Origin of the sequence: Rhodococcus sp. Leaf278 (assembly GCF_001426085.1) — a bacterium.
Lineage (GTDB): Bacteria > Actinomycetota > Actinomycetes > Mycobacteriales > Mycobacteriaceae > Rhodococcoides.
The window spans coordinates 1-56,593 of record NZ_LMRR01000005.1 but is presented as its reverse complement, the minus strand read 5'-3'; the positions used below and the strand labels follow the sequence as shown (position 1 = coordinate 56,593).

Sequence of the window (56,593 nt, the reverse complement as noted above, 5' to 3'; positions counted from 1 at the left end):
GTGTTCGCCGGAAACGACTCCATGGCCCTCGGGGTACTTCGTGCGCTCGAAGTTCAGGGCAAACGTGTACCGCAGGACGTCAGCGTCATCGGATTCGATGATGTTCCCGACGCGGAGTTCTTCTCACCTCCGCTGACGACGATCCGCCAGGAATTCAGCGAGGTGGGCGTCCGCAGTGTCGAAATTTTGCTGGACCAGATCGATACCGGGAACCGAAGCACCAGGCGTTCGAGCATCGAGCCGAGCTTGGTGATCAGAGCGAGCAGCGGTGCTGCACGTGCATGAAACTTCGTAGCCTGCTACGAATTTCTATGCACGTGGGCCGCAGGCCCTCTTACATGCGCAGCTGGATTTCCACCAACAGTCGCGCATCGGAATCGGTCAGATCGAGGTCCAGGATCTGCTCGACGCGGCGAATGCGGTAGCGCAGGGTATTCGGGTGGACGTGCAGACGATCGGCCGCGGAGCGAACGTCACCGAAGCACGCCAGGTACGTTTCGAGGCTCTCGCGCATCCGGGAATCGTTGGATGCGTCGTATCGGTCGAGCTCGGCTATACGCGGGTCCCGCAGTTGCTCGTGATTGCCGATCAATTCGAGAATTTCTCCCAGCAGCACCGAGGTTCTCGATTCCTCCAGCGTGGTGACACGAACCTCGCCGGTGGTGCCGTCGAGAACCCGGTCCACCTCGAATCGGGCCACGGCGACAGCTTCGAGGTCGGCGATCGGTGCCGCTACCGCCGCACGCAATGCCAGTGAGGTTCGCCTCTCGATTCGCCCCACTGCGTCGGCAGTCCATCCCGAAATCCCCGTGCCCGACGCCACCCCGGGAAACAGCGCGTAGATTCTCTCGCCGATGGTGGTGACCAATGAATCGCGTCGAAAAGCACTGGCGTGCAATCTGATCGCCGGTGCCAGTGCGCCTATGTCGAATTCTCCACAGGCCGCGAACCCCACGACGGCCGAGGATCCGGTCGCCGGGATCGACAGCGCGGACGCCAGCGACGGGACGTCCACTCCGCCCCCTCGTGCCCCGAGCAGGCGTTGGATCTGCAAGGTCTCGTTGGTCGGGGCATTCGCGATGCGAGTGATCAAACGTGCCGCGACGGCCGAGGCACCCCGGAGCACACCGTCGGCTTCGTCGGCGAGCGGACTGGCACCCTCCTGCACCCAGATCGTTCCGAGAGTGGTCGGACTGCCGGAGATTCGCCGTATCCCCACGGCGAGGCGTCGTCGAATTCCCAGTTGATGATCGGCGGGAACGTCGATGACGTCGTCGGTGCGCCGGAGGCGATCGAACACGCCGCGCTCGTGCAACCGTCGCAGGTAATCGGCCGGGCCTTCACGCCCCAGGATCGACAGCGTTCTCAACTCGTCGGCCGCATCGTCCGATGCCGAATACGCCAACACGTGTGACCGCTCGTCCTCGATACTCACCATCCCCTTCGTCAGCGACGCCACCGTCTGCGCGAGTTCGTACAGATCGGTGTCGGCTCCGAAGGTCCCATCGTCCGGACTGTGCGTGCGCACCTGGTCGAGAACTCCCCGGGTCATCGACAACAGCAACTCCCACCGCGTCTGCCGATGTACGGCAACCAAGGCGATACCGGTCTCGCGCGCACCATGGGTCAGGGCAGTCGAGTCGGCCACCTTGGTCAACACCGCACGCGGCCGGTCTGTTGCGGCACGCAGAGCCAGATCGTCGAACCACCGAACCACGTCCGCCTCGGTGACTCCCACCAGCAGCGTCAGATCGGCGGACGCCCCCGGCGGCAGACGCAGGTCGTCGGCGTCGAGCAGCGCAACGGACTCGACGGTCATGTCGATGCCCGCGGGCGCCACCACTAGTTCCACGACAGCACTGTGCAGGGATGTCAGCAGCGATCGCAGTGAAACGGTGTTGGCCATACGGACAAGTACACCACGGATTCTTTGGCCGACGAGCTGATTGATCGGTCCCCGAATCGGACTTCAATAGCCATCACACAGCGACGAGAAGGAGCAGCTATGGACGCCGTCACATCAGTTCCCACCCCCATCAACGAGCCGGTCAACACCTACGCGCCGGGGAGCGCCGAACGTGTCCGACTGCGGACACGCCTGACCGAGCTCCGGACCTCGCCCGTCGAGATCAAGCAGGTCATCGGCGGGGTTCACCGCGTCGCCGACGGCGCTGTCGAGAATGTGGTGGAGCCGCACCGGCACTCGTCGATCATCGGCAGTTTCGCCAATGCCGGCCATCAGGACGTGCGCGACGCGATCGACGCCGCGACTGTTGCCGCCCCGATGTGGCGGGATCTCCCGTTCGACGAGCGCGCCGCCGTCTTCCTTCGAGCAGCCGATCTACTGTCCGGCCCCTGGCGCGAAAGGATCGCTGCCGCAACGATGCTCGGCCAGTCCAAGTCGGCGTATCAGGCCGAGATCGACGCGCCGTGCGAGCTGATCGACTTCTGGCGGTTCAACGTCGCGTTCGCTCGACAGATTCTCGCCGATCAGCCGGTCTCGGCCCCGGGAGTGTGGAATCGCGTCGAGTACCGCCCACTCGAGGGGTTCGTCTACGCGATCACCCCGTTCAACTTCACCGCCATTGCCGGCAACCTGCCCACCGCGCCTGCACTGATGGGCAACACCGTACTGTGGAAGCCCTCCCCCACCCAGGCCGTCGCCGCGTATCTGACGCTGCAGCTTCTCGAAGCCGCCGGTCTGCCACCGGGTGTGATCAACCTGGTCCTCGGCGACGGACCGATGGTGTCCGAGGTGGCTCTGGCCGATCCACGATTGGCGGGCATCCACTTCACCGGGTCCACCGCAACCTTCCAGACGCTGTGGCGCGAGGTGGGCAACAACATCTCGAACTACCACTCGTACCCCCGGCTGGTCGGCGAGACCGGCGGCAAGGACTTCATCGTCGCGCACAGCTCCGCCGATCCGGATGTGTTGACCACGGCCATGATTCGCGGTGCCTTCGATTTCCAGGGTCAGAAGTGCTCGGCCGCGTCGCGGGCCTTCGTTCCGAAATCGCTGTGGGCTTCGATGGGTGAGACGTTCATCGAGCAGGTGTCGGCGCTGAAGTACGGCGACGTGACCGATCTGTCGAACTACGGCGGAGCCGTCATCGACCGAAAGGCGTTCGACCGCAATGCGGCTGCACTCGATCGAGCCAAATCCGTGCCCAGCCTGACCATTGCCGCTGGCGGAACGTGTGACGATTCCGAGGGTTACTTCGTCTCCCCCACCGTTCTCCTCGGCGACGACCCCACCGACGAGGCGTTCACCACCGAGTACTTCGGCCCCATCCTGGCCGTGCACGTCTACGACGACAGCAAGCCCGGTGCCTACGCCGAGACACTGCGCACCGTGGACACCGGATCGAAGTACGCATTGACCGGTGCCGTCATCGCCACCGACCGCACTGCCGTCGAACAGGCCCATGCGGCACTGCGATTCGCAGCCGGCAACTTCTACGTCAACGACAAGCCGACCGGCGCAGTGGTGGGTCAGCAACCGTTCGGCGGAGCCCGCGCGTCGGGAACCAACGACAAGGCCGGCTCACCGCAGAACCTGCTGCGCTGGACCTCGGCCCGCACCGTGAAGGAAACGTTCGTCCCGCCGACCACCCACGGCTACCCACATCAGGAAGGCGAGGGCACGCGATGACCACCCTGCTGAACAATCCCCTCCGGCCGGCGCTGTTGGCGGCCGCACGATCGCCCAAACTGCAGGCGACCGTGACGCGAATGCGCGCCACTCGCGCTCTCGTCGACCGCTTCGTAGCGGGCGAATCGGAGCCCGCGGCCGTCACCGCTGTCGACGCCCTGCTGGCCTCGGGTCGGTTCGTGTCCGTGGACTATCTCGGCGAGGACACCACCGACCGAGCTCAGGCGAGCGCCACAGTCGCGTCGTATCTGTCTCTGATAGAACGCTTTTCGTCCCGGCGTGGCACCACCAACGCACTGGAGGTCTCGCTCAAACTCTCGGCCCTCGGCCAAGGAATCGATCGAGATCTTGCACTCGAGAACGCGCGGAGGATCTGCGCGGCAGCCGAAGCGGCAGGCGTGTGGGTGACGGTCGATGCCGAAGACCATACGACCACCGATTCGACACTGTCGATCGTGCGTGAGCTCCGCGTGGACTTTCCCGATCTGGGCACGGTGCTGCAGGCGTACCTGAGGAGAACCGAAGCGGACTGCGTGGAGTTGTCGGGACCGAGATCTCGGATCCGACTGTGCAAGGGGGCGTACAACGAACCGTCCTCGGTGGCGTTTCAGGGAACACGGGAGGTGTCCGACTCGTACCTCCGGTGCCTGAAGATCCTGATGGACGGTCGCGGCTACCCGATGGTGGCCTCGCACGATCCGGAGATGATCGAGGCCGCCGAGACATTCGCGTCGGCCGCCGGCAGGTCGTCCGAGGACTTCGAGTTCCAGATGCTCTACGGCATCCGAGATCAGGAACAGCGGCGGCTTGTCGTCGCCAATCGGCACGTTCGCGTGTACGTGCCGTACGGAGAGCAGTGGTACGGCTACTTCATGCGGAGGCTGGCCGAGCGGCCCGCCAACCTGATGTTCTTCGCGCGATCCCTGGTCTCGCGCAGCTGACCCGGTCATCGCTGGCCTGATGGAAAGGCATCGATCTGCCCTGTCGTAACATTTGTCGTCCCTCGGTGAAGCCTTCGCCGCTAGCTCATCCATGCACGTCTCGGGTCGAAGCGTGTGCAAAGGATCGGTGATGACATGGCAGGCAGATCGGGCACCGATCCGATAGCGCCAGGTGAGGTGACAGCCGTTCTGCTGGTCGGGCTGTGCCACCGCCTCGTGGCCGTACTACCGACCGTCGCGGCAGCGAATGCGGTTCTCGTTGACGCGTCGGGCACTACTCGGGCGGTCGCCGGCTCGTCCGCGGCCACGAAGGCATGTCTGTCGCTACCGATGAACGCCGGTCCCTGGCGGGGCTCGGTGAGCGTGCACAGCACAAACGGGATCGGCTTCTCGAACGAGGACGAGGGGTTGATCAGAACGTTGACAGCCGCGGTTCAAGACGTGGTCCGGATGCATCGTGACGCGGCGTACTTCGAGACCGAACTCGACGGGCTGCGCACTGCCATGGCCACCCGCGCATCGATCGAACAGGCCAAAGGCATCGTGATGGCCATCCGCGGCGTGGGTCCCGAAGCGGCCTTCGAAATGCTGTCGGCGCAATCGCAGATGGACAACAATAAACTGGTCGCGGTTGCCCAAGAGATCGTGGCGTCCGTTCACCCGCGCGACGGCCGACAACAACAGCATCGCTAGTCTCGACCTGGCTGGATTAGGTTGCGCCACATCGGGGCATCCCGACGTCATGGCAAACTACAGAGTTATCGACCCGCATGGATCCGTCGTCGACACCAAGGACATCTCCAGTTCCGAGGATGCACACGCCTGGTTCAAGGACAGCCGCGCAGACAACGAGGAGTTGGGCTGGCGACTGGAAGTGGAGCACGACGGCGAGTGGGCGTTCTTCAGCGACTCCGAAGGAACCAAGGACTAGTTCCCTGCGCTCCAGCATGTCGGGGCGACCCTGCGATTCGGCTACGCCGTTACGCAGGGTCGTTCTTCTTTCTGGTCCAGGGCCAGAACGGACAGTGGGCAGCCCCGGTATCGGAGCTGCCCACCTCTTGTCGCGGCGAATATCGCCGGAGTACTTCTAGTTGCTCGAGGGACGAGACGTCGGAACAGTGTTCTCGAGGTCCGCGACCCGGAGCAAACGCGAGACCGCTCGTCCTGCGACGACCGACCATGACGCACCGATCCCGGCCGTGTAACCGCGGACTGCGTCGAAGACTGTGAGACCTGCGATACCGAAGAAATCGACATCGGTCAGGTCGAGGGTGACGTGCCGTTTGCTGGACACGCGACTGCAGACGAAATCGGAGAACATCGGCGCACTGCGCATGTCGATGTCACCGTGGACGGCAACGACGAGTGAACCGTCGGGGCCGTCGTGCGCAGTGAAGATTGCTCCGGTTGCCGCGACGGACACGGATTTCTCCGCGACGGTCACCGGGGTGGTTCGAACTTTGTTGCCTGAAGATTCAACACTCATGGCAGATCCCATCGATCGGTCGAACTGAAGGGGAAACCGATTGACGCAGCGGGAGCAGAATTGTTGCCTGACCCGGACGCCGACTTCGCTGCGTTTCCCCGTGACCGGCTGTTAGCTCAACCTCGACCAACCCTACGGCACTCGCACGCCCAGAGTCCAGCATTGGTTTCAGCGGACCGCCCACCAGCCGTTCGAACGCCGAAACCACGCGCACGCACTACGTACGACCGCTGTCACCCAGGTCGGCGTGGTGTTCGCGCATGGCACCGATGAGTGATTCGAACACTCGATGCGCGGCGGCCAGATCGGCATCGGGAAGGTCCGCCAACGCGGCGCTGGTGCGCATTCCGAGGGGACCGAAGAACCCGCGAGCGACCTCCATGCCGTGCTCGTCGTACCGCAGAATCACTTTGCGCCTGTCGGACGCATCGGATTCACGTCGGATGTGACCCGAGGCGATCATGCGCTCGACGAGGTAAGTCATGGCCGCAGAGGAGAGGCCCAACATCGTGCCGAGTTCGCCTGCAGTGAGGGGTGCCCCCTCGACGTCCGCGACCATCACATGAAGCAGAGCCCGAAAGTCGTTGGGCCGCAAGCTGTGCAGCGCTCCGAATACTTGGCCTATCTGCTCGGAGACCGAAGACAGCGCTCGCAGATCCGCCGATATCGCGGATTCGAGGTGGTTTCGGTCGGTCATGACGGTGGTAACTCCTTCGCTGCGGTCACAGTCAGACTACTGCCCGCAACAGGTTCAGTTGCTTAATATCTAAGTAAATGAGATTGTTTTGAGCGTGGACAGCACACGAGCCGAGAACAATGCCGCCTGGGACCGCATCGCCGCAGCGGTGACGCACCGTCGATCATGGGCGATTGCGCTCGCGATCCTTCTTCTTTCGGCCGCCGTCATGGGGCTGGTCGGAAGCAACGATTCTGCCGGTCAGTCGCCCAATTCACTGCCGACCTCCGCAGAGTCCTACCAGGTGGATCAGCTACTGACCGAGTTTCCGGACTCCGATACCGCCCCCGTGATCTTGGTGCTGAGCCGTACCGACGGTGCAGATCTGACGCCGGCCGACATCGACGCCGCCGCCGCTGCCCAGAACAAGCTGTTGGCCGTCGACCGTTCGGTGCCCGATGAACCGGGACCCCCGCCGATCGTGGCTCCCGACGGCAAAGCCGCCATCGCCCTCGTTCAGGTCGACTCCTCACTGTCGGGCTTCACCCTCAACGAACTGATCACCGACCTGCGAGCTGCCGCGACGAGCGATCTTCCATCGGAATTGCAAGCTCAGGTCACCGGCGGTCCTGCTTTCGGTGCCGACATCGCGAACTCGTTCTCCGGTGCCAACTTCACGCTTCTAGCCGTCACCGCACTCGTGGTCGCCGTTCTCCTGATCGTCACGTACCGGTCACCCATCCTGTGGTTGGTGCCACTGCTGGTCATCGGTTTCGCAGACCGGTTCGCCACCACCGTCGGCACGGCTCTGGCTCAACTCACCGGCCTCTCGTTCGACGGGTCGACGTCGGGAATCACGAGCGTCCTGGTGTTCGGTGCCGGCACCAACTACGCGCTGCTGTTGATCTCCCGCTACCGCGAGGAACTGCGTCGCGAGCCCGACCACCGCCTCGCCCTGCGCCAAGCCGTCCGGCAGGCCGGGCCCGCCATCCTGGCCAGCAACGCAACCGTCGTGCTGGCCCTGCTCACTCTCTTGCTGGCAATACTGCCGAGCACCCGAAGCCTCGGAGCGCTGGCTGCGGCCGGCCTCGTCGTCGCAGCGGTATTCGTGTTGTTCGTGCTGCCGCCGTTGCTGGCCCTGTGCGGCCCGAAGCTGTTCTGGCCGTTCGTCCCCAAGCAATCGGACCGGGACACCACCACCGAAGGCGTGTGGCATTCGATCGCGGCAGGCGTCTCGCGACGTCCGGTGGCAACGGCCTCGGTCACGATCGTCGTGCTGCTGGCGTGCTGCGCAGCGTTGTTCGGCACGCAGATCGGCCTCTCTCAGACCGAGCAGTTCCGGGTCACCGCTGAATCCGTCGAAGGCTTCGACACTCTCTCGCAACACTTTCCGGCCGGCTCGGCCGATCCGACGACCATTCTTGCGCCCACCGCGAGCGTCGACGAGGTCATCGGCATCACCGAGGGCACGGACGGAGTGGTCTCGGTCGATCGTGTCGCCGATTCCGGCACCGGACTGACCCGTCTCTCGGTGGTCACCGATGCGGCGCCCGCATCCGAGGATTCGTTCACCGTGGTCGAAAGCCTGCGCTCGGCACTCGCCGGGGTCGACGACGCTCGAGTGGGTGGCAGTGACGCCAAGGCGCTCGACACCACCGACGCCGCAGCTCGTGATCGTCTCGTGGTGATTCCCGCGATCCTCGCGGTGGTGCTCGCTGTACTTCTGATCCTGCTACGGGCGATCGTCGCGCCGCTGATCCTGGTCGCGACAACCGTATTGAGTGCGGTCGCCGCCATCGGTATCGGCAGCTGGGTGAGCCTGCACATCTTCGGATTCCCCGCGCTCGACGACAACACCCCACTGTTCGCGTTCCTGTTTCTCGTGGCCTTGGGAGTGGACTACACGATCTTCCTGGTCACGCGTACGCGCGAGGAAACGCCGCGGCACGGCACCAGGGCTGCCATCGTGCGGGCGGTGTCGGCCACCGGTGGTGTCATCACCAGCGCCGGAATCGTTCTGGCAGCCGTGTTCTGCGTACTGGGCGTCTTACCGCTCATCACGCTCACCCAACTGGGCATCATCGTCGGTCTCGGCATCCTGCTCGATACCTTCGTGGTGCGTACCGTCGTCATTCCAGCCCTGTTCACCCTCATCGGCCCGAGAATCTGGTGGCCGAACAGAATCGATTCCAGCGAGACCGCAACCACAACCGCAACACAAGGAGTGAATTGATGAAGATCCGTACCGCACTGAGCCGCACCGCAATTGCCGGAGTGTTCGCCGCAGGCGCAGTGCTCGCCGCTGCGCCGGCGCAGGCGCAACCGGTCGGCCCTCTGGGATCGGTCGGCCTCGAACCGCTCGCCCCGATTCCGTCGTTGGACGTGGACCGTTACCTCGGTACCTGGAATCAGGTTGCGGCGGTTCCGCAGCCGTTCAATCTGATCTGCGCACGTGACACCCAGGCCAACTACCAGAAGATCGACGACTCGAACATTCGCGTCGAGAACACGTGCACCACGTGGACCGGCGGCGAGAATCGCATCGTCGGCAACGCTCGGGTGAACGACACGGTCACCAAAGCCCAACTGCACGTGAGCTTCCCGGGAGTTCCCACGCAGGAAAGCCAGGAAGGGCCGACCAACTACATCGTGGCCTACATCGCCGACGACTACTCGTGGGCGTTCGTTGGCAGCCCCACCCGCACGTCCGGATTCGTACTGAAGCGCACGCCCGACGTCACCGTCGAACAGTTCCGCGAGATCCGCGGCGTCGTCGAATCGCTCGGTTACGACTCGAACTTCATCACCACGACGCCCACCCCGGGCGGCGCGACGACGATTCAGCAGCTCTCGACGGTGTAAGTGCGGCGGAGCCGCAACACCCCTCGTGCGCGTTTTGCGTACCAAGAGCTACGCAAAACGCGCACGACCTGCGGCGGTGCCGCACTCAGCTAGCGGACAGGATCGAGATGGCGAAGATCAAGCTGTCTCCCGGTTCGATTCCTGCCTGCGGCTGGCCGCTCGGGTAACCGTCGGCCGACGTCACTGCAACGGCGACGGTCGAGCCGACGGTCTGCCCGGCGATGGCCTTCTGGAAGCCCGCCACGACTCCGTCGAGCGGGAAATCGACCGGTTCGCCGCGCTCGTAGCTGCTGTCGAACGTGGATCCGTCACGTCCGTTGACGCCCAGGTAGCAGACGGATACCTCGGCGTCGTCCGCAACGACAGGACCGTCTCCGACAGTCAGCGTCTTCACCTGCGACTCGGCGACGCTGAACGGAGCCTCCACCGTGACCGACGGTGCCGCAGCGTTGGTGGATCCGACGACCGCAATGCTGCCGGTGTCCCCGGCCAGCGTCCACTCGGGGGTTGCCGCCGAGTCGGGGGCTGCCGTGGGGCAGGTTCCGCTCGACGCAGCGTCGGCCGAGACGGACGCAGAGGATGACGTCGTCGTCGCCGGGGACGTGCTGTCCGTATCCGAACTGCACGCACCCGTCAGAAGAACGAGCGATGCCGAGGCGGCCAGGAACAGGGTGCGGGTCTTCGTCTGATTCACCGCGCCCACGGTACAAGCAGCCTGCCCGCCCTCGTCACACCGCGGCGCGAAGCACCTCGGCGACCGGTGTGGATGCTCGACCGATCAGACCCTGTAGGTCACCGGAGTCGGTGTCGAGCTCGCCCCGAGAGATGCCGGCGTCGGCGCTGGCGAGCATGGTCGCAACCGAATCGGGAAGGCCTGCACCCTCGAGAATTGTGGCGTACTCGGACTCCGCCACATCCTTGTAGACAACTGGCTTCCCGGAAATATCACCGATGACGGCGGCCAGATCGGTGTAGGTCAGCCGCTCGTCGCCGCCGAGCTCGTAGATCTTGCCGCCCTGATCGTCGTGGGTCAGCACGGCGGCAGCTGCTTCTGCATAGTCCGCGCGCGATGCGGCCGCGATCTTGCCGTTCCCCGCCGCGCCGAGCAGAACCCCGCCCTCGATGGTCTGACCGAGCGAACCCAGGTAGTTCTCCCAGTACCAGCCGTTGCGCAGAAACACGGCGGGGATCGACGAGGCCGTCAGCCGCTCCTCGGTGGCCTTGTGCTCGGGTGCCAGGCTGATGCCGGAGGTGTCTGCTGCGAGCAGGCTGGTGTACGCGATCAGGCCCACTCCGGCTGCCTCGGCAGCGTCGATCACGTTGTTGTGCTGCGCGATTCGCTTACCCACTTCCGTTGCCGAGACCAGCAGCAGCTTGTCGACGCCCGCGAATGCAGATGTCAGAGCGGCAGTGTCGCTGTAGTCGGCAACCCGAACCACAACCCCTTGTTCAGCCAATGCCGAGGCCTTGTCCGCGTTGCGTACGACGGCGACGATGTCTGCGGGTGCCACGCCGCGTTCGATGAGTGCGGCGATGACGAGGCCGCCGAGATTGCCCGTTGCTCCGGTGATAGCTGTGGTCATGAGATGCGCTCCCGAGGTTGAAGTATCAAGTTCCATTCTCATGATGCACTTACTTTTCGTGCAGTGCAACCGAGACAGTCATTACTGATGATTCAGCATGCGCTAGCATTGGCATATGCCCGATGCCGCTGACTCCCTCGAAGCGTCCGTCTTCGCGCGGGACTGCGCGTCGCGACAGACTCTGCAAAATGCCACGAGCAGGTGGGGAGTCCTGGCCCTGGCCGCACTCACCGAAGGCGACTATCGCTTCAACGCACTGCGCAGACGTGTCGACGGCGTCAGTGAACGCATGCTCGCGCAGACGCTGCAGACTCTCGAGCGTGACGGTCTTCTGGTCCGCACCGTTCTCGAAACGATCCCGCCGAAGGTCGAATACAGCCTGACCCCACTCGGACGTGAGGTCGGATCTCGATTGACCGACCTCATCGAATTGATCGAGGGATCGATGCCGACGGTTCTCGAGTCGCGCGCCGAGCACGACGCTCGCTGACGTCGCACATCAGGTCCACGCAAGTCACGAGACGTTGGGCACCTGCCACCCCCGGGATGAATCAATGTGGCTTTCTTGCACTCTGACCGACTGAAAGGCGCATTGATCCCAACGGGGGTGGGTGGTGCGTTATCGCGTCGTTATTCTACCGAGACGTTTTCGAGATGTAGACGAACCCACACCGCGCCCCGGCAGGTCGAGACTCGGAGTCAGGGAGTCGGGTCCCCAGCTACACCGGCCCAGCGACCATCACGCTCGGCGCACCGGTGCCGATGCATCGATCTCGGGAGGCATTCACCATGTTCCACACCAAGAGAATTCTCGGCGGAGCGGCAGCATTCGGATTCGCCTGTACCTTCGCGGCACTCGTACCCGGCACAGCATCGGCAGCACCGGTCGCCTGCACCACTGCGCCCGGAGGGGCCGATATCGCCGCACTGGTCGGAGGCTCGCAGTGCGACAGCTCTGCGGACATCGCAAGCGCAGCCGCAGGACTCGGCCTCGAGGGCTGGGGCTCGGCGGAGGCCATGAACAATGCAGCGGCACTGGCGCTCGGACTCAACGGCGGAACCGCCGTCAGCAACGCCAGTTTCGGCGGCGCGCCCGCGGCAATCGCCTTCGGTCCCGGTGCCATTGCGCAGAACACCGCCGCCGGCCTCGGGCTCTCCATCGCAGTGGCCGCTCCGGGCTCGACCATCACGCTCACCCCGGAAGGCGCAGTGTGCAACGGCGCCGGAATCGCGGGCAGTTTCACCACCCTGCAGGGCTGCATCGGCTGACACGTCCCGAGCGACGCACGCGAGTGAGCGTTATGGATGCCACCGAAGGCCGGGTCATCTACAGTTTCAATGACCTACAAGTCTCGGTATGCGAGTCGGCAACGACCCGCTGAACAAGGAGTTCGACGGCAATGATGTCCTACCTGCTCTACGACGTGCTGCTCCCCCAGCTCGGCCACGACGTCGCGTCGTACTGGGCACACCTGTTGGTCGTCGCCCCGATCTGAGTATCAGGGCTCGATACGACAGAGATATCCCCGATCGGCCGTCCAGGCCGATCGGGGATATCTCGTTCGAATGCCGGAATCGAATCAGACAGGTTCGGGCAGCAACCGCGTCAGCACATCCGACAGTGTCACCACGCCGATTGTCCGCGCGGTGTCACCCACCCCCACCGATGCATCCACTACCAGCGCCAGATGGTGCCGGGTCTCACGCATCGATGCGAGCGCCACATACACCGGAGTGGTGGACTCCAGCGTGTAGGCCGGACGCGTGATCTCGGCCAGGTTCTCGGGATTGGTCAACGTATCCCGAACGTGGACAACACCTTTCACAACATCCCCGTCGCTGACAAGGATGCGCAGGTGTCCACTGATCCGCGATGCCTCCCGCACGTCGTCGATCGAGGCCGACGACGACACCGAGGTCGGCGTGCCGCTACCGGCAACCAGGTCACCGACCGTGAGATCCTGCAGTTCCAACGCTCCCGAAATCTGAGCCTGGTAGCTGGCGTCGAGTGCACCGACGTTGACGGAGTGCTCCACCAGTTGACGAAGATCGTCCGCGTTCTGACCGGTGCCCACTGTGTCGGCCGGCTCGACGCCCACCTTGCGCAGGCACCAGTTCGCCATGTTGTTCAACGCCGTCAGCACCGGACGCGTGACGAACATGAACGCGCGCATCGGAATTGCGAGCATCGTGGCCGACTTCTCCGGATGTGCGATGGCCCAGGACTTCGGAGCCATTTCGCCGACGACCAAGTGCAGGAACGTGACGATGATCAGGGCCAAGACGAATCCGAGGACGTCGGCAAACCAGTACGGCAGGCCGATTTGCTCGAACAGCGGTGTGAGCCAGTAGTGCACGGCCGGCTTGGTGGTCGCGCCGAGTGCAAGCGTGCAGACGGTGATGCCGAGCTGCGAACCGGCGAGTAGCACCGTCAGCTCCGAGGAGCTGCGCAGAGCGGCCCGAGCGGATCGCGAGTTCGGTGCAGCATCTTCGAGGCGATGCCGCTTGGCTGCGAGCAGAGCGAACTCGACTGCGACGAAGAACGCACTTGCCGCGATGAGCCCGATGGTGACGGCCAGAAAGACCCAGAGGTTGCTCATCGGTGTGCTCCTGCAATGTCGGACTCGGCCGCATTCTCGTCGAGCTCGGTTGCCCGCTCGTCGATGGTCAGGGTGAGCAGTGACGGCACGTGACTGTCGATCTCCTGCACCTCGATCGTGACGAATCGAATGGGCGTCTCGTCGTCATTGGCCAGATCTGCGTTGTCCGGCGGCAGATCCACTTCGATGCGGGTACCGACGTCGGGCAGCGAACCGTGGTGCGCGATTGCGAATCCGGCGATGGTCTCGTAGTCACCGTCGGGCAGATCCACCCCGATCGCACGCTCGACCTCGTCGACGTGCACCTCGCCCGCCATCGTCCAGCTGCCGTCGTCGGCGCTGACCGGGCTCGGGTCGAGTACACCGTCGTCGTGCTCGTCGGTGATTTCACCGACGAGCTCCTCCGCGAGATCCTCGATGGTGATCACGCCGGTGAGGCCGCCGTATTCGTCTATGACACAGGCCAATTGGTTCCGTGTTGCCCGCAGCTCGCGCATCGCGTCGGGCAGACTCTGCATTTCGGGCAGAATCAGTGCGTCGCGGGTGAGTCCGGAGATCGGCGTCGAGTCGGGCTGCGGGGAAGCAAGCACGTCGTGCAGGTGGACCACGCCGACGATTCCGTCGTCCTCGTCGAGCACTGGATAACGCGAATGCTCCTGGCCCATCAGCGCTTTCACCTCACCGAGCGTGTCGGTGTCGCGCACCGTGGCGGCTCGTGAACGCGGGATCATGGCGTGCTCGACGTTGCGCGTAGGAAAGTCGAGAATGCGATCGAGCAGGGTCGACAGCTCGTCGGGCAGGTCGCCCGTCTCGCGGGAGTCAGAGACGATGTGCTCGAGGTCGCGGGGACTGGCCGAATGTTCCACATCGTGCACGGGCTCGATCTTCAGCGCTTTGAGCAGGAGGTTCGACGACTGATCGAAGATCGTGATCAGCCAGCCGAAGAGCTTGAGATAGATGGTCGTCGACAGCGAGAGCCATCGCGCCACCGGCTCCGGACGAGCGATCGCGAAGTTCTTCGGAAACAGTTCACCGAAGAGCATCTGTACGAACGTTGCGAACGTGATCGCCAGAACGGCACCGAGTCCGACACCGACGGCCGTCGGCACTCCGATACCGCCGAGGATTGCGCCGAACGATTGCCCGATCAGCGGTTCGGCAACGTAGCCGACCAGCAATCCAGTGACCGTGATGCCCAGCTGCGCGCCGGAAAGCATGAACGACGTGCGTTTGGTGACGGTCAACGTGCGAGCTGCAACGGCATCGCCGGCCTCGGCGCGTGCTTTGAGCCGAGACCGGTCGACGGTCATGTACGCGAATTCCTGGGCCACGAAGTAACCGGTCGCGACGGTGATGAGAAAAACGACGAGCAGGCCGAGCAGAAGAGTGAGCAGAACGCTCATTCGCCGGACACCGCCTCGCACGTGGTAGCTGTGGTGCGGGGAGCCGTGTCCGGCCCGGGTTTATCGCTGTCCATGATTCCTCAGGGTCGAATGGTGGGAGATTTGTCCGATCCTACCGGACCGAGAACTGTCAGGGCGCCTTCACGACGAGGACGGGAACCGGGCAGTCCAGCAACACTCGCTGGACGGTGCTGCCCATCAGAAACTTGCCGACGGCCGATCGACGCTTCGAGCCGATGACGACCATGCCAGCACCGACGTCGGCGACAAGATCCACCAGGGCACCCGCCGGGTCACCACCGTCCGGCTCGACCCGTACGGTCGTCGCCTTTCCCGGAAGAGCTCGCTCCACCTCGGCCTGCGCCGCGCTGCGGTCCTCCGCCGACACGGAATCGCGGTCCACCACGGACAATACGATCAGCTCGGCCTGACGCAGCTCGGCCTCCGCGGCACCGCGTCGCAGCGCTTCCTGCCCCTCGGGGGTGTTGCTCATCGCTACTGCCACTGCGCTGCCTACAGACACGGTCGTTCCCCTTGCTCGAATCCATCGAAGATCGCCCTCGACGTTGTGAACTGGACTAATCGGACAAACTGTATCTAACCTGACGCTGTGACACACCACACGAAAGGTCTCTGATGGCGATATCGCCCACATTGCTACGAACGGCCGGAGCCCTGGTGGTGGTGGGAGCGGTGACCGTCGCGGGAATCGATGCCGCCAACAGCGCCAGCGGCTCCGACGCCCGCGCCAAGCTCACGTTGATTGCACCGGCCGCCGCGGGCGGTGGCTGGGACCTCGTCGCCCGTGAATCGCAGCAAGCACTGCGCAGCGACGGCATCGTCAACAATGCCCAAGTCGTCAACGTTCCAGGGGCAGGCGGCACCATCGGGTTGAGCCAACTCGAGAACCTCAGCGGTCAGCCCACCACCGTCATGATCACCGGCACCGTGATGCTGGGCGGCATCGCGATCAACAACTCCGAGACCACCCTCGCCGACACCGTTCCGATCGCCAAACTCGCCGAGGACTTCGAGGTGTTCGTCGTACCGAAAGACTCGCCGCTCCAGAATCTCGAGGACATGATCGAGGCCTGGCGGGCGAACCCCGGCGGCCTGCCGATCGGCGGCGGTTCGCTCGGCGGCATCGACCACATCGTGGCGGGCCAATTGGCGCAGGAAGCCGACATCGATCCGGCCGCAATCAATTACATCGCCTACTCCGGTGGCGGCGAGGTCCTGACGTCGCTGCTGTCGAACACCGTCGGCGTCGCGGTCAGTGGGTTCAACGACTTCCGGGACCAGATCGAGGCCGGCAACGTGCGTGCACTCGCCGTGGCCGCGCCCGAGCCGCTCGAGGGCTTCGACGTGGACACGTTCATCGAACAGGGTTACAACGTCGACCTCGTGAACTGGCGAGGAATCGTTGCGGCACCGGGCATCTCCGACGAGGATCGCCAGACTCTGATCGACATCGTCTCCGAGATGGTCGAGACCGAGCAGTGGGCGACGGCGGTCGAACGCAACCGTTGGAAGGAATCGGTTCTGACCGGAGACGAATTCGGCGAATTCCTCGAGGTCGAGCAGACACGCATCACCGGACTTCTCGAGGAGCTGGGGCTGGTATGACAACAACGACTACCGACACGGACACATCCCGATCGTTCTGGACGGGACGCAGTGGACTGATCGTTCCGGCGCTACTCGTCGCACTGGGAGTATTTCTGGTCTACGGAACTCTCACCATGGAAGTTCCGCCGACCGCCACTTCCCCTGGCCCGCAGGTATTTCCGGCCATCGTGGCCGGCGGATGCTTCGTCGTCGCCATACTGGTCACCATTCAACTGCTGGTCAAACCCGACGAGATCGATCGTGGCGTCGACGACGACGGACAGCCGCACACCGGTTCCGTCAGCAATTGGCGCACGCTGTCCATCACCGTCGGATCGGTGGCTGTGTTCATCGCCCTCCTCGACCCGCTGGGCTGGGTTCTCGCGGGCGCACTGCTGTTCTGGGGTGTGTCGGTCGGATTGGGCGGTCGCCGTTACGTGTTCGACGCGGCAGTCGCACTGCTGGTCTCGAGCACGATTCAGATCGCATTCTCCGCGGGCCTCGGCCTGACCTTGCCCGGCGGCGTCCTCGCCCAGATCTTCTGACGGAGCTGAATTTTCGATGGATTCATTGAGTAATCTTCTCGACGGGTTCGGCACCGCGCTGACACCGATGAACCTGGTGTGGGTGTTCGTCGGCGCGCTGCTCGGCACCGCCGTGGGTGTCCTGCCCGGTCTGGGTTCGGCCATGGCGGTGGCCCTGCTGCTGCCGGTCACCTTCACCCTCGACCCCACTGCCGCGTTGATCATGTTCGCCGGAGTGTATTTCGGCGGCCTGTTCGGCGATTCGATCTCCGGCATCCTGATGAACACACCCGGCAACAGCACGGCCATCGCTGGCACGTTCGAGGGTCACCGGATGGCCAAGAACGGCAGAGCGCCACAGGCTTTGGCAACGTCCGCCATCGGTGCCTTCATCGGCGGCATCGTTGCGACCACCCTGGTGGTGTTCTTCGCCCCGACGCTTGCGTCGTTGGCGACCAACTTCGGCCCGGCCGAATACCTCGCACTGGCAGTCTTCGCCTTCATCGCCACCTCGGCGGTGGTCTCCGACTCGGCACTCAAGGGCCTGACCGCATTGCTCATCGGCCTCACCCTCGCCGTCATCGGAATCGACGGCCCCTCGGGCGCTTCACGTTTCACCTTCGAGGTCCCGGCCCTGTTCGACGGCATCCACATAGTCGTGATCACCGTCGCGATGCTCGCGCTCGGTGAGGTCATCCACATCGCGTCGAAGATCGGCCGGCCCGAGGACCGCACCCTGATCAAGTCGCAGGGCCGCCCCTGGTTGAGCAAGGCCGAATTCCGCGATGCCTTGCCGGCGTGGATGCGCGGCACGGCATTCGGTGTGCCGTTCGGCGTGATCCCCGCGGGCGGTGCCGAAGTGCCGAGTTTCCTGGCGTACGGCACCGAGCGCAGGCTCGATCGCAAGCGTGAGAAGCCCATGTTCGGCAAGGGCGCGATTCGAGGCGTCGCCGGACCGGAAGCCGCCGGTAACTCCACGGCGGGTACGGCAATGGGAGCGCTACTGGCTCTGGGTCTACCCACGTCGGCCACCGCAGCAATCATGTTGGCGGCCTTCCAGCAGTACGGCATGCAGCCCGGACCACTGTTGTTCGAGCGCAGCGGCGACATCGTCTGGGCACTGCTGGCCAGCCTGTTCGTGGCGATGATCGTGTTGCTGATTCTCAACCTGCCGTTCGCACCGTTGTGGGCACAGCTGCTCAAGATCCCGAAGAACTACCTCTACGCCGGAATCTCGGTGTTCGCCGCCCTCGGCGTGTACGCATCGAGTGCGTCGATCGTGGACCTGATCTTCATGCTCGGGCTCGGCATCGTCGGATTCATGATGCGGCGCTACGAGATTCCGCTCGCCCCGGTGCTGATCGCGGTGATCCTCGGCCCACTCGCCGAGGAATCACTTCGACGCGCACTGGCCGTCAGCGAGGGCGACCCGTCGATCCTCGTCAGTAGCGGCATCACCATCGTGCTGTACGCACTGATGATCATCGCCGTGGTGTTCTCGATCGTCAGCAAGATCCGCGCCCGCAAGACCGCGGACTTCTAGCAGCGCCCGAACGGTTCGCCCACAGATTATCCACATGCCCACCTGTGACGGTGGGCATGTGGATATCTGATGGGCAAACGTCCAGCGCGTTCGTCAGTGCTGCAGCGCCGGGTAGTCCGTGTAGCCCTTGGCACCGTCGGTGTAGAAGGTGCTCGGATCGGGCTCGTTCAACGGCAGATCCTCGCGCCAGCGGTAGGCGAGGTCGGGGTTGGCGATTGCCGGACGTCCGACGACGATGGCCTCGCCGATTCCGTCGTCCAGGAGCGAAAGCGCCTCGTCGCGGGTGGTGATCTCACCGAAACCGCTATTGACCAATACGGCACCGCCGAACGCTGCGCGCAGATCCTGCACCAGCTCACCGGCCGGATCCTTGTGCAGCACACTGAGGTACGCCAGACCCAACGGTGCGATTCGGTCTACCAATGCGCGGTAGGTGGCACGCACGTCGTCGGCGTCCGTCTCGAGGGCATCCTGAATGTTGTGCTCAGGTGAGATGCGAATTCCCACCTTGCCTGCTCCCAGAGCGGCAACCACTGCCTCGACCACCTCGGCCACGAAGCGCGCACGGTTCTCGGGCGAGCCGCCGAACTTGTCGTCCCGCTGGTTCGATGCCGGCGAGAGGAATTCGTGCAGCAGGTACCCGTTGGCACCGTGAATCTCGACGCCGTCCATGCCGGCGGCAATCGCATTCTTCGACGCCTGCACGAAGTCGGCGATCACCGAGGGCAGCTCGTCCTCGCGTAGGGCGCGCGGGGTGGGGTACGCCTTCTTGCCCTCGTACGTGTGAGTCTCGCCCTCGATGGCGATGGCGCTGGGTCCGACAACCTCGTGGCCACCCGTGGTCGCCTCATGGGTGACGCGGCCCGCATGCATCACCTGCGCGACGATACGTCCGCCATCGGCGTGCACCGCGTCGGCAACGTTACGCCAACCCTCGATCTGCTCGTCCGTCACCAGACCGGGCTGGCCCGGGAAGCCCTGACCCGCGTGGCTCGGGTAGGTGCCTTCACTGACGATCAGACCCAGGGATGCGCGCTGCTTGTAGTGCTCGACCACCAGCGGACCAGGCACCCCGTCCTTGCCGGAACGCACCCGCGTCAGCGGAGCCATCACCAACCGGTTGTCGAGCTTCAAGTCACCGAGGGCCAACGGGGTAAACAGCTTCATGGATCTCTCTCCTTACGAGTGCGTGCACAATCTTTGCCACTGACCACTCGAACGATCGAGATCCATGAAGCTATTCCGATCCGAGACATTGCTCACGCAATTACAGGATGTACAGCATTTCCTGGTACGTCGGCAGCGGCCAAAGATCGTCGGCCACCATCGCCTCCAGTGTGTCCGACGCAGCACGGACGGCAGCCATGGCGGGTAGCAGGGCGTCCTTGGCGTGCTCGGCCTCGGCCAACGCGTCGCCACCCGGGTCGGCTTCCAGTGCGCTCTTCAATGTCGCCAACGCTGCGCGCAGCTCCGACAGTGGAGCCGAAACCGCCTGCAGCGCCGTCATGTCCACGTCGTCGACGCCTGCACCCTTGAGCGCACTGACATTCTGCGCCAGTTCCGTCTGATAGCGCACCGCCGCGGGCAGGATGGACGTCTGACCCATTTCCAGCGTCAACCGCGCTTCGACGAACACCGTCAGCGCATACTGTTCGAGCCCGATCTCGTAGCGCGAGTGCATCTCTCGGTGGTTGAACACCTTGTACTTCTCGAACAGTTCCATAGCCGACTCGGAGATCAACTCCGGCAACGCATCGAGGGTGGTACGCAGATTCGGCAGTCCCCGTGCTTCGGCCTCGACCTGCCAGTTGTCCGAGTAACCGTCACCGTTGAACACCACCGCACCGTGTTCGGTGATGATCTCCGTCAGCAGGTTCTGCACGGCGGTGTCGAAATCGGTGCCGTCGGCGACAGCGGCCTCGAGGTTGGTCGCCATGTAGTCGAGGGCCTCCGCCATGATCGTGTTGATCGTGACCATCGGGCCGTTGACGGTCTGCATCGAGCCGGGAGCGCGGAACTCGAACCTGTTGCCGGTGAACGCGAACGGGCTGGTCCGGTTGCGGTCGCCGGGATCGGTCGGCAGGACGGGCAGGGTATCGGCACCGATCATCATGGTGCCCTTGCCCTTCGAGGACGTCGCTGCGCCCTTGGCGATCTGATCGAACACGTCGGCCAACTGATCACCGAGGAAGATCGAGATGATCGCGGGCGGAGCCTCGTTGGCCCCGAGACGGTGATCGTTGGTCGCCGACGCCACCGAGGCGCGCAGCAGACCACCGTACTTGTGTACCGCGCGGATGACGGCGGCGCAGAAGACCAGGAACTGCGCGTTGTCGTGTGGGTTGTCGCCGGGTACCAGCAGCGATCCGAGCTCGGAGTTGCCGAGCGAGAAGTTGACGTGCTTGCCCGAGCCGTTGACGCCTTCGAACGGCTTCTCGTGGAACAGACACTCCATACCGTGCTTCTTGGCGATCGTCTTGAACGTCGTCATCAACAGCTGCTGGTGATCGGCTGCGATGTTGCCGCGCTCGAACATCGGCGCGATCTCGAACTGTCCGGGAGCGACTTCGTTGTGCCGAGTCTTGGCCGGGATTCCGAGCTTGAACAGCTCCCGCTCGGTGTCCATCATGAAGCCGAGCACGCGCTCGGGGATGGCTCCGAAGTAGTGGTCGTCGAATTCCTGGCCCTTGGGCGGCTTCGAGCCGAACAGGGTGCGGCCCGCGTTGAGCAGGTCCGGACGGGCCAGGAAGAAGTGCCGGTCGACGAGGAAATACTCCTGCTCAGGACCACAGAACGAGACGATGTTCTCGATGTTCTCGTGTCCGAACAGCTTCAGGATGCGCTCGGCGTGTCCGCCCATCGCCTGCTGCGAACGCAGCAGGGGTGTCTTGTGGTCGAGGGCCTCACCTGTCATCGAGACGAACACCGTCGGGATGCACAGGGTATTGCCGTTCGGGTTCTCGAGGACGTACGCCGGGCTGGTGACGTCCCAGCCGGTGTACCCACGAGCCTCGAACGTGTTGCGCAGACCGCCGTTGGGGAAGCTCGACGCGTCGGGCTCACCCTGGATCAACGTCTTGCCGGCGAATTCGGCGAGGGCACTGCCGTCACCGACGGGATCGAAGAAGCTGTCGTGCTTTTCGGCCGTCAAGCCTGTGAGCGGGTAGAAGACGTGCGCGTAGTGCGTCGCCCCCTTCTCCAAAGCCCAGTCCTTCATCGCCGACGCCACTGCGTCGGCGACCATGGGATCGAGCTTCTTGCCCTTGTCGATCGTCGCCATCACGGACTTGAAGACCGATTTGGGCAGACGCTTCTGCATCACGACCTTGCTGAAGACGTTCTCGCCGAAGATCTCGCCCGGCTTCTCGTCTCCGACGAAGCTGACCGCAGGCGGCACATACGCCTCGACGTCTTTGATCGCCTGCAGGCGTACGGTATTTCCACTCATGGCTACCCCTTGACAAGGTGCTGCTCCGCACCTGGATTGTGCGGAGTCCGACCCGGCGACTGTACGAATGCGACGTGGCGGTCGTGTTTCGTCGTTGTGTCCACTGCAAGGCAAAAACGGCGATCGGAGTTTCTTTCCACGCGGACGGGGGTAACTCCGCAGCCGGAACGAACAACTGAGAGGCGTGCTCCATGACCGACGAGTTGACCGTCCGGCGCGTGATCGACGCTCCCCCAGCCTCCGTGTTCACCGCGCTCGCCAACCCCGAGGTCCAGGCCGCGGTCGACGGCTCGGAAATGCTGTGGGGCGCGATCGACCCGACTCCGCTGAGCGCAGTGGGCGACACCTTCGCGATGGACATGTATCAACCCGAGCTGGGTGAATACGTCATGGAGAACACCGTGTTCGTGTTCGAGCAGGACCGTCGCATCGGTTGGATTCCCAATCGCCGAGGCATGGAACCTCGTGGCACCCGGTGGTCCTGGGAACTCGAAGAGATTGCCGACGACCGGACCGCACTGACTCAGGTGTACGACTGGTCGCGCGTGACCGACCCCGAGTTCCGGAAAATGGCCGGGTTTCCACGGGTGACCGAGGACCAGATCGTCGGCACCATGCGCCGGCTCGCAGAACACCTCGGCGTCCCACTCGAAGACTGACCCCACCGAACGACAGGAAAGAACTCTCATGGTCGACGTCACCCGCACCTTCACCGCCGCTGTTCCCATCGACAAGGCAGCCGCATTTCTTCGCGACTTTTCCAATGCACCGTCGTGGGATCCCGGAACTCAGAGCTGCACCCAGATTTCGGACGGGCCGGTCGCCGTCGGAACGCAGTGGCACAACGTGTCCAAGCTGTTCGGTATCACCACGGAGTTGACCTACACCTTGGTCACCGACGAGCCGAATCACATCGTGCTCGAGGGCCGGAACAAGACGGCCACCAGCGTCGACGACATCACGCTGACAGCGGAAGGCGGCCGATCGACGCGGATCGACTATCACGCACAGGTCGAGTTCAACGGTGCCGCAAAGGTTGCCGGCCCGTTCCTGAAGGCGGGCTTCGAGGCGAAGGTCGCGCCGGACACGGTGGAGAAGATGACCGAGGCACTCGAGCGGCTGAACTGACGGCTTATCTGCGCGCGACGATCGTGAAGTTGTCGGCCGAACTCGTCACCGCATCGACTGCCACGATCGAGCCGTCGTCGGCAAAGATCTTCTCGATCGTGAACCCAGCGTCCGTCACGAGCGAGCGCACATCGGACACCGTGGTGAAGTGCATGAACGGCGCAAAGTCGTGGGCAGCGAGTGGAGCAACGGCCCATGATCCACGATCGTCGACGCGGGATCTGGCCGACAACCAATTTCGGACGCTGCGAACTACACCGGCAGGATCGAGCAGCTTCCGCCCGACGGCCGTCAGAGCTCGATTCGGCGAAAAACTGAATCGTTTTGTCGGCCTACTCAATTGGAACGGGCTTTCCCCGAACGACGGGCCGTTGCGGTTCAGGGTGGAGAACACCAGCACCCCTGGCTTGGCCAGAAGTCGGAAAAATTCTGCGAGTACTCGGCCACGCTCCTCGTGGGTGACGGTGTCGATTCCGTTGTTGCTGAACACGATCAGGCCGAATTCGCCGTCGGCGAAGGACGTCAGACTGCGGGCGTCGGCCACATGCGCCTGCAGGTCCGGAAAATTGCGACGGAATGCATCGATCATGTTGGGCGCGTAGTCGATCGCTACATACTGGTCGCTCACGAGTCGGAGCAGGGCCGTGGTTCGTCCACTGCCGACGCCGACGTCCAGCACCGGAGTTCCGCGAGCAACCGAGGCCGCGGCGACCAACGCTGCCGCTTCCCCTCGATCGAGAAAGCCATCCGTGGGGCCGGCGTATTCCACGTACTCCGCAGCCACCCGGGCACTGTCGAACACATCCCGATTGTGGTCCAAGGACACGCCGATCACCTCCGCATTCTCGACCGCTGACACACGATTGCCACCCCTGGGATCAGACGGTACCGGCGAACCCTGAGGTGCGCCTGAGGTAGCGACAATCGTGGGAATGCCCGTCGAACTCCCGCACCGCGGCCGCCGAGACAGCCCGCCGCCAGTCCCCCCTTTCGGGGGTATTCCCAGGGTGACCCGAGTCACTACCGTTCGTCGCATTCGGTATCGCACATTCGCCCGATACCCGACAAAACGGAGGAACCATGACCGCTGTCTCACCCGACGACCCGGGTGTGTCTGCACCGACACGACCGCCGGTGCAGACCAGGACCAGTGTTCGACGGGTCGCCGTCGCCAGTGGCATCGGCACGACGATCGAGTTCTACGACTTCTTCATCTACGGCACCGCTGCCGCTTTGGTCTTCCCGACCATCTTCTTCCCAGCCCTCGGCAGCACGGCCGGCACCGTGGCTTCGTTCGCGACATTCGCCGTCGCGTTCATCGCCAGGCCCGTCGGCGCAGTCCTGTTCGGGCACTTCGGCGACCGTATCGGCCGAAAGAAGACGTTGATCTCGACGCTGCTGTTGATGGGAGTGTCCACCTTCGCCATCGGTTTGCTGCCCGGTGCCGAGACCATCGGCGTGGCCGCGCCGATCATCCTGGTGCTGCTCAGATTCGGGCAGGGGTTTGCCGTCGGCGGTGAATGGGCCGGCGCGACGCTGCTCACGGCCGAGTACGCACCTCCCGGTAAACGCGGCTTCTATGCAATGTTCCCCCAGCTGGGACCCTCGGCAGCCTTCATCTTCTCGAGCGCCACGTTCCTCGCAACGGGACTGCTGTTGGGCGATACCAACGAAACGTTCTTGAACTACGGTTGGCGAATCCCGTTCCTGCTCAGCGCCGTTCTGGTTCTCATCGGTCTCTACATGCGGTTGGCGATCGAGGAGACCCCGGTCTTTCGGGCCAACAAGCTCGCCGAGGAGAACGCTCAGGCGAGCTCGGCACCGACCAAGCTGCCGATCTTCGACGCGTGGCGTATCCAGAAGCGCGAAATCATCACTGCTGCGGGCGCATTGGCGTCACTGTTTGCCTTCTTCTACATGGGGACCGCGTACCTGACGAGTTACGGCACCAAAACCCTCGGGTTCGACCGCCCGTTCGTGCTCGTCACCGGGATCGGCGCGGCGGTGATATTCGGAGTCGCAATCGCGCTCTCGGCGACCTACTCCGATCGCGTCGGCCGACGTCGAGTGATCATGGCGGCGTGCATCGTCGCGGTGCCGTGGTCGATCGCACTGTTTCCCTTGCTCGACACGGGCTCACCGGAAGCGTTCGTCATCGGTATGTGCGTGACGCTCGCGATCTTCGGCGTTGCGTACGGACCGACCGGCGCTCTCCTCCCGGAGCTGTTCCAGACTCGATTCCGTTATACCGGAGCAGGTTTGGGCTACAACCTCGCCGGTGTTCTCGGCGGCGCGATTCCGCCCATGCTCGCGGCGCCGCTCACGGCCGCGTTCGGCAGCATCTCGATCGGCGTCATGTTGGCTCTACTGTCGGTGTTGAGCCTGGTCTGCACCAAGAGGCTCATCGAGACCAAGGATGTCGACATGGCGTGAACCCGACACAAACAGAAAACCGCGGCCACCCGGAAGTCGGGTGGCCGCGGTTCTTGTCAGCTGGAACTACGACTCAGCTCAGTCGTCGCCACGGGGCGGCGGCTGGACGTCGACGCCACCGGAGTTGTGCTCCGGGCCAGCCGCAGGGTGGCCGGCGGGAACGCGACCGCGAGTCTTGGCGGCCTCGCTGTCGTTGGTGGCACCCTCGGCGAACTTGCGACGCCAACTCTCCTCGGGACGGTAGGGGCCCGGCTTCGGTCGAACCTTGCCGCCCGGGAACGCCAGCCGTGCGATGGTCCGCTGGACCATGCCCCACTGCTGAAAGAACGGTCCCGTGTTGTAAGGCAATTCGTAGCGCTCGCAGATGTCCTTGATCTTCGGCGCGACGTCCGAGTACCGAGTGCTGGGCATATCCGGGTAGAGGTGGTGTTCCACCTGGTAGCTCAGGTTGCCACTCATCAGGTGGAACAGTGGACCACCATCGATGTTCGCGGCTCCGACCAACTGACGGACGTACCATCCGCCGCGAGTCTCGTTCTCGACCTCTTCCTGGCTGAAAGTGTAGGCCTGGTCCGGGAAGTGACCGCAGAAGATGATGGCGTTCGACCAGACGTTGCGAATGATGTTGGCGGTGAAGTTGGCGGCCACCGTCGAGAGGAACGTGCTCTCGACACCACTGAGGCGTGAATCCAGCAACGCCGCGGTCTTACGGTTCTTGCCGAACCGAGCCGACCCACGCAGCTTGGACGCCAGACGAGATCTCTTGCTTTCCGGCAGACGACCGCCCGACGCCAGCTGTGCCAACGCGAACGCACCGGCACTGATCAGGGGCCAACCGATGTAGTCCTTCACGAACTGCTTGCGTGCCTTGACGCCGATGCCCTTGAGGTCCTCGACGAGATCCTTGACCGGCTTCTCTCCACGACGGATAGCCTCGATGTCGAGATCGTGCAGGGCCACGCCCCACTCGAAGAACGCCATCAACAGCACGTTGTAGAACGGCTGCGCGAGGTAGACGGGACTCCACTTCTGACGTGGGTCGATCCGCATGATCTCGTAACCGAGATCCTTGTCCTTGCCGCGAATGTTCGTGTACGTGTGGTGCACGTAGTTGTGGGAGTGCTTCCACGAGTTGGCGGTGGACGCGGTATCCCAGTCCCACACCGACGAGTGGATTTCCGGATCGTTCATCCAGTCCCACTGGCCGTGCATGACGTTGTGGCCGATCTCCATGTTCTCGAGAATCTTGGCAATTCCGAGGCATGCGGTGCCGGCGAGCCAGGCCGGCTTGCTGGTGGAGCCGAGCAACAGCACGCGGCCGGCAACCAGCAACTGACGCTGTGCAGCAATCACCGAGGTGATGTACTTGCGGTCCTTCTCGCCGAGGCTGGAGTACACCTCGTCGTGGATGGCGTCGAATTCCTTGGCGAGTTCGGCGATGGTCTCGTTACTCAGGTGCGCCAGCGGGTTCACCGGCTCATCGGTGTGGGTGACTCGCCTGGTGGTTTCGTCGATAGACATACATTCCCCTGTTCGATGTGAAGATCAGAGCTCGATTTCGATGTCGCCCTCAGCAGTGTTGACACAGATCCGAACCGCTTGCCCCGTAGGTTCGGAGATATCCCCGTTACGTAGGTCACGTAAACGCCCCTTTTTCAGGGTACCTACACAGGTATGACAGATGCCGATGCGACAACCGAACGTCAGGTCCAGTCCGGCTTCCTCGCCTGCTGCGAGAATCGTTGTGCCGCCATCGCATTCGACGTCCTTCTTGCTGTTCAGGAACTTGACGACGCCGCCTTCGCCTGCATCGTCTCCACCGCCGATGACGGGCTGGAAACTTTCGTAATGGAATCGATCCGACTCTCCCTGGTCCTTCCAGTAAGAGCGCAGATCGTCCAGATGTTCGCCCGGACCGGAGCAGAACGACTCTCGCTTACGCCAATCCGGGACCAATTCGTCCAGTTCCGAGGCCTTCATCCGACCTTCGTCACTGGTGATACGTAGCTTCACCGTCAGCCCGTCGTGCTTGGCTTCCAATTCCTCGAGCGTATCCGCGAACATCAACTGTTCACGGTCGTGCACCGAGTGGACCACGACCACGTCACGAACCTGGTCGTGATGATCGAGGGCGCGCAACATGCTGATGATCGGCGTGATGCCGCTGCCGGCGCTGATGAACACCATCTTGTCCGGTACGGGGCTCGGCAGAGTGAATTCACCCTCCACCTCGCTGAGGCGCACGATGTCACCGGTTCTGATGGCACCCACCAGATACGGCGAGACCGTGCCCGACGGCACCAGCTTGGGGCTGACGCTCACCAGACCGTCCACAGGATCGGGATCGGATGTCAGCGAATATGCCCGCCAGTGGTACCGACCGTCGATCAGCACTCCGAGTCGGACGTACTGCCCGGGCGTGTGGCCCTGCCACTCGAAACCAGGACGGATGTACACCGAGACGGCTTCCGAACCTTCGGGAACCACCCGTTCGACCTTCCCCCGAAGTTCGCGAGTTGTCCACAGCGGATTGATCATCGACAAGTAGTCGTCAGGCCGGAGCGGATTGAACAATGATCGGACTGCGCGCAGCATCGTCCGTCTTACAAATGAAACCTGGGGCTTGGCCCCCCGTTCAGCCATACTCAACGGTAACTCCGAGAAGCTCGCCGTGCGTACGAATCGCGCAGACTCGAATCAGACTGCTACACAATGTGAACAGAACGGGGAGTTACCGCCGGTCAGCGGGCCCGCGAGACTCGATCACCGAGAGCGGCGCTCACCTTGCCGTACCAGCCGACCGGTCGCGCCGGCCCCCGGGTGGGAACGTCGGCGAGCAAGGCCTCGGCCGTTTCCTCGGCGTCGATCTTGTTGTCGCCGATGCCGCCCGTGGCACCCCGTTTTGCCCAGCCGACCACGTAGCTACCCGGAACCGGAGTGCCGTCGGCAGCGGTGATCCGGCCGCCGTCGTTGCGAATGGTGCCGGTGATGTCGTCGAACGGAACGCCCGGCGACGGAGTTCCGCGATAACCGATGGCGAGCAGTACCAACTCGGTGGACAGTTCGACGGCGGCGTCACCGACGCCGACCTCGATGGACTCCACCGAGCCGCTGCCGTGCAGGGCAGATGGTGCGCGCCCGAACGCGAAAACGATGCGACGCCCTGGCGCGCGAGAGCCGAGATCGACGCGCTGAGCTCCTGCCAGCGCAGAGGCCGAGGACGAGAGCGGCAGGCGATCGATGGCCTCGACAATTCCGTCCGGTCCGGCCACCACGACGTCGACGTCCGGGCGATCGACCAGTGCCTTGCACTCGGAACGGGTGAAGGCCGCGAACTCGGGGCCGCGACGGGCGAGAACAACGACCTCGGTGACGCGGTGTCGACGCAGTTCGGCCAGAGCGTGCGGGGCGATCTCGGTACCGTCCAGACGATCGGGGTCGGCGGTGAGGATGCGGGCCGCATCCAGCGCGACGTTGCCGTTTCCGATGATGGTCACTCGATCCACGCCGGCGAGAGAGATGGCGTCCGCGGGAACATCGGGATGCCCGGTGTACCAGCCGACCAAGGTGCGCGCGCTGACGGAATTGTCGAGATCTATGCCGGGGATGTCGAGCGCTCGGTCCTTGTCGGCACCGACCGCATAGACGACGGAGTCGAACTTCCGAGCCAACTCCACGTGATCGACGTCCTTACCGACCTCGACGCCGAGCTTCATGGTCACGCGTGGATGGGCGAAGATTCCCCGGAAGTGCTCGCTGATACGTCGGGTGCCGAGGTGATCGGGTGCGACGCCGTAGCGCGCGAGACCGCCGGCCGTCGGCAGTCGGTCGTAGAACGTGATCGTGGTTCCGGGTACGCGCAGCAGGGCTTGCGCCGTGTAGCAGGCGGCCGGCCCGGTCCCGACGATCGCAATGCTGACCGGCGGCAGCTCGTTGACCGTTGCCACCGGAAAACGCGGTTCACCCCACTCCGCAACCGCCGGCTTGTCCCGGTAGTAGTCGGCGTTGATGTCGGCGTAGATCTGCTGGTCCGGTGTCAGGCGGGACACTCGCGTGATCGCGTCCACCGGACACGCGTCGGCGCAGGCCCCGCAGTCGATGCACGATCGCGGATCGATGTAGAGCAGCTCGGTCTTACCGAAATCCGGCTCGTCGGGCGTCGGATGAATGCAGTTGACCGGGCACACCGACAGGCAGGATGCGTCGTTGCAACAGTTCTGCGTGATCGCGAACGGCATGGGTTATCGAATGTCCTTCACGGCCTCGAAAAGAGTGGTCAGAGCATGTGCAGACGACGGTAGATCATCTCGGCCGGCTTGGTGATCAATCCGCAATCGAGAAGGAATGCCATCAGATGCTCGCTCGAGGTGCGCATCATCGTGTGGTGGTGGGCGTTGTTCTTGGCTTCCTTCACCGCGCGGTCGACGTCGAGGCCTGCGGCTGCGTACACCTCTTTGTTGACCATGTTGGACACGATCAGGCGAGCGGCGATAGCGACGACGAGAGCACTGGTCTTGCGTCGAGCCGGGCTCTTCCCCGCGATGTCCTCGCGCATCTGTGCACGGGCAAAGGTCATGTGTCGCGATTCCTCGACGACGTGGATCTTGCTGGTGGTGCGCACGAGCGGCAGCACGTTCTCGCCGCGCATCCAGTCACGCTGCATGACGTCGAGAACCTCTTCGGCGACGAGGATGCCGCCGTAGGCGACCTCGGCGGACGCGAGAGCCTTGAAGCCACGGCCGAGTTCGATGCTCGAACGGCGCGGCAGGTATGCCTTGATGCCCATCTTCTGGCACGCGCGAGCGAACATGATCGAGTGACGGCACTCGTCGGCGATCTCGGTGAGCGCGAACTGGAAGTCCGAGTTCGACGAGTCCTTGCAGTACTGATCGCGAAGAACCATCTGCTGCAGGATCATCTCGAACCAGATGCCGGTGCTCATGATCGAGCAGACCTCGTGACGCGTGAGCGTGATGCGCTGTTCCTCGCTCATCTCGTCCCACAGCTTCGTGCCGTAGAGGGTGCTCCACTCCGGATTGAGGCCGTAGAGGGCGGGATCGAGATCGGCCTCCCAGTCGACCTCCTCGGCCGGGTCGTACGAAAGCTGGGCGGCAGAGTCGAGCAAACGCGCCGAAACATCCTCGGGCTCGAGAACGTCGTTCCTGGAGAGTGTGCTGGTCATCGCCGTCGTTCCTTTCATCGTCGAACAGGAGTGATTAACTGTTACGAAGATTACCAGGTACTTGCCGACACAGATAGTCACTCGTGCCGAATCTCCTCGATTTCTTTTTTTCGGGCACCTAGAGTTCGAGCGACCACAGAACGGAGATTCACCGGTGATCGCAGCTCTACGGTCCGCTCTCGGCCGCACCCCGATGCGGCTGTACGCGGCGGGCATGGTGTCGGCCAACGCCATCGGGGCGGTCATCGTGTTCGTGTTGGCGCGCTTCATCCTGCCGTTGCCGGTCGGATCCGAAGAGATCCTGTCGAATCGGAACTACCTCGCGTTCTTCGTCTATCTGCCGGTCGCGATCGGTATCGGGATCGCCCTCGGGCTGCGCGTCGCGAAACCGCTCGTACTGTGGCTGCACAACGGCGGAACGCCGTCGGACGACACCGCGATCGCCGTCGTGCGACTGCCTCTACGTCAGCTCGGTGTTCACGTTCTGTTGTGGGCCCTCGGCGTCGCCGTGTTCGTCGCGGTCAATGCGTCGGCCGGCGCAGCATTGTCGATCATCGTCGCGATCGCCGTGAGCTTCGGCGGATTGGCGACCTGCTCGTTGGGCTATCTGGTCGCCGAACGAACGCTTCGACCGATCACCGCCGCGGTGATGGACGTCAGCGAGGTCACCGACACGGTTGCTCTCGGCGTGAAGCTACGCGTGGTCCTCATCTGGGTACTGAGCACGGCCATCCCCATCCTGGGTCTCGGTCTCATCGGACTCGGCAGACTGATCGACACCGTCATCCCACCCGACGTCGACCTGTCTCCCGCGATGGTGTCGCTGTCCGCGATCGCCTTGGTCGTCGGATTCGGCGGCATGTTTCTGGTGGGCCGTTCCGTGTCGGACCCGCTACAGCAGGTCAGTAGCGCCATGCAACGGGTGGAGGCCGGGGCGACGGACACCCGCGTCGACGTCTACGACGCGTCCGAGATCGGCCGATTGCAGAACGGGTTCAACAAGATGGTGGTCGGTCTCGACGAGCGCGAGCGACTGCGTTCTCTGTTCGGCAGACACGTGGGCCACGACGTGGCGCAACGGGCACTGGCGAGTGCTCCCCGCCTCGGCGGCGAGAACCGGACGGTCGCGGTGCTGTTCATCGACCTGGTGGGTTCGACGGCCATGGCCGAGCGAGAATCCGCGGAGGCAGTGGTCGACCTTCTCAATCGGTTCTTCGCGGTGGTGGTCGAACACGGCGAACGACACGGCGGCTTCGTCAACAAGTTCGAGGGTGACGCCGCATTGCTGATCTTCGGCGCTCCGGTCGATCACCCCGATCCGGCCACAGCAGCACTCCGCACCGCGCGCACTCTGGCCGTCGCTCTCGCTTCCGGCGGCGGCTTCGAGATCGGCATCGGGGTGACGTACGGCCCGGTCATCGCGGGCAACATCGGGGCCGAATCGCGCTTCGAGTACACCGTCATCGGCGACACCGTGAATCAGGCGGCCCGGCTCACCGATCTCGCCAAGGACGACCCCGACACCGATGTGCTCACGTCCTCGATCGTGCTCGAGCACGCAACCGCGGACGAGAGGAAGCACTGGACAACAGGTGAGTCGGTCACACTGCGCGGACGATCGACACCGACGGTGCTGGCCGCACCCACGCATCGACATGGAGCGCCCACCACACCGTAGAAAATTCGAAGGTTTCCCTTTCGGTGCCGATGGGGCATACCCCCCGAACCAACTCACCCATCGCGCATGCGCGAGACATTGACTGGTACAAGGTCTCTCGCCCCGAAAGGCACTCATGTCCGCAATTCTGTTCGGTTCGATCAGCACGCTCGTCGACACGTCCGAACTGCAACGTCGCTCGTTCAACGAGGCATTCGCAGCTCACGATCTGAACTGGAACTGGTCTCGTGAGGACTACCGTTCCATGCTCGGGTCCAACGGTGGTGCCGACCGCATCAGCGAGTACGCATCCGACACGGGCACCGAGGTCGACGCCGCCGCGGTACACGCCACCAAATCGGAGATCTTCCAACGGCTGATCGGCGAATCCGACGTGAAAACCCGCCCCGGTGTTGCCGATACGATCGACTCCGCGAAGGCGAACGGCATGAAGGTGGGCTTCGTGACCACCACATCCCGCGACAACATCGACGCATTGCTGGCGGCCCTGAGCCCTGAGCTCACCGCCGACTCGTTCGACGTCATCGTCGACGCGTCCTCGGTCGACTCGGGCAAGCCCGATCCCGCGTCCTACGAGTTCGCGCTGAAGACGCTGGGCGAGAACGCATCCGACAGTGTGGCCATCGAGGACAACGCCGGCGGCGTGCAGGCGGCAACGGCAGCGGGCATCACGTGCGTCGCATTCCCGAACGAGAACACTGCAGGCACCGAGTTCGGCTCGGCCACCGATACCGTCGAGGCCCTCGATCCCGAGCGCGTCCGCGCTCTGATCTCAGCCTGACCCTTCATCAACCCAGGAGTAATTGTGAGCAATCTTCAGGCCCAGGTCGTTGCCGGGGACAGGTCTTTTCGTGTCGAGGGATACGAGCGAATCGAGTACGACCTGATCTACGTCGACGGTGTCTTCGCCCTCGAGAACACCGAACTGGCCGACAGTTACCGTCCGTACGGACGCGCGCTGATGGTCGTCGACGAATCGGTTCACGAGATCTACGGCGACCGCATCCACGCGTACTTCGACCATCACGACATCGCGCTGACCGTGGTCCCGGTACAGATCAGAGAAACCGCGAAGTCGCTCGAGACCTTCGAGCGCATCGTCGGTGAATTCGACGCCTACGGCTTGGTCCGTACCGAGCCGGTCCTGGTGGTCGGTGGTGGATTGACCACCGACGTAGCAGGTTTCGCGTGCGCCAGCTACCGACGCAACACCCCGTACATCCGCATTCCCACGACGCTGATCGGCCTGATCGACGCAAGCGTGTCGATCAAGGTTGCCGTGAACTACGGCAAGCACAAGAACCGCCTGGGTGCGTATCACGCATCGCAGAAGGTGCTGCTCGACTTCTCGTTCCTCGGCACACTGCCCGAGGACCAGGTTCGCAACGGTATGGCCGAGCTGATCAAGATCTCCGTCGTCGGCAACCTGGAGATCTTCGAGATGCTGGAGCAGTACGGCCCCGAACTGCTGCGTACTCGCTTCGGCCACCTCGACGGGACGCCCGAATTGCGTTCGGTGGCAGATCGATTGACGTACTCGGCCATCGCGACGATGCTCGAGCTCGAGGCCCCCAATCTCCACGAGATCGACCTCGATCGCGTCATCGCCTTCGGCCACACCTGGAGCCCGACGCTCGAGCTGACGCCGCCCGCTCCGTTCTTCCACGGCCACGCCATCAACATCGACATGGCACTGTCGACGACCGTCGCCGAGCAGAGGGGCCATTTGTCCACTGCCGATCGTGATCGGGTGCTGGGAGTCATGAGCAGCATCGGACTGGCACTCGACAGCCCGTACCTCACCCCTGAATTGCTCTCCGAGGCAACGGCATCGATCCTCAAGACCCGCGACGGTATCCTGCGCGCCGCAGTACCCGACCCGATCGGCACCTGCACGTTCCTCAACGATCTCGACGCGAACGAGCTGGCGGATGTGCTGACACTGCACAAGAAGATCTGCCTCGACTTCCCCCGCGCCGGCGAGGGCCTGGACATGTTCACCGCACCGACACAGTGACGGTAGAACCGCGACCGGTCACCCCGACGACCATTCTGGCGCGCGAGCTCGGCGAGATAGCTGCGCTGCTCGATTCCGACGCCGGGGTGACCGACGCATTGATCACCCGTGTTCATCGGGCCCGCGATCTCGCGGCGGGACTCGACCCGTACCTCGATACCTGCACCACCTCCGAATCTGCGGCATTGGCCACGTTGGCGTCGCGGACCCGCTCGGCGGACTGGAGATCACGTGACGTGGTCTCCGGTTCCGGGCCCCTGGAGATGGAAATGCTCTCCGGCCATGTGGAGGGACGCTTCCTGGCGTTTCTCGTACTCATGACCCGGGCGACGCGGGTGCTCGAGATCGGTATGTTCACCGGGTACTCGGCGCTTGCCATGGCCGAGGCGCTGCCTGCCGGCGGCGAGGTCGTCGCGTGCGAGGTCGACCCGTACGTGGCCGAGTTCGCGCAGTCGTGCTTCGCGGAGTCGACTGCAGGATCAGCCATCACGGTGCAGGTAGGTCCCGCGCTCGACACTCTTCGCAGGCTCGACGGCACCTTCGACCTGGTGTTCATCGACGCCGACAAGACTGGATACCGCGAGTACGTGGAGTATCTGCTCGAGAGCGATCTGCTCTCCGACGGTGCCGTGATCGCCGTCGACAACACCCTGCTTCAAGGGCAGCCCTACGCGGCGCAGCCGAACGAGAACGGCCGGGCCATCGCCGAATTCAACGACTACGTCGCCAACGACCCTCGTGTGCAACAGGTTCTGATCCCACTGCGCGACGGCGTGACGCTGATCCGGCGCACATGATCCGTACCGTCGCAGCACTGATCGGCCTGACGGCCACCCTCCCCGTCGATCTTGCGGTGGTGGGGGTGGCCGCTCTGCGTGGTACCAGGCCCGCCACACATCGAACTCCTGCACCGCGAACCGTTCTGATCAGCGGCGGAAAGATGACCAAGGCCCTGCAACTCGCACGGTCCTTTCATCTTGCCGGGCATCGAGTGATCCTGGTGGAATCCGCGAAGTACCGATGGACCGGACATCGCTTCTCGCGCGCCGTCGACCGCTTCCATTGCATACCCGATCCGGGAGATCCGGGATACGCGCAGGCTCTGCTGGACATCGTTCGTCGCGAGGGGGTCGATGTCTTCGTGCCTGTGGCCAGCCCGGCCGCGAGCATTCACGATGCGGACGCACGTGCGATTCTCGACGCGCACTGCGAGGTGATCCACGGTGACGCCGATACCGTGCGGATGGTGGACGACAAGTCCCGATTCTCCGAGCACGCAGCGTCATTGGGGCTACGGGTTCCCGACTTCAGGCGCATCACCGACCCGACCCAGATCGACGAGTTCGAGTTCGAGCCGGGTCGTGAGTACATCCTCAAGCGAATCTCGTACAACCCGGTCGGCCGAATGGATCTGACGCGGTTGACGGCGCACACGCCGGAGCGTAACTCTTCGTTCGCCCGAAGCCTGCACATCACCGAGGACGATCCGTGGATTCTGCAGGAATTCATCGCCGGACAGGAGTACTGCACGCACGGCACTGTGCGCGAGGGTCGCCTGCAGGTCTACGGCTGCTGCGTCTCGTCGGCGTTCCAGGTCAACTACGAGATGGTGGACAAACCCGAAATCCTGAGCTGGGTGCACACATTCGTCTCTTCGCTCGACACCACCGGGCAGCTGTCGTTCGACTTCATCGAGTCCGCTGCCGACGGCCAGATCTACGCCATCGAATGCAACCCGCGTACCCACTCGGCGATCACCATGTTCTACGACCACCCCGAACTGGCTGCCGCATACCTCGACGACGGTCATCCGATGACCGTGCCGCGTCCGACGGCCCGGCCGACGTACTGGATCTACCACGAACTGTGGCGGTTGATCACCGAGGGCAATCGAGTATCACGGCTGCGCACCATCTTTCGAGGCAAGGACGCCATCCTCACGGGGTGGGATCCGCTGCCCTACCTGCTGGTGCACCACCTGCAGATCCCGTCGCTACTGCTGCGCAATCTCGCCGCGCGCCGCGGCTGGTCTCGTATCGACTTCAACATCGGCAAGCTCGTGGAGAACGGAGGCGACTGATGGCACTGTCGGTGCTGGTGCTCGTAGGATCCTCGGTGGATGAGTTCCACTGCGATCTGTCTCGGGTGTATGCAGGCGGCTTTCTCGAGGCGATCGGTAACGATCCCGCGTACCAGCTGGTGATCGCGTTCGTCTCCCCCGGCGGGATGTGGAGTTTTCCCGACGGTATCGACGCTGCCAGTGTGGCTGCGGCGCAACAGGTACCCCTGGCTCAGGCAGTGGAGGTCATGTCTACGTGGCACTTCGACGTCATGGTGCCGCAGATGTTCTGCTTACCCGGTATGACGACTTACCGCAGCCTGTTCGATCTGATGGATGTGCCATATGTGGGTAACATACCGGCCGTCATGGCCATGACGGCCGACAAGGCACTGGCCCGTGCCGTCGTCGCCGCCGCCGGAGTCGCCGTCCCGGCCGGCACGGTGGTGCACAGTGGCGGGACCGTCGATCTCGAATTGCCTGTCGTCGTCAAGCCCGTCGACTCCGACAATTCGATGGGCGTCACGCTCGTGGAGGACGAAGACTCGTTGATCTCCGCAATCGACGAGGCGCTGGCGTATTCGTCTGCTGCACTGGTCGAATCGTATGTTCCACTCGGGCGCGAGGTTCGGTGCGGCATCATCGCGATGGACGGTGAGCTGGTGTGCCTGCCCCTGGAGGAGTACGCCGTCGACTCCGTGCGGACGAGTGCCGACAAGTTGAATCGAACCGAGGACGGAGATCTGTACCTGGTCGCGAAGCAGCAGACCAAGGCATGGATTGTCGACTCCTCGGATCCGATCACCGAGAAGGTGTGGGCGGCAGCACGATCATGCTATCGGTCGCTGGGGTGCCGGCACTACGGGCTGTTCGACTTTCGCATCGACCCCGACGGGGAACCATGGTTCCTCGAGGCCGGTCTCTACTGCTCGTACTCGCCTTCGAGTGTGCTCGCGGTGATGGCTGCGGCAGCGGACATCCCGATCGACCGCTTGTTCGCGAAGTCGGTCGCGGAACTATCGAACAAGGAGTTGGCGTCATGACGTTGGGAATTGAAATCCGCGGTCTGGACCTCGCCTCGGCCTCGGTGGACGAATTACGCACGCAGCTGGCCGAACACGGTGTGCTGATACTGCGAGAACAGGCCCTGGACGACGAGCGTTTCCTGGCGTTTCTGCGTCGGTTCGGCGAGATGATGTTCACCGAGGGCGAGACTCCGGTCCCGGGATTTCCCGACCTGAACGTCGTGAGCAACGTCGGCCGCACCACGCCGCCGAAGTCGACGTTCCACGTGGATACGACGTACGTGCCGAATCCGCCCGCGTACACGGCATTACGGGCGGTGTCCGTACCGGCGGCCGGCGGCAGCACGCAGTTCAGCGACCAGTACTCGGCGTACGAGACGCTGCCTGCGGCAATGAAAGAGGACCTGGCGGGACGCACGGTGACACATCGGGTGACCGGGGTGGCGTCGGACACCGATTCCTCCGCCGAACATCCCTTGTTCGCAGTCCATCCGCTGTCCGGCCGCACCGCCCTGGCTCTCTCGGCACCCGCCCGATGTGTCGCGATCAGCGGAATGAACTCCGAGCAGACGCGCGAGACCATACGGTACCTTTTCGAGCACTCCACTCGAGCGGAGAACGTACTGCAGCACGCATGGGCTCCCGGTGATCTGGTCATGTGGGACAACCGATGTGTGATGCATCGGGCCGATCACAGCGGCGTAGTGGGAAACAGGGTGATGCACCGCGGAATGATCGCGAATGCGGAGAACGCGTCGGTTATGTGACCGACGACTCAAAGAGTTGCCGCCTCCTCTGAGGTCCGGACAATCGAGTCATGACCTCACCCCTGTCGATCAGCCGCGACACAGCCATCGGTGCCGAAGCTCGTCTGTCCTGGATCCTGTCCGGACTCGCGGGAATGGTGGGCGCAGTGGCGTTCCTGCATTCCGCCGGCTATTTCGTGACGTTCATGACCGGGAACACCGAGCGTGCGGTCGTCGGCCACTTCGGACACCCGGAGGGCAAGGAGGTTGCACCGGGCGCTTCGCCGTGGGCAGCGCTGGCCCTCATGGGGTCGTTTCTTGCGGGTGTGGTGATCTCGTCGATCTGCCGGCGGCGCTACTGGTCGAATCATCCGCACGGAGCAACGGTGCTGACCACCATTGCACTCGCGGCAGCAGGGACGATCGACATTGCGATCTCCGGTTGGTCTTCCGCGAACGTGAACTTCTACCCGATTCTGTTGGTGGCCTTCGCACTCGGCGCTCTCAACACCGCGTTCACGAAGAAGGAAGAGACGTACATTCCCCTCAGCTACGTCACCGGAACGTTGGTCAAACTCGGCCAAGGTATCGAGCGCCATCTGTTCGGTGGTGGAACCCATTACGACTGGCTCAGCTACACAGCGCTTCTCGGTTCGTTCGCACTGGGCGGGGTCGTCGGCGCTTTCATCGGCGTTGTCATCACCGGACCGCAGGTACTGCTTCTCACGGCATTGATCAGCTTCGGTGCGACGATCTTCACGTTCACCCACACCGAGCGTAATTCACTGCTGGGCTGACGCCCCTGCTCCGCTAATCCGCGACGATCGGTGAGGTTGCCACGACTGTGCGCAGCATCTGCTCCACCAACGACCGGGGCAGGCGTGATCCGATCAGTACCTGCCGCTGAATCAGGCCCTCGATCATGACGACCAGCGTCTCGGCTTCCGCCTGCGGATCCTCGGAGTCGAGCGAGGCGACGATCCATTGTGTGTAGGTCACGAATGCGCCGCGCTGAGTGTCGAAGAGTTCTCTGACCTCGTGATCATGCTGAGCCTCACCGAGCATGATGCTCCGGGCGATGACCCGTTTGGCTGCGTCGCCCGTCGTCATCGCTTGGATGAAGTCCACGATTCGGCTCACCACGACGTCGACCGTGAGGGGTTTGGCGTCGACCAGACTTCCGAACGTCGCCCCGGCAATCTCGAAGTCGCGGGCGAACAGTTGCCCCAACGCCAGGTGCAGCAGGCGACTTCGAGTGGGCGCGTGATAGTTGACCGACCCCGGGCCGAGTCCGGCCGCTTCGTCCACGGCCCGATGCGTCAGCCCACGAAAGCCTTTGGTGGCCAGCACTTCGATCGCGGCTGTCGCGATCTCGTCGCGCCGCCGCACTCTGGATGCGTCGTCCTTGGGCGTGGCAGGACTCATACCGCGCAGTGTACTGGCCAGGTCGTTGACACTCCCGGAGACCACGCCATATCCTCAACGGAAGTTGAGCATGGGGGAACACATGATACGAAAGCCGACACGGCGTCAGGTCGTCCTGGGGGCCGCAGCGGCGGTGACCGCGACCGTCCTCGGGACTGCATCGAGGGCGGCCGCAGCACCGACGGTCGGATCTGCGGACGACTGCGGTGAGCGTTACGCGGGCTATCGAGACGCCGATCGAGATCGGCCGTACGCCCGCTACATGGCAGAGCGAACGAGTCCGGCACCGACTGCGGTGGCCGATGCCTATGCGGCACCCCCGCTCTCACCCGACGCGGTACCCGGATTCGATTCGATCACAACCGATCTCGGCCCCACCGGGTACTCCCGAGTCGAGACCGGGTACGGGCAGCGAGCCGACGGGGTGACGTTCGTGGCGGTACGCACGGTGATGCCTCGGGTGACGGCGGCCATGTGGGACTGGTGGTTCGGATGGCACTCCACCGAAGCGGCCCGCTACAAGCTGTGGCACCCCGATGCCCACCTGTACGCCGCTCTGGCGGAGGATCGGACGGCACTCGACATACCCGACAAGGCCAAATACGTCGGCAACACGACGTTCGTGGACGAGTACGTCGGCCCCAAACTGCAGCAACTGGGCATCGGCTTTCGTGATCCGATTGCGCACGGCTTCGACGTGCCCACGGATCAGACGATCGTCTTCGGCCGAGTGGGAAGCTCCATCGCACCGGTGGATCTGGGGTGGCTGGCCCATCAGGTCAGACCCGTCGACGGCGGTGCCGAGATGCGCAGCCGCTTCCACCTGAACCTGCGCGGGTTGCACGTACCGGACGTGAAGCAGGCCGCGTGCGCTGTCCGCCGGGGAGCGTCGGTAGATCCTACCGACCTCGTGCTCGGGCTCGATCTCGCCCGAGATCTGATGCTGCACTGCGGACAGGAGATGAACCACCTCGCCGGCTTCCTGCCCGAGTTGTACGCCGAGTTCGGGAGCTAGTGCCCCAGAAACACCTTCGCCAGCACGATCAGTGCCGCAACCGCTGCGGTGGCCAGCCCACCGAGAAATGCACGGAAGGTCAACCGGTTGCCGCGAATTCGCTCGGTGACCATCTGGATCGTGGCGATGCGCACCACGATGACACCACCGGCCAACAGTTCCGCCCACTGCGCCGGGAGCACCGACAACCAGCCGAGCGCCAGCATCAGCGCCGGGACGGTTCCGGAACTCAGGATGGGGACGGCATCGCGAAGCTCCTCGAAAGCTTTGAACTTGCGTTGCTCGTCGGTGGCGTCTCCGTGCGCCTCGGGTATCTGACTACCGGCCACGAAATCGGCGAACACGTGCGCCAGAAAGGTCGTCCCGGCCGTGGCCAGAACCAGGACCGCAGCTGTTCCGTGTTCGATCGAGCCGGGCGTCGACGCCGCAACCGCCGCGAGGATGAGGATGTTTCCGTAGACGTAGGCGGACAACCGTGCTGCCGCCCGCGCGGGCGTCAGTGGACCGCCGGCACGGGTGACCAACCGGCGATACAACCGGGTTCTGCGAATACGGGGCTCGGCGTCGGTCATACCCCGAATCGTTGCACGGCTCATGTGATCACTCGACAGGAACGCCCAGCCGTCCGGCCTGGTAGTCCTCGAAGGCCTGCAGCACTTCGGACTTGGTGTTCATGACGAACGGGCCTGCCATGGCAACGGGCTCCCGAATCGGCTTTCCACCGAGAACGAACACCTCGAGCGACTCCCCCACCGCCGACGCGGCCATCTCGATGGTGTCGCCGCGGCCGAACAACGCCGTCTGCCCCATCCGGATCGGGCGCTTCTCCGCACCGACGGTGCCCTCGCCCGCGAGCACATAGACGAGAGCGTTGAAGTCCTTGTTCCAGGGTATGGTCAGCTGCGCCCCGGGAGCTATCGTACTGTGCGAGAGCGCAATCGGAGTGTATGTCGAACCCGGGCCCTGCATACCGGCGATCTCACCGGCGATGACGCGAACGAGCGCACCGCCGTCGGGACTCGACGCCAACGCCACCTTGCTACCGGTGATGTCCTGATAGCGCGGGTGCGCCATCTTGTTCTCCCGCGGCAGATTGACCCACAGTTGTACGCCGTGAAACAGCCCGCCGGAGAGAACCAAATGCTCGGGCGGGGCCTCGATGTGCAGAATTCCCCCACCGGCTGTCATCCATTGCGTGTCGCCACCGCTGATGATGCCGCCGCCACCGTGAGAGTCCTTGTGCTCCATGATCCCGTCGATCATGTAGGTCACGGTTTCGAATCCACGGTGCGGATGCCACGGCGTGCCCTTGGGCTCACCGGGCGCGTAGTTCACCTCGCCCATCTGATCCATGTGGATGAACGGGTCGAGGGCCGACATGTCCAGTCCTGCAAACGCGCGGCGAACCGGAAAGCCCTCGCCTTCGTACCCGGTCGGGGCCGTCGTGACGGACCGGACCGGCCGGGGGACGGCGGTGGCGTCGGGCATGGGGATTCGGGGCAACGCGAGGATGTTGTCGACCGTCACTGCGGGCATGGCTTCCCTTTCGGCTGGGTAGTTGACTCTGCAACTACTAATACAGCTCAACCTACCGGTGCCGGACGCTATTCCCGCCTCAATTCTGCTGGTCGGCCAGCCATTGCCGGACCTCGTCGGTGGGCTGCTCGACGATGTCGTCGAATTCCGAGTGCTTACCCACGAACGCCTCGACCAAGGGACAGATCGGAACGATGCGCTTGGCGTCGGCCCGGGTGGCGTCGAGTGCCTGCTGTACGAGAATCGTTGCCAGACCGCGTCCGCCGTATACCGCGTCGACCTCGGTGTGGAAGAAGATGCGCCGCGCATCCTCGTCGACGAACTCGGTGAAGCCGACCTGCGCGCCCTCGACCGAGACCGTGAAACGGTCTGCTTGCTGGGCGATCTCCACCTCGGCACCGGTTTTGTCGACCGTCATCTCGTGCTCCTCGTTCCTCGGTGGCGCGACTCGCACCTGGTTGTTCACGATCGTGCACGATCGGCGGAAATCTGTCGATCGTGGCCGGTAGTGAACACCTGGGTCCGGCGCGTTCCCGATCGACAGTCGCATACAGGGGTGCCGAGCAACCGATACCGCCTCTGTACGGTGGAGCGAAGGACCTCGACCGATGAATCATCTAGGGGAAGGAACTTCATGGCTCAGCCAGACAGGCTGGAGAAAGACCCGAACAAGGGTTACGTGGCCCTGCTGGGGTGGAGTTTGGCCGCGGTGGAAGCACTGGACAAGTTCGATCGGCGCTACGTCGTCGTTGCCCCGGAGTGGGCCGAGGCGTACTGCACCGAGCACGACATTCCTTACATCCCGTGGAACTTCGAGCGACTCAACGATCGCTCGCTGGAAATCGCCGAAACCCTTCGGGACAAAGGTGTCGATGTCGCGATTCCGTTGTACGAAGAGACGGTGGAGTGGGCCGGCGCCATCAACTCGGTGTTGCTCGGCAACCCACGCCTGTTCGGTCAGGCAATGCTGTTGCGCGACAAGTCCTTGATGAAGCGCCGCGCTCAGCTCGGCGGCATTCGAGTGGGCATCTTCGAAGAAGCCCACGACCGTGAGGACGTCATTCGATTCCTCAAACGTGTCAACCAGACGCTGCTCAAGCTCGACGGCGATCCCAACGACCCGATCCATGTCAAGGCCTTCGACAAGGCCGGTTGCCTCGGCCACCGCGTCATTCGTACCCCTGACGAGGTCGACTCCATTCCCGACGAGGAATTTCCGGCGCTGATGGAATCGCACCTCGACGGCTGGGAGTTCGCTGTCGAAGCATGGATTCACAACGGCAAGATCAAGTTCCTCAACATCTCGGAGTACGTCACCCTCGGATACTCGGTGTTCGTTCCTGCGACGCCCGAGCTGGAGAAGTACCGCGAGCAGATCACGGTGCAGATCGAGAAGCTGATCAAGACCTTCGACATCGAGTTCGGATTCATTCACCCCGAGTACTTCGTCACCAGCGACGGTGAAATGTACTTCGGTGAGGTGGCTTATCGTCCACCGGGTTTCAAGGTGTTCGAGCTCCTCGAACGAGCCTACGGATTCAACGCCTACCAGGGCCTGGCGTTGGCGTTCGACCCGAAGACCACCGAGGAGGAGATCGACGCCTTCTTCCCGAAGGAGGTCGTCGATGCAACCGGTGTCGCCGGATGTTTCGGTGTCTATCCACGACGCCGTGTCGTAAGCCAGCTCCAAATTCCGGAGGAGACGAGCGGGCACGATTACTACGAGACCAACGACCTCTCGGCACCTATCGAGGAAACCGTCACCAAGAGAACGGCATTCGGCACCCACTGGGGCCTGCTGTACTTCTTCGGCGAGGATACCTATGTCATGCGTGACTTGTTGAAACATCAGGAAGAACTGGACTTCTACGTGTGAAGCAACAACTCGGTAACGACCACGAACCCACGACGCAGACTATGGGCGAGCCGGCACGAGCCGATGAGGCACCGGTCGACAAGGCTCTGGCGTCGAGACTGGCCCAACTCGACCACGCCACCGAGGCGTTGGCCGGTGCACCCGAGTTCAGTAAGAACACCAAGGTGCGGCGGGTTCTCGACGCGCTGCATCGAGTTCTGTTGCAGCCCGGCGGGTGTCATGCGATTCGGGAGCGCGCCGCGACGCTGGAAACGGCCGGCTTGTTCGCCGGTACGGATTGGGCTCAGCCCGATATTCTCGTACCGGCGTTCGTGGGCCCGAGCCTGCGCAGTGGCAACGACGACACCTTCGTCCTCGAGGCGACCAGCGAACTCCGGATGGTCGCGATCGTCGCGGGCGAGTACGAGCATGCGGCCGTCTCGGCCGAGGATGCGCGACGATTCCTCTCGCAGGTTCTCGCGGTCAATCTCGACGTTCTGTTCACACCTCCGTCGGAGTCGGAGCGAGTTCGGTTGGGCCGTACCGCCCACCTGATTCGCGATCTTTTCGGGTACGTGGCCGGGCAGATCGGCTACGACAGTGTGCTCGACGAGTTGGTCGAGGAGATCTGGCGAATTCTGCGACAGCGCCCGATCCAGGTGGACACGATCAAGGCGATGGTCACCCGCATCGCAATCTATCGTGACGACCCCACCGTCGACCTCGGCACGTCGGGCCAGGGACTGGATCGGTTGATCACAGCCTTGTTCGGCACCACCGATGCGTGCCGAGAGGATCCGGGCGTCGAGGTGTATCGGTCACGCCTCGAGGCGATGGACGTCGAGGCATTGCAGTTCGAGGCCCGCGGATTCGCGCGAGCGATGCACGACACCGGACTCGTCTCGCCGTACCACGCGACGTTGACGCAGTACCTCGTCGATCACTACTCGTACGTTCTCCCCGAAGCACTCGGTCTGTCCGATACCGGTCGCACGTGTCTGACGCGCTACCCGGAACTGGTTCATCGTCTCATCGAGGAGACGGTGTTCCCCGAAACCGCGCAGTGCCTCTACGGATTGGCGCTGCTGCTCGATCGCGGAATTCTGCATCAGCCGCCGATCGTGCCGTCGTTGTGGCGGCAGATGTCGCTGAAACTCGCACCGGCAGTGCAGGACAAGCTGAACACCACGTTCGGTCCGGTACCGGCACCGCAGTCGCGCTTGCTGGGTGGATTGTTGTCGATGCTCGGGCAACCGCTCGGAGTCGGTCAGGGCGACAACCCGACATGCCAGTCGGCGCGAGCGCTGTCGATGTGGGCGTACAACGATCCCGACTACCTGCTGCAGATGGTGGTGTGGGCGGCGCGTGACGAAGAGATCGTCATGCACTTCGAGGGGCAGTCGATCTCCTCGACCGACAGTGTCAGCGGCGTCGCCACGTCCGATCCGGTGGACCTCGACCCCGTGTCTCTGCTGCTGGTTCCGCATCTCGATCGCATCTACGCCGAGATGGTCAGGCGCTGCGCCGATCGTCCCGGCGATCCGCACCGTTGGGTCAACCCGGAGTTCCACGGGTGGTGGTCGGCGCGCGAGTTCCACATCGACGTCGACGTGGCCACCGGAAATATCATCGACCTGGACGCATTTCTACGGCAGTTCTACGCCGCGTACCACCCGGAGTACAACGGGCATCAGCCGTTGATCCATCCGCAGCCTGCCGGTGTGGCCGTAACCGACAGTGCTGCACGGTATGTGGGCTGGCACGCCATTACAATTCTGCGCGTGACCACCGACCCCGACGGCGTCATGCGGGTCTATTTCTTCAATCCGAACAACGACAGCGGGCAGGACTGGGGCGACGGCGTCGTCGTGGGAACGGCGGGCAACGGCGAACGCGCAGGCGAGGGTTCGCTGCCGTTCGACCAGTTCGCTTCACGCTTGTACATCTTCCACACCGATCCGCTGGAGAACGGGGAGCCGGAGAGAATCCCCGCCGAGGACATCGATCGGATACGCGGCTACATCGAACGAAGTTGGGGCGCAGAACGATCGGTGCCTCAGGCCTGAGCGGGGCCGTGGTGCGTCATCGAGATCCGCAAACGCGCGCGCGCTTGCCAGACGCGCGCGAAACAGGCCGCGAATCCGCGCGCACTCGACGAATGCGCGCGCGTTTGCGCCTCGTGGTCGCTCAGTCCTTCTTGTCGAGCGACTCCGGCTTGTGTACTGCATCCTTGCCGGACTTGTCGCTCTCGACCCGGTACTGAGGTTCGTCCTTCGAGGCCTTCACGGTTCTGCCTGCGGCTTCGGTCTCGGAGGTGATCTTCTCCACCACCGTTCCCTCGGTCTTGGTCCCGTGGGTCTGCCATTCGACCTTGTCACCCTTGTGCAAGTCGTCTTTCGCCATGTCGGTGTGGTCCCTTCGTCGGTGCTTGTCCATCGACGCGTACCCGCGAGAGTCCGGTACCAATCACCTTGTTCCCAGAGCCGGTGCCAGCGTGGTGAACCAGGCCTCGCGAAGCTGATCCTCGAACAGCGGCCACGTGTGTGCGCCCTCCTCACGCATGGAGATCGTGGCCGGCACATCGGCCCTGCGCAACGCGTCGACGAAGATCGACGTGCAGTAGTTCACCATCGCCTCGACCGCCATCCCGCCGAACGGTGGAATCGCACCCTCGGGGATCCGGTCCACCGGTCCGGGAAGTCCGCGGGACGAGCTGACGTACACCGCTGTTCCGCGCAGTCGTTCGACGTTGAGGGACGGATCATGATCGCGCCAGCCCTGACTTCCCGGCAACCCCCACATGTTGAACGGGTTGTTGAGGCCGCCGGCGATCATCGTCGAGATACCTGCGGTAGCAAGTGGATTCGATGGTGCCGGGCATCCACTGAACGACGCGGCGGCGTCGAACACATCCGGGGCCTGGATCGCCAGATCCAGTGCAGGCCCACCGCTCATCGACAGTCCTGCCACCCCGCGCCGACCGTTGGATCCGTACGCGGCGTCGACGGCGGCAGGAAGCTCGCGAGTCAGGTAGGTCTGCCACATGTTCCTGCCCAGTACCGGATCGGTTGTCTGCCAATCGGTATAGAAGCTGAAGCGGCCGCCGATCGGCGCTACGACCGTGACGTTCTTGTCGAGAAAGAACTGCTCGACGCCGGAGTTGTTGAGCCACCCCACGCCGTCCTCGTTGCCGAGCGCACCGTTGAGCAGGATCAGGCTCGGGGCAGGTCCGCCCCCCGGCGAATGCAGAACCTCGTTGGAGATGACGCGATTCATGGACGGGGAGAACACGTTCAGCACTGCACGGGTGGCCGACACCTGATGGATCCCGACGGCTCCCGCCGCCGCGTCGGCCGATCCCGAGTTTCCCGGCAGGGCCTGGGCCGTTGGTCCGGACAGCAGCATCGCTCCCAGCACGGCAGCCGTCACGACCGCCCCGGATCGAGTTCGCCTCTTTCTCTTCAGTCCCACTGGCAACATCAGCACCATACGAGGGTCGCACGGATTCCGCTTTCTACCGCTAACGATCAGATTACGAAACCGATCGGTTCGTACGCTTGGTCGGGACCGTCACGGATTCCGAGCACGGATCCGAGCCGCCTGCAGCGTCAGATGGTGCCGCTCGGGAAGCGAGGAAGCCGACTGTGCCGCTCGGGCGTACAGCTCTGCGGCCTGCGTGAGGTCACCCGCCTTCTCGTGCAGATGCGCGGCCGCCGCAGTGTGCCTCGGGACCGTGGAATCGACCTCGGCCAAGGCCGCGAGCCCCGCGGCGGGGCCGTCGGCCTCCCCGACGGCCACCGCGCGATTGAGCTGCACGACGGGGCTCCCGGTGAGGGCGAGCAACTCGTCGTACCACTCGACTATCTGCACCCAGTCCGTCTCCTCGACTCGCATCGCGTCGGCGTGCAGGGCAGCGATCGCCGCCTGAGCCTGAAACTCTCCCAACCGATCGCGGGCCAGCGCCGCCTGAAGAATCTGCACGCCCTCCGCGATCAGGGCTGTGTCCCAACGGGATCGGTCCTGTTCGGCCAGAGGCACGAGCTGTCCGTCGGATCCGGTTCTTGCCGAACGGCGCGCGTGGTGCAGCACCATGAGCGCCACCAGACCCGCCGTCTCCTCGTCGTCGGACAGCGTCGACAGCTGCCGAGCCAACCGGATCGCCTCCGCGGCGAGGTCGACATCTCCGGTGTACCCCTCGTTGAACACGAGATACAGCACCCGCCGTACCGTGATCGGATCGCCCGGCGCATCGAAGCGCACATCACGCACCGCACGTTTTGCTCGGCTGATGCGCTGTGCCATGGTCTTTTCGGGCACCAAATACGCCTGCGCGATCTGCCGAGTGGTCAATCCGCCGACGGCACGCAGGGTCAGTGCCACCGCTGCCGTCGGCGTCAGCGTCGGATGTGCACACAGGAAGAACAACTGCAGCGTGTCGTCGACGCCACCCACGAACTCCGGTTCCGGCTGCGCCGCCAGTCGATCCTCACGATCCCGACGCGCCTTCTCCGAGCGCTGTGCATCGAGAAATTTTCGCCAGGCCACGGTGACGAGCCACCCCTTCGGGTCGGCCGGCGCGTCAGCTGACCCGGTCGAGAGAGCCCACGTCGAGGTTGCCTGCACCAGGGCCTCCTGGACGGCGTCCTCGGCCGACGCGAAGTCCGCTCCGCGATGGACGAGGACGCCGATCACTGCGGGCGTCAGTGCCCGCAGCACTCCGGGATCCATGATGAACGTCAGTCGGCGATCGTGGGAGGAGCCTCCATGAACGGACGCAGCTCGAGCCACTCGTCGATCGGCTTCCCACCGGCGCCGGGCGCTGCCGACAACTGCCCGGCCAGCTCGAGTGCACGATCGTACGAGTCGACGTCGATCACCATCCACCCTGCGATGAGGTCCTTCGTCTCCGCGAACGGACCGTCGGTGACCGGAGGCTTTCCCTCCCCGTCCGAGCGCACCCACGTTCCCTCAGGGGCCAGAGCCTGCGCATCGACGAATTCGCCGGTCTTCTCCAACTCGGCGGCGAAGTCCTGCATGAACTGGATGTGGTCGCGCACCTCGGCCGGAGTCCACCGATCCATCGGGATCCAGTCGGCAGGCTCGGGGGCTCCGCGGTAGTGCTTGAGCATGAGGTACTTGGCCATGATGTCTCCTAGCGTCGGATGCAGCCATTCTTTCTGCATTCGACCCTGGGACGTAACCGGTCCGCAGAATTCGACATGTTCGCGAGAAAAAATTCTCAGCGCATCGTGCGGCCTGCCGAACCGAGCATCTGCGTCGCCTCGACCACTCTCGCCGCCATCGCCGTCTCGGCCGGTTTGCCCCACGATCGGGGGTCGTAGGCCTTCTTGTTGCCGTATTCGCCGTCGACCTTGAGGACCTGGTCGTACTTGCTCAACATGTGCCCCGCGATGGATCGGGTGAAGGCGTATTGGGTGTCGGTGTCGATGTTCATCTTGATCACTCCGCTTGCCACTGCGGAGGCGATATCTTCTGCGCTGGAGCCCGATCCACCGTGGAACACCAGATCGAACGGGTTCTCCTTACCGGTCTCGGCTCCGACGACGGACTGGATCTCGGCAAGAATCTCGGGCCGTAGGTGCACCGATTCCGGGTTGTAGACCCCGTGCACATTACCGAAGGTCAGGGCAGTCATGTAGCGACCTCGCTCCCCCGCGCCGAGCGCGGCGATCGTGGCCCGGGCATCGTCGACGGTCGAGTACAACTGTTCGTTGATCTCGTGTGAGACTCCGTCCTCCTCGCCGCCGATCACGCCCACCTCGATTTCGAGGATCGTGTTGGCCTGCACCGACAGATCGAGCAATTCCCGAGCGACACGCAGATTCTCGTCGAGCGGCACCGCCGAACCGTCCCACATGTGCGATTGGTACAGCGGGTCGAGTCCACGTCCACGGCGGTCGATCGCGTCTGCCAGCAGCGGCCGCACCCAGTCGTCCAGATTCTCGGCGGGGCAGTGATCGGTGTGCAGCGCCACCGAAATCGAATAGTGTTGTGCCACTTCGTGGGCGTACTGGGCGAGCGCCTTGGAACCGGCGAAGCGATTCTGTACGGCGTTGCCGGAGAGATACAGCGCGGTGCCGACGGAGACCTGGATGATGCCGTCGCTCTCGGCCTCGGCGAACCCCTGCAGCGCTGCGTTGAGCGTCTGCGAGCCGGTGACATTGATCGACGGGTATGCGAACCCGCCTTCCTTCGCACGGTCGAGCATGGCCGTGTACTGGTCCGGACTGGCAATGGGCATGAGCTGTCCTATCTTTCGGATGGGGCTGGTGTCGAACTGCAGCCACAGGAATTTCGGTGAGCGAAGGTGGTCGGTACACGGATGGATCGGGGCGCGTCGTCGCGACCCTCGATACGTCCGAGAAGTAGATCGGCCGCGGTTCTGCCGATCGTCTGCACATCCTGTGCCGCAGCCGTCAGGCGAGGCTCGAACAGATCCGACCACTCGAAATCGTCGTAACAGACGAACGCCAAGTCGGCCGGTATCGACATACCCAGTCCACGAACTGCTTTCAACGATCCGATGGTCATCGAGTTGTTCATCGACACCAGTGCCGATGGATGGTAAGGACTCGACATCAGCTCTCGCACAGCAGACTCGGCCACCTCCACGTTCGACCGACCGTCGAGAACCAAGGCAGGATCGAGTTCGATCCCTCGATCGGCGAGCGCGCGAGCATAACCATCGAATCGTTCTGTGGTCGAGGAGATTCCCTCGATTCCGCGGACGATGGCGATGCGCCGATGGCCCGCATCGAGAAGGTGGGCAGTGAGTTCGTAGGCCGATGCGTCGTTCTCCGGACCCACCTGATCGCAGGGAAGATCGAGCATGCGGTCGATCAGGACCAGCGGGGTGCCACTGCGCACAATCTCCGGAATGGCCGAAGACTCCGATCCGGCCGACGGCGCGAGAAGCATCCCGTCGACCTGACGGTCCAACAGTGAATCGGTCACTCTCCGCTCGGACACCGGCTCGTCGTGCGAATCACCGAGAATCAACACGTATCCGGCCTCCGACAGTCGTCGCTCGACAGCGTGCACCAGGCTGCCGAAATACGGGTTGGTCAACGCCGCTATCGAGAGACCTACCGTGTTGGTCCGTCCCGCGGCGAGCGAGCGGGCAACAACGTTGCGTCGGTACCCGATCTCGACAATTGCCGCGTCGACGCGCTGGCGGGTGGTCGGGTTGACGTTTCGGGTGCCGTTGAGGACGTGCGAGACCGTCGACACCGATACTCCGGCGATGCGGGCGACATCGTCCATCGTGGGCATGTCAGTCGGCCCGGTACTGGCGTGACTCGTGGCTCTGCCGAATCGTCACGTCAGGCGCAGGATTCGGTCGGCGCGGCCTGCGGTCGATCCGATCAGTTCGGCGTTGCGCTCGTCCGAGCCCAGTGCCCAGAACTCCGCGTCCTCGTGCGACTTGCCGTAAGCCTCGTGCCGGGCAACCAGGCGCTCGTGCCGAACCCGTGTGTGCGGAGCGAGAAACCAGACCTCGTCGATCATCGACCGTGCAGCAGGCCACGCGTCGGACTCCATCAGCAGATAGTTGCCCTCGGTGACCACCAACGGAACAGTCGACGGAACCGGGATCGCCGAACCGATGGACTCCTCGATCTCGCGCCTGAACCTCGGTGCGTAGACGATGGGATCACCGGGTTTCTGGTCGTGAATCGCCGCGATCAGTCGCGCGTATCCACCGTCGTCGAACGTATCGTGGGCACCCTTACGATCGAGCCGGCCCAGGTCGATCAACACCTCGTTGGCCAGGTGGAATCCGTCCATCGGAACCAGTACCGCCAGCTCCGGACCGAGCGCATCGACGAGTTGCTGTGCCACCGTGGACTTTCCCGCTCCGGGCGCGCCGGTCAGGCCGAGTATGCGCCGTTCTCCGGCGACGGCGAGTTGCCCGGCCAGCTCCACGAGCTCGCCGAGGGTCGCTCTCTGTACATCCTGATCAGTGCTCACCGTTGTCGCTTCCGAGTCCGTGGGTAGTGAAGTGTGTCAGCGGAAAGTTCGTCGAGCCACGCCCTGGGTCCGATCATCGAGCAGCGTAGTGCCGCAACGCGAGCCGAACTGTCGATGCGTTCGGCCAGGGAGCACGACTGCGTCGAGTAGTAGGCATACGCACCGTGAAACGCATCTCCGGCACCCACTGTATCGACCGCTGTCACCGGCTCCACATCGACCGAACCCGACGAACCGTCGGACCACCATTCGACGGGCTCACTGCCGTGAGTGGTGACGACCGTACGCACGCCCGCTCCGACGAGTTCCGCTGCCGTGGCGGCCGTGTCGGAGGTGCCGGGGGTGCGAAAGTCCGCCGAGCACACCATGTCTGTGACATGTGGAATCAGCTCGCTCATCACCGGCTTCCACCGACCGGCGTCGACGACCAAGGTGGTAACCCGCGCCGCCGCATGTTCGGCGGCGGCGCGGGCGATCAGGGGGTGATGTCCGTCGACGAGAACGACATCGGCACCGGCCACTACTGTCTCGAGGTCCTGCGGCGGTGGAACTTCGGAATGCACGGCGTCCGCCGAGACGACCGACCGATCGCCGGTCGATTCGATCACCGTCACTGCCGAGACCGGCACCGACCTACTGGTACCGAGGGCCGCGTCGAGCACTCGGACGCCGTACGCAGCCAGATCGGCTTTGATCAGCTCGGCCACCGGCTCGTCGCCGAGTGCGGTGACGAGCACCGCCGAGCCGCCGAGCGCGGCGAAGGTGACGGCCGCGTTGGCGGCCGGACCTCCCGCCGCGACGAACTGCGCACTCGACGTGATCTTTTCGTTCGGGGCCGGGGCGGACGACACTCGATGGATGATGTCGAGTGTCGTCAGTCCGACGAAGACTCCTACCGGAGCATCGTTTTCAGACTCCGGCGCGTTCATCGTCGGTCGGCTCCTCAGCACCGGTCATCAGTGCAACGACCTCGGACATGGTGCGGTTCTTCGGATCGACGACGCCCGCGCGCTTGCCGAGGCGGTGGATGTGAATCCGATCGGCCACCTCGAACACGTGCGGCATGTCGTGGCTGATGAGCACCACGGGTATGCCGCGGTCGCGAATGGTTCGGATCAGGTCGATCACCATGCCCGATTCGCGAACGCCGAGTGCGGCCGTCGGCTCGTCCATGATGATCACTCCGCGTCCGAATGCTGCTGCCCGCGCAACGGCCACGCCCTGACGCTGACCGCCGGAGAGCGTCTCGACAGCCTGGTTGACCGACTTGATACCGATCTTCAGGTCCTGCAGGTGCTTCGACGACTCCTCACGCATCCTCGGCATGTCCAGACGCCGAAAAATGCTGCCGCTGATGCCCTTACGCTTGATCTCGCGGCCCAGATAGACGTTCGACGCGATATCGAGTGCCGGGATGACAGCCAGGTCCTGGTAGACCGTCTCGATGCCGGCCGCGCGTGCGTCGCGCGTGTTCTTGAACGACACCGGCGAGCCGTTCATCAGAATCTCGCCTGAATCCGGAATGACCGCTCCGGCCAAAGCCTTGATGAGACTGGACTTTCCGGCACCGTTGTCGCCGATCACCGCCAGCACCTCACCGGCACGCAGCTCGAAATCCGCACCGTTGATTGCCGTCACGCTGCCGTAGGTCTTGACCAGACCACGCGCTTCCAGAGCGAGGTTGGCACTCACTGTGACCTCCTACGTGCGAATTGATCGACGGCCACCGCGACGATGACAAGAATGCCGGTCGCGACGTTCTGGTACAGGCTGTCGACGCCGGCCTGGGTGAGCCCGTTGCGCAGCACACCGACGATCAGGGTTCCGATGAGGGTCCCGATCACGGTGCCTCGACCACCGAACAGACTGGTTCCACCGATCACGACCGCGGTGATCGTTTCGAGGTTCGCGTTCTGGTACGCGTTCGGGTCGGCGTTGGGGATCCGTCCGAGCGCTGCCCATGCCGCGATCGCTGCGATGACACCAGTAACGATGTACACCGAGAACAGCACCCGACCGGACTTGATGCCGGAGCGGTCCGAGGCCTGCGGACTGCCGCCGACCGCGTAAATATGCCTGCCCCATGATGTTTGGGACAGGGCATACCACATCACGGCGTACACCAGCAGCATCACCACCACGCCGTAGGTGGTGGAGAAGCTACCGATCTTGAACGAGGTGCCGAGCAGTGTCAGCGGTCCGCTCGGAACCTGATAGGTCTCGGATCCGGCCAGCAGCCTGGTGGCCGCTTGGATCGCCGTGAACGTGCCGAGCGTGACGATGAACGGCGGCAGCCTCAGCATCGTCACCAATCCGCCGTTGATGGCGCCGAACGCAACGCACACGGCGAGCGTCGAACCCAACGCCACGACCGGGCCGTTCGCCCCGGCCGACTGTGCCATCACGATGGTGCCCATCACCGCGACCGCGCCGATGGACAGATCGATACCCGACGTGAGAATGATCAGAGTCTGGCCGACGGCGAGAATGCCGACGACCACCGACTGCTGCAGAATCAGAGAAACGTTCTGCGGGTTGAGGAACGAGCTCGAAATCGAGCTGAACACGATGATGGCAATGACGAGCGCGGCCAGTGGCCCGAGCAGCGGTTCACGCAGGATGGTCCCCACGTTGAACCGGCTCGGTGCCTTGGGAGGCGCAGCGGTATCGGTACTCACGAATCAAATCCCTGGGTTCGCCGGTAGTTCGCGATCAGCCCCAGCAATTCGCTTCGCCCCACGCGGTGTCCTGGGATTCGATGCCGTCAACCGGCTTGTCGGTGACGAGCTGCGAGCCGGTGTCGTTGAATCCGCTGGGCTTGGTGCCGTCCTGCGCGAACTTCACGACCGCGTCGACGCCCTGCTCGGCCATCTTCGCCGGGAACTGCAGCACCGTTGCGCCGATGATTCCGGACTTGACGTTCGCGATGCCGGTGCAGCTGCCGTCGATGGAGCCGATGGTGATCTGATCGGCGCGGCCTGCGGACTGAATCGCCTGGTAGGCACCCGCCGCGGCGGGCTCGTTGATCGTGTAGAGCGCGTTGACGCCCGGAGCGCGCTGCAGCAGGTTCTCCATGGCCGTCTGCGCCTTGGTCTGGTCACCGTTGGTGTTCTCCTGGCCGACGATCTCCGACGAGCTGTCGGTCAGACCCATTCCTTCGAGGAAGCCGTCGTGACGGAATGTGTCCACGGTGCCGCCTGCGGTGCCGTCGAGCATGATGACCTGGGGCGCGGTGGTGCCCAGCGTGCCCTTGACCCACTCACCCTGGCTGACGCCTGCCGCCTTGTTGTCGGTCGCGAACGTGGCATCCACCGCGTCCTCGGGGTCGGTGGCGGTGTCGAGGGCGATGACGACAACGCCGGCGTCACGTGCCTTCTTGATCGCGTCCAGGACTCCGGTCGAGGAGTTCGGGGTGATCAGAATTCCCTTCACGCCCTGTCCCACCAGGTTCTCGATGGCTGCGACCTGTCCTTCGTTGTCACCGTCGAACGCGCCGGCCAGAGCCACCAGCTCGGCGCCGCTGGAATCCGCCTTCGCCTGTGCGGCCTCGCGCAGCTTCACGAAGTACGGGTTGGAATCCGTCTTGGTGATGAGCCCGACCTTGACGCTGTCCGAGTCCGAGCTGCTGCACGCGGTCAGGCCCAAGACCAGCGAACCGGCCATGAGCGCGGTGCCGATCGTCAGCGCAGACTTCCGACGGTGATTGAACATGTGGACTCCCTTGTCCCCTAGCCACGCGGTCGCGTCGCTCGATTGCAGGAGCTTAAAGCGCATACAAGCGCTTGCGCATGCGCTTTCGCGAAAATAATTTCGAATTCTTTTCCGACCGACCGGCTGACCGGTTCGTGACGGGGGTCACGTGGGGTCGGGCGGCTCATTTCTCGCCGCCCAGACCTCGCCTACCAACTCCCCGCCCCGACTCCCCGCCTCGGTCCTCGCAAACGCGCGCGCGTTTGCCATCCGCGCGCGAATTCGTGCCCGATCGCCTCGCTATTCGGTAGTTGTCAACCTGTCTGAGACAGGTGGATGTTGATTCCGGTCGGTGTTGGTAACGATGGTGCGGTGGGTTGGGCCCGGAATCGTTCGGGGTGGGCCCTCCAGTACGTGTCGAGATGGTGTTGGCGGCTAGCTTGGCGTGCGGCGGCCGCGCCGTAATGAACATCGTGTGGGGTGTGG

General features: G+C 63.8%; 56 protein-coding genes (1 of these 56 cut by a window edge). 26 read left to right on the top strand and 30 right to left on the bottom strand.

Annotated features, from left to right (window positions below):
• Positions 1-285, top strand: the final stretch of a protein-coding gene (locus ASG84_RS07110; RefSeq protein WP_057476310.1) for a LacI family DNA-binding transcriptional regulator. The gene continues 726 nt to the left of window position 1, outside the view; only the last 285 of its 1,011 coding nucleotides appear in the window; its start codon lies beyond the left edge, outside the window; it ends in the stop codon at positions 283-285.
• Positions 286-334: 49 nt separating this feature from the next.
• Here the strand turns inward: ASG84_RS07110 and ASG84_RS07105 are convergent, their stop codons facing one another.
• The gene (locus ASG84_RS07105) at positions 335-1,852 is read right to left on the bottom strand and encodes a PucR family transcriptional regulator (protein ID WP_327213063.1); all 1,518 of its coding nucleotides are present in this window, start codon (positions 1,850-1,852) and stop codon (positions 335-337) included.
• A 153-nt stretch (positions 1,853-2,005) separates the two neighbouring features.
• Here ASG84_RS07105 and pruA point away from each other — a divergent pair, with 153 nt between their 5' ends.
• The 4 genes from pruA (at position 2,006) to ASG84_RS07085 (ending at position 5,527) form a co-directional block, all read left to right on the top strand.
• Complete coding sequence (gene pruA, locus ASG84_RS07100) at positions 2,006-3,655, top strand: L-glutamate gamma-semialdehyde dehydrogenase (RefSeq protein ID WP_057476308.1); 1,650 nt, start codon at positions 2,006-2,008, stop codon at positions 3,653-3,655.
• Positions 3,652-4,596 carry a proline dehydrogenase family protein gene (locus ASG84_RS07095; RefSeq protein WP_057476307.1) on the top strand — a complete coding sequence of 315 codons (945 nt, stop codon included), beginning with the start codon at positions 3,652-3,654 and terminating at the stop codon, positions 4,594-4,596. The genes pruA and ASG84_RS07095 overlap by 4 nt, the downstream gene beginning before the upstream one ends.
• A gap of 135 nt (positions 4,597-4,731) precedes the next feature.
• On the top strand, positions 4,732-5,289 hold the full coding sequence (locus tag ASG84_RS07090) for an ANTAR domain-containing protein (RefSeq protein ID WP_057476306.1): 558 nt from the start codon (positions 4,732-4,734) through the stop codon (positions 5,287-5,289).
• A gap of 49 nt (positions 5,290-5,338) precedes the next feature.
• A complete protein-coding gene (locus tag ASG84_RS07085; protein WP_057476305.1) occupies positions 5,339-5,527 on the top strand; it encodes a hypothetical protein in 189 nt (62 codons plus the stop codon).
• Positions 5,528-5,683: 156 nt separating this feature from the next.
• Here ASG84_RS07085 and ASG84_RS07080 read toward each other — a convergent pair whose 3' ends face one another.
• Together ASG84_RS07080 and ASG84_RS07075 are read right to left on the bottom strand one after the other, a co-directional pair.
• The gene (locus ASG84_RS07080; protein ID WP_057476304.1) at positions 5,684-6,082 is read right to left on the bottom strand and encodes an STAS domain-containing protein; all 399 of its coding nucleotides are present in this window, start codon (positions 6,080-6,082) and stop codon (positions 5,684-5,686) included.
• A 217-nt stretch (positions 6,083-6,299) separates the two neighbouring features.
• Complete coding sequence (locus ASG84_RS07075) at positions 6,300-6,779, bottom strand: MarR family winged helix-turn-helix transcriptional regulator (RefSeq protein ID WP_057476303.1); 480 nt, start codon at positions 6,777-6,779, stop codon at positions 6,300-6,302.
• A gap of 208 nt (positions 6,780-6,987) precedes the next feature.
• Here ASG84_RS07075 and ASG84_RS07070 point away from each other — a divergent pair, with 208 nt between their 5' ends.
• Positions 6,988-8,991 (top strand): MMPL family transporter, encoded by a 2,004-nt coding sequence (locus ASG84_RS07070; protein ID WP_200936522.1) that lies wholly within the window; start codon positions 6,988-6,990, stop codon positions 8,989-8,991.
• Positions 8,991-9,620: a lipocalin family protein gene (locus ASG84_RS07065; protein ID WP_057476302.1), complete on the top strand. Its 630-nt coding sequence runs from the start codon at positions 8,991-8,993 to the stop codon at positions 9,618-9,620. Before ASG84_RS07070 ends, ASG84_RS07065 begins: the two co-directional genes overlap by 1 nt.
• 85 nt (positions 9,621-9,705) lie before the next feature.
• Here ASG84_RS07065 and ASG84_RS07060 read toward each other — a convergent pair whose 3' ends face one another.
• Both ASG84_RS07060 and ASG84_RS07055 read right to left on the bottom strand, forming a co-directional pair.
• Complete coding sequence (locus ASG84_RS07060) at positions 9,706-10,323, bottom strand: FKBP-type peptidyl-prolyl cis-trans isomerase (RefSeq protein WP_156399411.1); 618 nt, start codon at positions 10,321-10,323, stop codon at positions 9,706-9,708.
• A gap of 25 nt (positions 10,324-10,348) precedes the next feature.
• A complete protein-coding gene (locus ASG84_RS07055; protein WP_057476301.1) occupies positions 10,349-11,203 on the bottom strand; it encodes an SDR family oxidoreductase in 855 nt (284 codons plus the stop codon).
• A gap of 115 nt (positions 11,204-11,318) precedes the next feature.
• Here ASG84_RS07055 and ASG84_RS07050 point away from each other — a divergent pair, with 115 nt between their 5' ends.
• Both ASG84_RS07050 and ASG84_RS07045 read left to right on the top strand, forming a co-directional pair.
• Positions 11,319-11,693 (top strand): winged helix-turn-helix transcriptional regulator, encoded by a 375-nt coding sequence (locus ASG84_RS07050; RefSeq protein WP_057476300.1) that lies wholly within the window; start codon positions 11,319-11,321, stop codon positions 11,691-11,693.
• A 272-nt stretch (positions 11,694-11,965) separates the two neighbouring features.
• Positions 11,966-12,472: a DUF6764 family protein gene (locus ASG84_RS07045; RefSeq protein ID WP_235581570.1), complete on the top strand. Its 507-nt coding sequence runs from the start codon at positions 11,966-11,968 to the stop codon at positions 12,470-12,472.
• A gap of 311 nt (positions 12,473-12,783) precedes the next feature.
• Here ASG84_RS07045 and ASG84_RS07040 read toward each other — a convergent pair whose 3' ends face one another.
• From ASG84_RS07040 to ASG84_RS07030, 3 genes are all read right to left on the bottom strand, one after another.
• Positions 12,784-13,803 carry a hemolysin family protein gene (locus ASG84_RS07040; protein ID WP_057476298.1) on the bottom strand — a complete coding sequence of 340 codons (1,020 nt, stop codon included), beginning with the start codon at positions 13,801-13,803 and terminating at the stop codon, positions 12,784-12,786.
• The gene (locus ASG84_RS07035; protein WP_057476297.1) at positions 13,800-15,206 is read right to left on the bottom strand and encodes a hemolysin family protein; all 1,407 of its coding nucleotides are present in this window, start codon (positions 15,204-15,206) and stop codon (positions 13,800-13,802) included. Before ASG84_RS07035 ends, ASG84_RS07040 begins: the two co-directional genes overlap by 4 nt.
• A 130-nt stretch (positions 15,207-15,336) precedes the next feature.
• Positions 15,337-15,729: a universal stress protein gene (locus ASG84_RS07030; RefSeq protein ID WP_235581569.1), complete on the bottom strand. Its 393-nt coding sequence runs from the start codon at positions 15,727-15,729 to the stop codon at positions 15,337-15,339.
• A gap of 113 nt (positions 15,730-15,842) precedes the next feature.
• On the opposite strand from ASG84_RS07030, the gene ASG84_RS07025 reads away from it, so the two are divergent.
• The 3 genes from ASG84_RS07025 to ASG84_RS07015 are packed head-to-tail and all read left to right on the top strand — an operon-like array spanning position 15,843 to position 18,881.
• On the top strand, positions 15,843-16,832 hold the full coding sequence (locus ASG84_RS07025; RefSeq protein WP_057476295.1) for a Bug family tripartite tricarboxylate transporter substrate binding protein: 990 nt from the start codon (positions 15,843-15,845) through the stop codon (positions 16,830-16,832).
• Entirely contained in the window at positions 16,829-17,359 is a 531-nt protein-coding gene (locus tag ASG84_RS07020; protein ID WP_057476294.1) for a tripartite tricarboxylate transporter TctB family protein, read from the top strand. Before ASG84_RS07025 ends, ASG84_RS07020 begins: the two co-directional genes overlap by 4 nt.
• Before the next feature lie 16 nt (positions 17,360-17,375).
• On the top strand, positions 17,376-18,881 hold the full coding sequence (locus ASG84_RS07015) for a tripartite tricarboxylate transporter permease (RefSeq protein WP_057476293.1): 1,506 nt from the start codon (positions 17,376-17,378) through the stop codon (positions 18,879-18,881).
• 93 nt (positions 18,882-18,974) lie between these two features.
• On the opposite strand, the gene ASG84_RS07010 is transcribed toward ASG84_RS07015, so the two are convergent.
• Positions 18,975-20,048: an alkene reductase gene (locus ASG84_RS07010; RefSeq protein WP_057476292.1), complete on the bottom strand. Its 1,074-nt coding sequence runs from the start codon at positions 20,046-20,048 to the stop codon at positions 18,975-18,977.
• Positions 20,049-20,148: 100 nt separating this feature from the next.
• A complete protein-coding gene (locus ASG84_RS07005; RefSeq protein ID WP_057476291.1) occupies positions 20,149-22,329 on the bottom strand; it encodes a glutamine synthetase III family protein in 2,181 nt (726 codons plus the stop codon).
• A gap of 191 nt (positions 22,330-22,520) precedes the next feature.
• Here ASG84_RS07005 and ASG84_RS07000 point away from each other — a divergent pair, with 191 nt between their 5' ends.
• Together ASG84_RS07000 and ASG84_RS06995 are read left to right on the top strand one after the other, a co-directional pair.
• Positions 22,521-22,988, top strand: coding sequence for an SRPBCC domain-containing protein (locus ASG84_RS07000; RefSeq protein ID WP_057476290.1), 468 nt, complete (start codon positions 22,521-22,523; stop codon positions 22,986-22,988).
• 28 nt (positions 22,989-23,016) lie between these two features.
• The gene (locus ASG84_RS06995; RefSeq protein ID WP_057476289.1) at positions 23,017-23,457 is read left to right on the top strand and encodes an SRPBCC family protein; all 441 of its coding nucleotides are present in this window, start codon (positions 23,017-23,019) and stop codon (positions 23,455-23,457) included.
• 4 nt (positions 23,458-23,461) lie between these two features.
• Here ASG84_RS06995 and ASG84_RS06990 read toward each other — a convergent pair whose 3' ends face one another.
• Positions 23,462-24,316, bottom strand: a complete 855-nt coding sequence (locus ASG84_RS06990; RefSeq protein ID WP_235581568.1) for a class I SAM-dependent methyltransferase — start codon at positions 24,314-24,316, stop codon at positions 23,462-23,464.
• Positions 24,317-24,537: 221 nt separating this feature from the next.
• On the opposite strand from ASG84_RS06990, the gene ASG84_RS06985 reads away from it, so the two are divergent.
• Positions 24,538-25,890: an MFS transporter gene (locus ASG84_RS06985; protein WP_082520842.1), complete on the top strand. Its 1,353-nt coding sequence runs from the start codon at positions 24,538-24,540 to the stop codon at positions 25,888-25,890.
• Positions 25,891-25,968: 78 nt separating this feature from the next.
• Here the strand turns inward: ASG84_RS06985 and ASG84_RS06980 are convergent, their stop codons facing one another.
• The 4 genes from ASG84_RS06980 to ASG84_RS06965 all read right to left on the bottom strand — a co-directional run bounded on the left by ASG84_RS06980 (position 25,969) and on the right by ASG84_RS06965 (position 31,072).
• Complete coding sequence (locus ASG84_RS06980) at positions 25,969-27,411, bottom strand: fatty acid desaturase family protein (protein WP_057476288.1); 1,443 nt, start codon at positions 27,409-27,411, stop codon at positions 25,969-25,971.
• 24 nt (positions 27,412-27,435) lie between these two features.
• Positions 27,436-28,533: a ferredoxin reductase gene (locus ASG84_RS06975; RefSeq protein ID WP_057476287.1), complete on the bottom strand. Its 1,098-nt coding sequence runs from the start codon at positions 28,531-28,533 to the stop codon at positions 27,436-27,438.
• A 98-nt stretch (positions 28,534-28,631) separates the two neighbouring features.
• On the bottom strand, positions 28,632-30,128 hold the full coding sequence (locus ASG84_RS06970) for an FAD-dependent oxidoreductase (RefSeq protein ID WP_057476286.1): 1,497 nt from the start codon (positions 30,126-30,128) through the stop codon (positions 28,632-28,634).
• A gap of 38 nt (positions 30,129-30,166) precedes the next feature.
• On the bottom strand, positions 30,167-31,072 hold the full coding sequence (locus tag ASG84_RS06965; protein WP_082520840.1) for an AurF N-oxygenase family protein: 906 nt from the start codon (positions 31,070-31,072) through the stop codon (positions 30,167-30,169).
• 154 nt (positions 31,073-31,226) lie between these two features.
• On the opposite strand from ASG84_RS06965, the gene ASG84_RS06960 reads away from it, so the two are divergent.
• The 8 genes from ASG84_RS06960 (at position 31,227) to ASG84_RS06925 (ending at position 39,394) form a co-directional block, all read left to right on the top strand.
• Positions 31,227-32,750 carry an adenylate/guanylate cyclase domain-containing protein gene (locus ASG84_RS06960; protein WP_057476284.1) on the top strand — a complete coding sequence of 508 codons (1,524 nt, stop codon included), beginning with the start codon at positions 31,227-31,229 and terminating at the stop codon, positions 32,748-32,750.
• Between the two features lie 115 nt (positions 32,751-32,865).
• Positions 32,866-33,531: an HAD family hydrolase gene (locus ASG84_RS06955; RefSeq protein WP_057476283.1), complete on the top strand. Its 666-nt coding sequence runs from the start codon at positions 32,866-32,868 to the stop codon at positions 33,529-33,531.
• Positions 33,532-33,555: 24 nt separating this feature from the next.
• Entirely contained in the window at positions 33,556-34,767 is a 1,212-nt protein-coding gene (locus ASG84_RS06950) for a sedoheptulose 7-phosphate cyclase (RefSeq protein ID WP_057476282.1), read from the top strand.
• On the top strand, positions 34,764-35,564 hold the full coding sequence (locus tag ASG84_RS06945; protein WP_057476281.1) for an O-methyltransferase: 801 nt from the start codon (positions 34,764-34,766) through the stop codon (positions 35,562-35,564). The genes ASG84_RS06950 and ASG84_RS06945 overlap by 4 nt, the downstream gene beginning before the upstream one ends.
• Positions 35,561-36,847 carry an ATP-grasp enzyme gene (locus tag ASG84_RS06940; protein WP_057476280.1) on the top strand — a complete coding sequence of 429 codons (1,287 nt, stop codon included), beginning with the start codon at positions 35,561-35,563 and terminating at the stop codon, positions 36,845-36,847. The genes ASG84_RS06945 and ASG84_RS06940 overlap by 4 nt, the downstream gene beginning before the upstream one ends.
• Positions 36,847-37,869 carry a D-alanine--D-alanine ligase family protein gene (locus tag ASG84_RS06935; protein WP_057476279.1) on the top strand — a complete coding sequence of 341 codons (1,023 nt, stop codon included), beginning with the start codon at positions 36,847-36,849 and terminating at the stop codon, positions 37,867-37,869. The genes ASG84_RS06940 and ASG84_RS06935 overlap by 1 nt, the downstream gene beginning before the upstream one ends.
• Complete coding sequence (locus ASG84_RS06930) at positions 37,866-38,618, top strand: TauD/TfdA dioxygenase family protein (RefSeq protein WP_057476278.1); 753 nt, start codon at positions 37,866-37,868, stop codon at positions 38,616-38,618. Before ASG84_RS06935 ends, ASG84_RS06930 begins: the two co-directional genes overlap by 4 nt.
• 50 nt (positions 38,619-38,668) lie before the next feature.
• A complete protein-coding gene (locus ASG84_RS06925) occupies positions 38,669-39,394 on the top strand; it encodes a YoaK family protein (protein WP_057476277.1) in 726 nt (241 codons plus the stop codon).
• A 13-nt stretch (positions 39,395-39,407) separates the two neighbouring features.
• Here the strand turns inward: ASG84_RS06925 and ASG84_RS06920 are convergent, their stop codons facing one another.
• Complete coding sequence (locus tag ASG84_RS06920; RefSeq protein WP_057476276.1) at positions 39,408-40,022, bottom strand: TetR/AcrR family transcriptional regulator; 615 nt, start codon at positions 40,020-40,022, stop codon at positions 39,408-39,410.
• Positions 40,023-40,092: 70 nt separating this feature from the next.
• On the opposite strand from ASG84_RS06920, the gene ASG84_RS06915 reads away from it, so the two are divergent.
• Entirely contained in the window at positions 40,093-41,037 is a 945-nt protein-coding gene (locus ASG84_RS06915) for a DAPG hydrolase family protein (protein WP_057476275.1), read from the top strand.
• Here ASG84_RS06915 and ASG84_RS06910 read toward each other — a convergent pair.
• The 3 genes from ASG84_RS06910 to ASG84_RS06900 form a co-directional block, all read right to left on the bottom strand.
• On the bottom strand, positions 41,034-41,633 hold the full coding sequence (locus tag ASG84_RS06910; protein ID WP_235581567.1) for a hypothetical protein: 600 nt from the start codon (positions 41,631-41,633) through the stop codon (positions 41,034-41,036). The genes ASG84_RS06915 and ASG84_RS06910 overlap by 4 nt on opposite strands.
• Positions 41,634-41,637: 4 nt before the next feature.
• Positions 41,638-42,573 (bottom strand): pirin family protein, encoded by a 936-nt coding sequence (locus ASG84_RS06905; RefSeq protein WP_057476273.1) that lies wholly within the window; start codon positions 42,571-42,573, stop codon positions 41,638-41,640.
• 79 nt (positions 42,574-42,652) lie between these two features.
• A complete protein-coding gene (locus ASG84_RS06900; protein WP_057476394.1) occupies positions 42,653-42,991 on the bottom strand; it encodes a GNAT family N-acetyltransferase in 339 nt (112 codons plus the stop codon).
• A gap of 216 nt (positions 42,992-43,207) precedes the next feature.
• Here ASG84_RS06900 and ASG84_RS06895 point away from each other — a divergent pair, with 216 nt between their 5' ends.
• On the top strand, positions 43,208-44,449 hold the full coding sequence (locus ASG84_RS06895; protein WP_057476272.1) for an ATP-grasp domain-containing protein: 1,242 nt from the start codon (positions 43,208-43,210) through the stop codon (positions 44,447-44,449).
• 41 nt (positions 44,450-44,490) lie between these two features.
• Positions 44,491-46,494: a hypothetical protein gene (locus ASG84_RS06890; protein WP_057476271.1), complete on the top strand. Its 2,004-nt coding sequence runs from the start codon at positions 44,491-44,493 to the stop codon at positions 46,492-46,494.
• A gap of 121 nt (positions 46,495-46,615) precedes the next feature.
• Here the strand turns inward: ASG84_RS06890 and ASG84_RS06885 are convergent, their stop codons facing one another.
• The 11 genes from ASG84_RS06885 to ASG84_RS06835 form a co-directional block, all read right to left on the bottom strand.
• A complete protein-coding gene (locus ASG84_RS06885) occupies positions 46,616-46,831 on the bottom strand; it encodes a DUF2945 domain-containing protein (RefSeq protein ID WP_057476270.1) in 216 nt (71 codons plus the stop codon).
• Between the two features lie 63 nt (positions 46,832-46,894).
• Entirely contained in the window at positions 46,895-47,857 is a 963-nt protein-coding gene (locus ASG84_RS06880; protein ID WP_235581566.1) for an alpha/beta hydrolase, read from the bottom strand.
• A gap of 141 nt (positions 47,858-47,998) precedes the next feature.
• A complete protein-coding gene (locus ASG84_RS06875) occupies positions 47,999-49,156 on the bottom strand; it encodes an RNA polymerase sigma factor (RefSeq protein WP_057476269.1) in 1,158 nt (385 codons plus the stop codon).
• 8 nt (positions 49,157-49,164) lie between these two features.
• On the bottom strand, positions 49,165-49,572 hold the full coding sequence (locus tag ASG84_RS06870) for a YciI family protein (protein ID WP_057476392.1): 408 nt from the start codon (positions 49,570-49,572) through the stop codon (positions 49,165-49,167).
• Positions 49,573-49,667: 95 nt separating this feature from the next.
• Entirely contained in the window at positions 49,668-50,690 is a 1,023-nt protein-coding gene (gene fbaA, locus ASG84_RS06865) for a class II fructose-bisphosphate aldolase (protein WP_057476268.1), read from the bottom strand.
• An 8-nt stretch (positions 50,691-50,698) separates the two neighbouring features.
• The gene (locus tag ASG84_RS06860; protein WP_057476267.1) at positions 50,699-51,721 is read right to left on the bottom strand and encodes a LacI family DNA-binding transcriptional regulator; all 1,023 of its coding nucleotides are present in this window, start codon (positions 51,719-51,721) and stop codon (positions 50,699-50,701) included.
• Between the two features lie 45 nt (positions 51,722-51,766).
• Positions 51,767-52,417 carry a nucleoside/nucleotide kinase family protein gene (locus ASG84_RS06855; RefSeq protein WP_057476266.1) on the bottom strand — a complete coding sequence of 217 codons (651 nt, stop codon included), beginning with the start codon at positions 52,415-52,417 and terminating at the stop codon, positions 51,767-51,769.
• The gene (locus ASG84_RS06850; RefSeq protein ID WP_057476265.1) at positions 52,414-53,346 is read right to left on the bottom strand and encodes a PfkB family carbohydrate kinase; all 933 of its coding nucleotides are present in this window, start codon (positions 53,344-53,346) and stop codon (positions 52,414-52,416) included. Before ASG84_RS06850 ends, ASG84_RS06855 begins: the two co-directional genes overlap by 4 nt.
• Positions 53,327-54,109, bottom strand: coding sequence for an ATP-binding cassette domain-containing protein (locus tag ASG84_RS06845; RefSeq protein ID WP_057476264.1), 783 nt, complete (start codon positions 54,107-54,109; stop codon positions 53,327-53,329). Before ASG84_RS06845 ends, ASG84_RS06850 begins: the two co-directional genes overlap by 20 nt.
• The gene (locus ASG84_RS06840; protein ID WP_032376276.1) at positions 54,106-55,095 is read right to left on the bottom strand and encodes an ABC transporter permease; all 990 of its coding nucleotides are present in this window, start codon (positions 55,093-55,095) and stop codon (positions 54,106-54,108) included. Before ASG84_RS06840 ends, ASG84_RS06845 begins: the two co-directional genes overlap by 4 nt.
• 34 nt (positions 55,096-55,129) lie before the next feature.
• Positions 55,130-56,128, bottom strand: coding sequence for a substrate-binding domain-containing protein (locus ASG84_RS06835; protein ID WP_057476263.1), 999 nt, complete (start codon positions 56,126-56,128; stop codon positions 55,130-55,132).
• Between the last annotated feature and the right edge of the window lie 465 nt (positions 56,129-56,593).

Excerpts from the sequence above, each read along its gene's own strand:
- fbaA (WP_057476268.1), bottom strand. The coding sequence starts at position 50,690 with ATGCCCATTGCCAGTCCGGACCAGTACACGGCCATGCTCGACCGTGCG.
- pruA (WP_057476308.1), top strand. The coding sequence starts at position 2,006 with ATGGACGCCGTCACATCAGTTCCCACCCCCATCAACGAGCCGGTCAAC.
- ASG84_RS07020 (WP_057476294.1), top strand. The coding sequence starts at position 16,829 with ATGACAACAACGACTACCGACACGGACACATCCCGATCGTTCTGGACG.
- ASG84_RS06935 (WP_057476279.1), top strand. The coding sequence starts at position 36,847 with ATGGCACTGTCGGTGCTGGTGCTCGTAGGATCCTCGGTGGATGAGTTC.
- ASG84_RS07090 (WP_057476306.1), top strand. The coding sequence starts at position 4,732 with ATGGCAGGCAGATCGGGCACCGATCCGATAGCGCCAGGTGAGGTGACA.
- ASG84_RS07005 (WP_057476291.1), bottom strand. The coding sequence starts at position 22,329 with ATGAGTGGAAATACCGTACGCCTGCAGGCGATCAAAGACGTCGAGGCG.
- ASG84_RS07095 (WP_057476307.1), top strand. The coding sequence starts at position 3,652 with ATGACCACCCTGCTGAACAATCCCCTCCGGCCGGCGCTGTTGGCGGCC.
- ASG84_RS06920 (WP_057476276.1), bottom strand. The coding sequence starts at position 40,022 with ATGAGTCCTGCCACGCCCAAGGACGACGCATCCAGAGTGCGGCGGCGC.
- ASG84_RS06985 (WP_082520842.1), top strand. The coding sequence starts at position 24,538 with ATGACCGCTGTCTCACCCGACGACCCGGGTGTGTCTGCACCGACACGA.
- ASG84_RS07080 (WP_057476304.1), bottom strand. The coding sequence starts at position 6,082 with ATGAGTGTTGAATCTTCAGGCAACAAAGTTCGAACCACCCCGGTGACC.
- ASG84_RS06940 (WP_057476280.1), top strand. The coding sequence starts at position 35,561 with ATGATCCGTACCGTCGCAGCACTGATCGGCCTGACGGCCACCCTCCCC.
- ASG84_RS06900 (WP_057476394.1), bottom strand. The coding sequence starts at position 42,991 with ATGACGGTCGACAAAACCGGTGCCGAGGTGGAGATCGCCCAGCAAGCA.
- ASG84_RS06870 (WP_057476392.1), bottom strand. The coding sequence starts at position 49,572 with ATGGCCAAGTACCTCATGCTCAAGCACTACCGCGGAGCCCCCGAGCCT.
- ASG84_RS06925 (WP_057476277.1), top strand. The coding sequence starts at position 38,669 with ATGACCTCACCCCTGTCGATCAGCCGCGACACAGCCATCGGTGCCGAA.
- ASG84_RS07055 (WP_057476301.1), bottom strand. The coding sequence starts at position 11,203 with ATGACCACAGCTATCACCGGAGCAACGGGCAATCTCGGCGGCCTCGTC.
- ASG84_RS06895 (WP_057476272.1), top strand. The coding sequence starts at position 43,208 with ATGGCTCAGCCAGACAGGCTGGAGAAAGACCCGAACAAGGGTTACGTG.
- ASG84_RS06995 (WP_057476289.1), top strand. The coding sequence starts at position 23,017 with ATGGTCGACGTCACCCGCACCTTCACCGCCGCTGTTCCCATCGACAAG.
- ASG84_RS06970 (WP_057476286.1), bottom strand. The coding sequence starts at position 30,128 with ATGCCGTTCGCGATCACGCAGAACTGTTGCAACGACGCATCCTGCCTG.
- ASG84_RS06890 (WP_057476271.1), top strand. The coding sequence starts at position 44,491 with ATGGGCGAGCCGGCACGAGCCGATGAGGCACCGGTCGACAAGGCTCTG.
- ASG84_RS07000 (WP_057476290.1), top strand. The coding sequence starts at position 22,521 with ATGACCGACGAGTTGACCGTCCGGCGCGTGATCGACGCTCCCCCAGCC.
- ASG84_RS07070 (WP_200936522.1), top strand. The coding sequence starts at position 6,988 with ATGGGGCTGGTCGGAAGCAACGATTCTGCCGGTCAGTCGCCCAATTCA.
- ASG84_RS06910 (WP_235581567.1), bottom strand. The coding sequence starts at position 41,633 with ATGAGCCGTGCAACGATTCGGGGTATGACCGACGCCGAGCCCCGTATT.
- ASG84_RS06860 (WP_057476267.1), bottom strand. The coding sequence starts at position 51,721 with ATGCCCACGATGGACGATGTCGCCCGCATCGCCGGAGTATCGGTGTCG.
- ASG84_RS07065 (WP_057476302.1), top strand. The coding sequence starts at position 8,991 with ATGAAGATCCGTACCGCACTGAGCCGCACCGCAATTGCCGGAGTGTTC.
- ASG84_RS07040 (WP_057476298.1), bottom strand. The coding sequence starts at position 13,803 with ATGAGCAACCTCTGGGTCTTTCTGGCCGTCACCATCGGGCTCATCGCG.
- ASG84_RS07085 (WP_057476305.1), top strand. The coding sequence starts at position 5,339 with ATGGCAAACTACAGAGTTATCGACCCGCATGGATCCGTCGTCGACACC.
- ASG84_RS07035 (WP_057476297.1), bottom strand. The coding sequence starts at position 15,206 with ATGAGCGTTCTGCTCACTCTTCTGCTCGGCCTGCTCGTCGTTTTTCTC.
- ASG84_RS06955 (WP_057476283.1), top strand. The coding sequence starts at position 32,866 with ATGTCCGCAATTCTGTTCGGTTCGATCAGCACGCTCGTCGACACGTCC.
- ASG84_RS07015 (WP_057476293.1), top strand. The coding sequence starts at position 17,376 with ATGGATTCATTGAGTAATCTTCTCGACGGGTTCGGCACCGCGCTGACA.
- ASG84_RS06885 (WP_057476270.1), bottom strand. The coding sequence starts at position 46,831 with ATGGCGAAAGACGACTTGCACAAGGGTGACAAGGTCGAATGGCAGACC.
- ASG84_RS06975 (WP_057476287.1), bottom strand. The coding sequence starts at position 28,533 with ATGGCTGAACGGGGGGCCAAGCCCCAGGTTTCATTTGTAAGACGGACG.
- ASG84_RS06835 (WP_057476263.1), bottom strand. The coding sequence starts at position 56,128 with ATGTTCAATCACCGTCGGAAGTCTGCGCTGACGATCGGCACCGCGCTC.
- ASG84_RS07025 (WP_057476295.1), top strand. The coding sequence starts at position 15,843 with ATGGCGATATCGCCCACATTGCTACGAACGGCCGGAGCCCTGGTGGTG.
- ASG84_RS06875 (WP_057476269.1), bottom strand. The coding sequence starts at position 49,156 with ATGGATCCCGGAGTGCTGCGGGCACTGACGCCCGCAGTGATCGGCGTC.
- ASG84_RS07050 (WP_057476300.1), top strand. The coding sequence starts at position 11,319 with ATGCCCGATGCCGCTGACTCCCTCGAAGCGTCCGTCTTCGCGCGGGAC.
- ASG84_RS06965 (WP_082520840.1), bottom strand. The coding sequence starts at position 31,072 with ATGACCAGCACACTCTCCAGGAACGACGTTCTCGAGCCCGAGGATGTT.
- ASG84_RS07010 (WP_057476292.1), bottom strand. The coding sequence starts at position 20,048 with ATGAAGCTGTTTACCCCGTTGGCCCTCGGTGACTTGAAGCTCGACAAC.
- ASG84_RS06980 (WP_057476288.1), bottom strand. The coding sequence starts at position 27,411 with ATGTCTATCGACGAAACCACCAGGCGAGTCACCCACACCGATGAGCCG.
- ASG84_RS06850 (WP_057476265.1), bottom strand. The coding sequence starts at position 53,346 with ATGAACGCGCCGGAGTCTGAAAACGATGCTCCGGTAGGAGTCTTCGTC.
- ASG84_RS07075 (WP_057476303.1), bottom strand. The coding sequence starts at position 6,779 with ATGACCGACCGAAACCACCTCGAATCCGCGATATCGGCGGATCTGCGA.
- ASG84_RS06930 (WP_057476278.1), top strand. The coding sequence starts at position 37,866 with ATGACGTTGGGAATTGAAATCCGCGGTCTGGACCTCGCCTCGGCCTCG.
- ASG84_RS06905 (WP_057476273.1), bottom strand. The coding sequence starts at position 42,573 with ATGCCCGCAGTGACGGTCGACAACATCCTCGCGTTGCCCCGAATCCCC.
- ASG84_RS07045 (WP_235581570.1), top strand. The coding sequence starts at position 11,966 with ATGCATCGATCTCGGGAGGCATTCACCATGTTCCACACCAAGAGAATT.
- ASG84_RS06915 (WP_057476275.1), top strand. The coding sequence starts at position 40,093 with ATGGGGGAACACATGATACGAAAGCCGACACGGCGTCAGGTCGTCCTG.